A 57671-nucleotide genomic window follows, 5' to 3' on the forward strand; every position below is an offset into this window, starting at 1 on the left:
CGCCTGACGCTGATCCCGGTAGATTGGGATGAGGAAGGAAAACTGCATCATTTCCTGCTGGCATTTGAGACGATCCGGAAAAGTTCAGAAGGGCGGGCAGATGCGAAGGAACAGCTGACGCTTTATTATGAACAGCTCAAACAGTCGATTCTGGAAAATGACAGCTATGTGGATGCACTTCTGGATCTGTCGGATATGATATATACAGTTAATTTGACAAAGGATATTCTGGAGAAGAGTGTTGTCTTGAATGGAAAAGACGAGGAATGCCGGGAGCTATTTATGGACTATCCGCTGCCGTGTTCTTACCGTGATTATTGCAGTGAATATATGAAGATGGTCACTCAGGAGACCTTGGGAAGCTATCGCATAGCAGATGATCCGGCTAAGCTGTTGAAGCGGTTTGAGGCAGGGGAGAAACATATTTCCGTGGAATACTGTATCCAGGAGGAAGATGGCACGATCTGCTGGGTACAGAAAACAGTTCTGATGACGCAGACGATCGTGTTTGATACGGAGCTTTCTTGTGAGATGCCGGTGGTTCATGCGATCATTCTTCTGCAGGATACGTCGCAGATGCACGCGCGGGATGAACAGGAGCACGCGCGCCTGCAGGCGGCATTTGATGAAATGCGGACGGCAAACCGGGCGAAAACAGATTTCTTAAGCCGCATGAGTCACGATATCCGGACACCGCTCAATGGCATTATCGGGCTTTTGAAAATCGATGAGGCACATTTTGATGATAAGGAGATGCTGATGGAAAATCACCGGAAAATGCAGGTGGCGGCGGGGCATCTGCTGTCCCTCATCAATGATGTGCTGCAGATGAGCAAGCTGGAAGAAGGAAAGATCATTCTGGCACATGATTATATTTCATTGGCAGAGATGACGCACGATATCGTGAGCATCATCATCGAGCGCGCGGTAGATGCGGGCATTCAATGGGAGTATGATAAAAGAAAAGCGGAGATTCCGTATCCGTATATTTATGGCAGCCAGCTCCATCTGCGCCAGATTTTCCTGAATATTTATGGAAACTGCATCAAATACAATCATCCGGGCGGAAAAATCAGTACCAGGGTGGAGGCGCAGGATGTACGGGACGGCTGGTGCGTCTATAGGTGGACGATCTCGGACACGGGAGTTGGCATGAGCCAGGAATTTCTGGACCACATCTTTGATCCGTTTGTACAGGAGAAAAATGATGCGCGCAGTGTTTATCAGGGAACTGGGCTTGGCATGACGATCGTCAAAGGGCTGATTGAACAGATGCACGGAACCATCGAAGTGACGAGTGAGGTCGGCATTGGAACGACGTTTGTGGTGGAAATTCCATTTGAGATTGCACCGCCGCCGGAGGAGCTTCCGGTTAAGGAAGCAGCGCCGTCAGGAGATATTCACGGTTTGAAGCTGCTTTTGGCGGAGGACAATGAGTTGAATGCAGACATCGCGGAGACACTTCTGACCGATGCGGGTGCCCATGTCACGATTGTGGAGAACGGGAAGAAGGCATTAGACTGCTTTGAGGCGGCACGTCCGGGGACGTTCGATGCGATTCTCATGGATGTGATGATGCCGGTGATGGATGGTCTGGCTGCGACACGCGCGATCCGGGCGATTCCGCGGGCGGATGCAAGGCAGATTCCGATTCTTGCCATGACGGCAAATGCCTTTGAAGAGGATGCCAGGCAGTGCCTGGCGGCTGGGATGAATGTGCATCTGGCAAAACCACTGCAGATGGATAAGGTGGTAGCGGCGCTCATGGAGTGCTGCGGCAAAAAGAGGGATCTATAAAGTTTGGAAAGGGCGAAAAGGAACGCAGGTGGTATGAAAGCAATCTCTATTTACACGATTACCCGAAATCAGAATACGGAATACCTTCAAAAGCTGGAACGACAGCTTTCGGGGCGGGATGTGTTTCTGAAAATACGGGAATGGGAGCTGGACAGCATGAAAGCGCTGGTTTCGGAGTTGGAGAGACATATACAGGCGGTGTACGCACTGCGTTTTTTCTATTCCTTTCAGATTCCGAGACTGGGAAAAGAGTTTGATCTGCTTCAGATCAAGGAAGAACAGATTTTAAACCTTGAATTAAAGAGTGGACAGGTGTCGGATGAGGCGATCCGCAAGCAGCTCATACAGAACCGGTATTATCTGGCGGCGCTGGGAAAGCCGATTCGTTCGTACACTTATATTAGCAGTCAGAACCGCCTGGTGCGTCTGACGAATCATGACCGCATTGTGGAGGCGGACTGGGAACAGCTCTGCCGGGATTTGCAGCAGGAGAGTGCTGATTATCCAGGCGATATCGAAGACTTGTTTCAGGCGGAGCTGTACCTGATTTCGCCGCTTACAGAGCCGGGACGGTTCTTAAAGAAAGAATATTTTCTGACATACCAGCAGAGGGATATTGAACGCCAGATTTTAAAGAAAATCCGGGCAGACCGGACGGGATATTTCTGGTTTACCGGGCTTCCGGGGACGGGAAAAACGCTGCTTTTATATGATATTGCGATGAAACTCTCCGGGCGGCAGCGGGTGTGCATGATCCACTGCGGTGAAGCGGGAAAAGAGTGGAAGGTGCTGCATGAGCGGCTGCGGCGGGTGGAGTACCTGGCGGAGGATAGTGTTCAAACGGGAGCGGAAATCAGGATTGAAGCATACAGCGCGATCTTAGTAGATGAGGCACACCTTCTGTCGCCCAATACATTGGAAATTTTGCTGGAGATCGGCAAAACGCGTCCGGTTATTTTTTCCAGTAACTGTGAGGATATGATTTCGCCGGAAGAATTGGATCTGGGTGCAATAAAGCTCTTGGGGGAGCAGCCGGGAATCCAGACATTCCACCTGACGAATCGGATCCGTGCGAATGCAGAACTTTCCTATTTTATACAAAATATGATGCACCTGCCGCACGGACGCGGAATGCGGCACTATCCCCATGTCGCGGTGGTTTATGCCAACGATGAGTCAGAAGCAGCTAATTTGCTGAATGATTACATCCGTCAGGGATATGAGTGCCAGGAATCCGATTGGCAGGAAAAACAGGAAAAGCCATCCGATTCTGCCGTAGAAATACAATCTCGCCATACACGAGAAGTCGTTCGCATGGTGCATCGGCTGGATGGGCGATATTATTATGATGAAATGGGATATCTGCGCTCGACGGAGCGCGATGTGAGACATCTTTTTTATCAGCTCAGCGAGGCAAAAGAAGAACTGGCGCTGGTGGTGATGGGAAATGAGGAGCTGTATGGAACGCTGCTGAACTTGTTTTAAGGTGTTTTGAAGGAAAGATTTTATATAAAATGTTGGAATGTGCTCAAAAAGCATATTTCCAACATTTGTTGTCGCTCTTTATGCTAAGAACAAGAAAAAAGCCTCAGGCAGACACCTGAGGCCAGTTAAACTCGATTTAGGCTCTTTCAACTAAACCGGATCTTAAGCAAGAAGTACATACATACATCTTCTGAGCTCCGCCATTAGTTTTAACCTTAACAGACTTAACGTTAGCTTTCCACATTTTGTTAGATCTTCTATGTGAATGACTCACTGCATTACCAAAATGAGCAGCTTTCTCGCAGATTGCACACTTAGCCATCGTAGCACCTCCTTAACCGATCATTGGACTTCCTATTAAAATCCATAACAAAGGTATAATAGCAGAAAATAGGAAAATATGCAAGTGAAAAACCAAAAAAAATAAAAAAAGTTTTCGACAGATGTCTATTTTCTATTTCCTTTTTAACGTGGGTGGTGTATAATATACGCGTAAGCCATGAGTCATGCGGATAAAAAAGGCTGAAAAACGGTGTTGTGCTTGCACATAAGCCGTATTTCAGACATTTTTATCCATAGGGCGAAGCCCGTGAGCGAGATGGAGCGAAGCGGAATCGAGCTGCATGACGGGGTAGAGAGACGCATATATTTCATCCCACGCGCCGACACAGGAGCCGCCCCGGCTCCGTATGTCCAGCCCGTGAGGTACTCATCCCACGCGCCGACACAGGAGCCGCTCCGGCTCCGCATGTCCAGCCCGTAAAAAATCATGGCATAAAATTCGAATCAAACAAAAACAAGTAAAGAAACGGAGGCTGTCAATATGAAAGGACGCATCGACAATAAAATGGGTTCGATCCAGATCGATCCGGAAGTAATTGCAATGTACGCCGGAACGACAGCAGTAGAATGCTTCGGTATCGTTGGCATGGCGGCTGTCAGTATGAAAGATGGTCTGGTAAGACTGCTTAAAAGAGAAAGCCTGACACACGGCATCAACGTAGCCATCAAGGACAATGCACTCAGCATCGATTTCCACGTAATCGTGGCATACGGGGTCAGCATCTCTACCGTTGCGGACAACCTGATCGAGAGTGTAAAATATAAAGTAGAAGAGTTTACTGGCATGAAGGTTGAGAAAATCAGCATTTATGTTGAAGGCGTAAGAGTGATAGATTAAGGAGGAACAAACCCTGTGGGCATGAATTATATAGATGCCGGGATGTTAAAGAATGCATTTCTGGCTGGAGCAAAGGGCCTGGAGGCCAACAAGGAATGGATCAATGAGCTGAACGTATTTCCTGTTCCAGATGGAGATACCGGTACGAACATGACGATGACGATTCTGTCAGCCGCCAGAGAAGTGGCAGCCGTTGAAAATCCGACGATGGAGGCGCTGGCGAGGGCGATTTCCTCCGGTTCCCTGCGTGGCGCACGAGGCAATTCCGGCGTTATCCTTTCACAGCTCTTCCGCGGATTTACGAAAGAGATTAAGACGGTAGATGTCATTACGACGAGTGTTCTCTCAGACGCATTTAACCGTGCGACGGAGACAGCTTATAAGGCAGTTATGAAGCCGAAGGAAGGTACGATTCTGACTGTTGCCAAGGGAATGGCGGATAAAGCGGCAGAACTGGCACCGCAGACCGAGGACGTACTTGAATTTTCAGAGAAAGTATTGGAGTACGGCGAATATGTTTTAAGCCAGACACCGGAGATGCTTCCGGTTCTGAAAGAGGCAGGTGTAGTGGATTCTGGCGGACAGGGTCTGATTCAGGTTATCAAGGGCTGTATTGAGGGCTTAAAAGGAAAAGTCGTGGATATCGACGCGGCAGTTACTCCGTCTGTATCGGGAAATGGAGCGGCAAAAACAGCAACAGGCGCCGGAAGCACGCAGGCAGCGGATATCCGTTTTGGTTATTGTACGGAATTTATTATCAATGCAGAAAAACCGGCGGATGAGACGACAGAGCAGGAACTGAAAGATTATCTGAGCACGATCGGCGACTCCCTGGTAGTTGTGGCAGATGATGATATTGTCAAGATTCACGTTCATACAAACGATCCAGGTCTGGCGATTCAGAAAGCACTGACCTACGGTTCCCTGTCCCGCATCAAGATTGACAATATGCGCGAGGAACATCAGGAGAAACTGATCAAAGATTCCGAACGTCTGGCGGCACAGCAGAAGGCAGAAGAAGCCAAAGAGAAGAAGGAAGAACCACGCAAGAAATATGGATTTATCGCCGTATCGGTCGGAGAAGGTCTTTCTGAGATTTTCAAGGGCATCGGCGCTGACTATATCATCGAGGGCGGACAAACGATGAATCCGAGTACGGAGGATATGCTGGAAGCAATCGAAAAAGTCCATGCCGAGACAGTTTACATTCTGCCGAACAATAAAAATATTATTCTGGCGGCAGAGCAGGCAAAGAGCCTGTCAGAAGATACCAAGGTATATGTAGTTCCGTCCAAGACGGTTCCGGAGGGTATCACGGCGCTGATTAATTTTGCTCCGGATCTGACGGCGGAAGAAAATATGGAACAGATGTCTGAAGAGATGAGCCACGTTAAGACCGCTCAGATTACCTACGCAGTCCGCAATACATCGATCGATGGTATGGAGATCGCAGAGGGCGATATCATGGGGATCGGCGACAGCGGCATGCTGGCAGTTGGCAAGAATATCGAGGAGACCGCGATGGAGTCACTTCGTAAGATGGTAGATGATGAGTCTGAGCTTGTGACGATCTATTATGGTGAGGATGTCACGGAAGAGGACGCAGAGGCATTCTGTGAGAAAGCCCGCAAAGAATTTACATCCTGCGAATTTGAATGCCAGAATGGCGGGCAGCCGATTTACTATTATATGATTTCGGTAGAGTAGATTTAGGTCGTTTAAAGTGATTGAAATGCGTTAAATGAATCTACACGATTGGCTGAGAAAATGCAGATAACGAGAAAATGAATTTTCTATGTGATGGCGCAGATAAAACATTTGATGGATAAAACAAAAAATAATTTATAAGCATGAAACGAGGCAGGTCAGGGGAGAGATCCCTGCGTCCTGCCTTTCTTTCATTTTAATATACTCTAGGAGTTTTTTCGTCTGGTAACTGTTTTTTTGCGGCTGATATTCCGGGTGTAAATTCCGAAAAGCAGGAGGAGATAGATGGAACAGCAGAATATAACCGCTGTCAAGGGCATCGGTGAAAAGACGGCAAAGTTATTTCAAAAAATAGGCGTGGAAACGGTGGAAGAACTGCTCCATTATTATCCGCGTGCTTATGACGAGTTTAAGGAATCGCAGCCGATCGCGGAACTGAAGGAAGATACGATCGCGGCAGTCGGCGGAATCCTGGCAAAAACGGCGGATGTGGTGCGGTATGGAGCGCGCCTGCAGGTTACGACGGCTGGATTGCGGGATAGCGGAGGCACACTGGCGCTGGCATGGTACAATATGCCCTATCTGCGCGGGACGCTCAAGGCGGGGGAACGCTTTATTTTCCGTGGCCGTGTGGTAAAAAAACGGGGAAGACTTACGATGGAGCAGCCGGAGATCTACCGCCCGGAACAGTATGCGAAAGTCGTGTCGTCTATGCAGCCGGTTTACGGACAGACGAAGGGACTTGGAAATAAGACGATCGCAAAGGCAGTCACGGAAGCCCTCACGATGCGCCAGATGGAACGGGAATATCTGCCGGCTGGTCTGCGGGAAAAGTACGGATTGGCGGAAATCAACTATGCGCTGGAGCACATCCATTTTCCGGCAAACCGGGAAGAACTGATGTTTTCCCGGAAACGTCTTGTGTTTGATGAATTTTTCATGTTCCTGATGTCAGTGCGCCTGCTCAAAGACAAAAAAGAAGATAAAAAGAGCGCATATCCATTTACGATTTCTGGGGAAATGGCGTCGGTGGAAGAGCGCCTCCCATATGCTCTGACCGGGGCACAGAAAAAGGTAATCCGGGAGGTGTACGCCGATTTGTCCGGCGGGCATATCATGACCCGATTGATTCAGGGTGACGTTGGTTCGGGTAAGACGATTGTGGCGATTCTGGCGTTGCTGCAGGCGGCGGCAAATGGATATCAGGGGGCGCTGATGGTGCCGACGGAGGTACTGGCGCGCCAGCATTACGAGTCGATGACCGAATTGTTTGCGTCGCTGGGAATCACATATCGTCCGGTGCTTCTGACCGGTTCGATGACAGCGAAGGAAAAAAGGCTTGCCAGAGAGTCGATTGAAAATCATGAGGCAGATATCGTGATTGGAACCCACGCGCTGATTCAGGAAAAAGTGGTGTACGACAATCTGGCATTGGTAATCACGGATGAACAGCACCGTTTTGGAGTGGCACAGCGGGAAATGCTGAGCAAAAAAGGCGGCGAGCCGCATGTGCTTGTCATGAGTGCGACGCCGATCCCGCGGACGCTGGCGATTATTTTATATGGGGATCTTGATATTTCCATCATCGATGAACTTCCGGCAAACCGGCAGCCGATCAAGAACTGTGTCGTGAACCGTGAATTTCGCCCGAACGCCTACCGTTTTATCGAAAATGAAGTCCGCGCCGGCCGTCAAGCATACGTCATCTGCCCGATGGTCGAGCCGAGCGAGATGCTGGAGGCAGAGAACGTCATCGATTATACCGAAGAGCTGCGCCGCGCCCTGTCCCCGTCGATCCGGGTGGAATATCTGCACGGAAAGATGAAGGGAAAAGAAAAAAATGCGATCATGGAAGCATTTGCGGCAAATGAGATTCATGTGCTGGTATCCACCACGGTCATCGAGGTCGGAATCAATGTCCCGAATGCCACCGTTATGATGATCGAAAATGCCGAGCGTTTCGGTCTGGCGCAGCTCCATCAGCTCCGCGGGCGCGTCGGTCGAGGAAAAGACCAGTCCTACTGCATCATGGTCAACGCCTCCGGCGAAGAAGACGCCGGAAAGCGGCTGGATATTCTCAATAAGTCAAATGACGGCTTCTACATCGCCTCCGAAGACTTAAAACTGCGCGGTCCCGGAGACCTCTTCGGCGTCCGCCAGAGCGGTGATCTCGAATTCCATTTAGCAGATATATTTGCAGATGCAGATATATTGAAGGCAGTTTCGGATGAAGTGAAGAAATTAATGGATAAAGATCCGCTGTTGGAGGCGGAGGAGAATCAGGAGCTGAAACGGAAGATGAATGGATATTTAGAGAGAGGATGGGAGAAGGTGAATTTGTGATGGGATGGATTGAATTGCAAATCGCGGTTTGAGTAGATTGATTAGAAAAAACTCCTGCATACACAGAATGAAGATTTATCTGTTTATGCAGGAGTTTTTTGAAATTTACAGCCGTTTATCAGCCGTCAATTCTCATTACATCTGTCCCTCATTATACCGCTTAATCAGCTTCTGGATCTTCGCAGTCGGTGTCAGTGCGTTCTCCAGAGATACGTTATGGTTCAGGGAGTTGATGATTGCAGCGATAAATTTGCTCATATCAGCTTCTACATACCAGTCACGTTTAAGAAGTTCCGGCGTGTGGTAGTTTAAGTTGGTGGTTACAACGCAGTCGAGGTAACCTTTTGCGAAAAATTCGTCGAATTTCTCAAGTCCGTTGGTGAACAGACCGAAAGTAGCGCATACAACGACGCGTTTTGCCTTGCGCTCTTTGAGGGCGCGGCAGGTGTCCAGCATGCTCTCGCCGGAGGAGATCATGTCATCGATGATGAGAACGGTCTTTCCTTCAACGGAAGAACCTAAGAACTCATGGGCAACGATCGGGTTACGTCCATTGACAACACGGGAGTAATCGCGGCGTTTGTAGAACATACCCATGTCAACACCCAAGTTGTTTGCCAGATATACGGCGCGGGACATAGCGCCCTCGTCCGGGCTGATAACCATCAGGTTGTCCTTGTCGATCTTTAAGGTTTTGTCATGGTTCAGTAATGCCTTGATAAACTGGTAGGTCGGCATGAAATTATCAAAACCGCTTAACGGAATGGAGTTCTGTACACGCGGGTCATGTGCATCGAAGGTAATGATGTTGCTTACGCCCATCTGAATCAGTTCTTCGAGCATCATCGCGCAGTCAAGGGATTCACGACCGCTGCGCTTGTGCTGGCGTCCTTCATATAAGAACGGCATGATAACATTGACACGATGTGCGGTAGCAATGGATGCGCCGATGATACGTTTTAAATCCTGATAATGGTCGTCCGGGGACATATGATTGGTAAATCCGCTCATTTTGTAGGTCAGGCTGTAGTTGGTTACATCGACCATGGCGTAAATATCGGTACCACGGACAGACTCATTGACGATGCCTTTTGCTTCACCGCTTCCGAAACGCGGGCACGCGCAGTCAAGCATGTAGGAATCAGCATCATAGCCGCGGTACTGTAAATTTTCCTGACGTTTTTTCAGGACTTCAATATCGTTGCGGCGGAAATTGATAATGTGGGAGTTGACTTTCTCAGCCAGATCCCGGCAGCTCTCCAGTGCGGCAATTTTAAGCGGCGCAACCGGAAGCGTGTCATTAAACACGTAGTCATTCGACATGATTATACCTCCAAACAGTGTAGGTCCTTCGATGCATGCGGGCAGAGCGTACAAGTTTGTCTGCCATTTGCAGGACATAATACAACTACTTTATACCATTTTATGATAAGAAACGTCAATAGCAAATGAGAAAATTACAAAAAAAATCAAATATTTGGCTTGCTTTCATTTTTTATTTCATAGGACGTATTTTCCTGTGAAACAAAAAATCCACATCTGCGAATCGGAAGCACAACTTTACAAAAAAGCTGATTACTGTTAATATAATACTGGATTCTTAGGGTTTAAAAATATTTGAAATGAGGATTTTATAAATGAAAAAAGGTCATCTGATAAAATCGGTCGATCCGGGCTCGATTGCGGAGGAAATGGAGCTGGAGCCGGGGGACGTCCTTCTGACGATCGATGGAGATGAGATAGAGGATATTTTTGATTATGAATATAAGATAAACAGTGAGGAGATTACGCTGCTGGTCCGCAAGAAGAACGGCGAGGAGTGGGAACTGGATATCGTAAATGAGTATCAGGATCTGGGGATTACCTTTGAAAATGGTCTGATGAGCGATTATCGTTCCTGCAGGAATAAGTGCATCTTCTGTTTCATCGACCAGATGCCGCCGGGCATGCGTGAGACACTGTATTTTAAGGACGATGATTCCAGACTTTCGTTCCTGCAGGGCAACTATATCACGCTGACGAATATGAAGGATAAGGATATTGAGCGGATTATCCGGTTTAAGCTGGCGCCGATCAATATTTCAGTGCAGACGACAAATCCGGAGCTGCGCTGCAAGATGCTTCATAACCGCTTTGCCGGTGAGGCACTCCAGAAAATCGACCGCCTGTATGAGGCGGATATCCCGATGAATGGTCAGATCGTTTTATGCCGGGGCGTCAATGACGGGGCGGAGTTAGACCGTTCGATCCGTGATCTGACGAAATACATTCCGGCGATGCAGAGTGTTTCGGTCGTGCCGGTCGGTCTTTCGAAGTACCGCGATGGTCTGTATCCGCTTGAGCCATTTACACCGGAGCAGTTGGGCGATACCATTGATTTGATAGAGAAATGGCAGAAGAAGATCTATGCGGAACACGGTATTCACTTCATTCACGCCAGCGATGAGTTTTACATGGGCGCCGGGCGCCCACTTCCGGAAGCGGATCGCTATGATGGCTATATCCAGCTGGAAAATGGGGTCGGCATGATTCGCCTGATGGAGGAGGAGATAGCCGAGGCGCTGGAGCAGCTGCATCCGGGAGAGGCTGGCGAGGTGTGCCCGGAGGAGATTTCGATTGCAACGGGACGGCTGGCTGCCCCGTATATTGAGCAGTATGTAGAGCGCGTGTGCCGCCAGTTCCCGGGGAAAAAGGTACATGTATATGCGATCCGCAATGACTTCTTTGGTGAGCGGATCACGGTGGCGGGGCTGATCACGGCAAAGGATCTGATTGCACAGTTAAAGGAACAGCCGCTCGGCAGCCGCCTGCTGCTTCCAAGCGCCATGTTCCGAAGCGGCGAGGAGACATTTCTGGATGATCTGACCCGCACGGATGTACAAAATGCTTTACAAGTTCCGGTGGATATTGTAAAATCAAGCGGACGCGATTTTGTGGAAGCAATTCTGGCTCCTGTGAAGGAGGAAAGCTCCAGGCATGGCGAGTATGAGCCGGATCCGGAGGAATTTGCCGCTCAGATGGATGATAACTGGCAGGAAGAAGATCTGGATGGCGTACAGGTGTACGCATATGAGCCGGAAGACCTGGACGAGGATGCTCCGGATGAAGTCGTTTGTTTTGAAGAGGAAGACTCAGATCGGGAGGATGAGAAAGAAACGTGATAGCTGGAAATACAGTGGAAAACGTGCTTTCGGACACACAGAAAGAAAGCGTCTGGATGTGAAATGCATCACAATGAATGAAACAAGTAACTGGACAATAAAAATAGCAGCTGTGGATTTACAAACCAGCTGCGGAGCATGAAAATAAATGGAGGCATAAATATGAAAAAGAAACCGGTGGTGGCGGTCGTTGGACGTCCAAACGTGGGAAAATCCACCCTTTTCAACGTCCTTGCGGGCGATATGATTTCGATTGTAAAAGATACTCCAGGTGTAACGCGTGACCGTATTTACGCGGACTGTACCTGGTTAGACCATTCTTTTACCCTGATCGATACTGGCGGTATTGAGCCGGATACGAAGGATATTATCCTGTCCCAGATGCGTGAGCAGGCGGAGATCGCGATCGCGACGGCGGATGTGATCCTGTTTATCGTAGATGTGCGTCAGGGCATGACCGATTCGGATTCCAAGGTGGCGGATATGCTGCGTAAATCGAGAAAACCGGTTGTTCTGGCGGTCAATAAAGTAGACAATCCGGCGAAATTTGGCAATGACGTCTATGAGTTCTACAACCTCGGTATCGGTGATCCGGTAGCGATCTCGGCAGCCTCCCGTCTGGGACTGGGCGATCTGCTGGATGCAGTCGTGGCACATTTCCCGGAGGGAAGCGGCGACGAGGAAGAGGATGACCGTCCGAGAGTGGCGATTGTCGGAAAACCAAACGTAGGTAAGTCTTCTATTATAAATAAGCTTCTGGGCGAGAACCGCGTCATCGTATCGGATATCGCCGGTACGACCCGCGATGCAGTCGATACAGAGATTGTCCGCAACGGTACCGAGTATGTCTTTATCGATACGGCAGGTCTGCGCCGCAAGAGCAAGATCAAGGAGGAGCTGGAGCGCTACAGCATCATCCGTACCGTAACGGCGGTTGAGAGAGCGGATGTGGTTCTGATGGTCATCGACGCGAAAGAGGGAGTAACCGAGCAGGATGCAAAGATTGCCGGTATCGCCCATGAGCGTGGAAAAGGTATTATCATCGTGGTAAATAAATGGGATGCGATCGATAAGACCGATAAGACTATTTATGAGTACACCAATAAGATTAAGACCGTTCTGTCCTTTATTCCGTATGCGGAGTTCGTGTTCGTATCCGCACTGACCGGACAGCGTATGAATAAGCTGTTTGAGATGATCGACATGGTGCGCGAAAATCAGACACTGCGTATTGCAACCGGCGTTCTCAATGAGATCCTGGCAGAGGCAGTGGCACTGCAGCAGCCGCCGTCTGACAAGGGCAAGCGTTTAAAGCTCTACTATATGACACAGGTAGCGGTCAAACCGCCGACATTTGTTGTGTTTGTCAATGATAAGGAACTGATGCATTTCTCATATACACGGTATCTCGAGAACAAGATCCGTGACGCATTCGGATTCAAGGGAACTTCCTTAAAATTCCTGATCCGCGAGAGAAAGGGGAAGGATCAATAATGGAACGTCTCATCTGTATTGTGATTGGCTATATCTTTGGTCTGATCCAGTCCGGCTATCTGTATGGAAAGGCGAATCATATGGATATCCGCCAGTACGGCAGCGGAAATGCCGGTTCTACGAACGTCCTGCGTGTGATGGGAAAGAAAGCGGGCGCGATCGTATTTTTAGGGGATTTTTTCAAGGCGGTGCTTGCGATGGCAGTCTGCCGCCTGTTGTTCAAGGGAAATGAGGAGGTGGATCTCCTTGCACTGTATGCGGGACTGGGAGTTACACTCGGCCACAATTTTCCGTTTTACCTGAAATTCAAGGGCGGCAAGGGAATTGCCTGTATGGCAGGCATTATGACTGCGATGGATCTGCGGATTACGCTGACCTGTTTCGTGATTTTCTCCGTGACGGTGTTCCTGACCCGCTATGTATCGCTTGGTTCGATTCTTGTGTCGATCACCTTTTTTGCAGAGCTTGTGATCTTTGAGAGCATGGGTTCCTACCGGGTAAGCACGCCGAACCGCATCCAGTTCTATGCACTGGGCGCGATCCTGATGTGCATGGCGATCTGGCGCCATCGGAGCAATATTGGGCGTCTGTTGTCCGGCACAGAAAACAAACTGGGCGCGAAGAAATCATGAGAGAAGTTTAACAACACTTTACATAGTTGCCATAAGGTAATTGTTCACAGGTAGGCACTTTTGGAACCGAAAGTGCCGTAAGAAAACGTGGTGGCAGCAGGAATTTGCCGTATTGAAATGCGAGCCACGGCAAATTCCGTTACTGGGCACGTATGCGTGAACAGTAACGTCATAAGTAGTGGGAATGTATAAAAAATTCCAAATAACATTGACCTGTAGAGAGAAGAAGAGAGAAAAGCAGGTCGGGAGGTATCAGGATGGCAGCAGTAGGAATTATCGGAGCCGGAACCTGGGGCACAGCCCTGGCGGTGCTTCTGAACAATAATGGACACGATGTGACAATCTGGTCGGCATTTGATACAGAGATCCAGGAAATGAGCCGCACCAGACGGCACAAAAATCTGCCGGAGGTTGTACTTCCGGATCCGATCCAGATGACAGCGGATCTGCGCACCGCGATGGCGGAGAAGGATATGCTGATTATGGCGGTTCCGTCCGTCTATGTCCGCAGTACGGCGGCGAAGATGAAGGAATACCTGCGTTACGGTCAGATTGTCGTGGATGTGGCGAAGGGAATCGAGGAGCAGAGTCTTATGACGATGTCACAGGTCATCGAGGAGGAACTTCCACTGGCGGAGGTAGCCGTCCTTTCCGGACCGAGCCATGCCGAGGAGGTGAGCCGGGGATTGCCGACTACCTGTGTGGCAGCGGCGCACCGCAAAAAGACTGCTGAGTTCATGCAGAGTGTGTTTATGAGCCCGGTGTTCCGTGTTTACACCAGCCCGGATATGCTGGGCGTGGAAATTGGCGCGGCTCTTAAAAATGTCATTGCGCTGGCAGCCGGTACAGCGGATGGGCTGGGATGCGGCGATAACACGAAGGCGGCGCTGATCACCCGCGGAATTGCGGAGATTGCCCGTCTGGGTATTGCAATGGGCGGAAAACAGCAGACCTTCTACGGATTATCCGGCATTGGTGATTTGATCGTAACCTGTGCGAGCATGCACAGCCGCAACCGCCGGGCGGGTATCCTGATTGGAAAGGGATACACGATGGATGAGGCGATGAAGGAAGTGCAGATGGTTGTCGAGGGCGTTTATTCTGCGAAAGCCGGTCTTCTGCTGGCACAGAAATACGGCTGCGATATGCCGATCGTTTCCCAGGTCAATCAGGTGCTGTTTGACGGAAAATCTCCGAAAGAGGCGCTGGCAGATCTGATGATGCGCGATCCGCGGATCGAATCGAGCGATCTTCCGTGGGAAGGATAATTCAGGCGGCAGCCTTTTTTCTGAATTTGAGTGATTAAATTTGGGAAAATAGCAATGAGATCTACTATGTTTTTCTGGAAAATGCAGGTGTCCACGTCAGGTGGACAAAAGCTTATAAAAGTGGTTGCTATAACCTGTAAGAATACTTAATATAACTACGAGATCTGGAAAAGAGAGAATTTAGCGAAAAAAAACGAAAATCCGCTAAATTCCCTCTTTTTTAAGTGGTTTTTGTATTGACAATTAGAGGGGTAAAATTTATAATTGCCTCATTCAAATAGTTGTTGTATTCCATTGCAGCATAGAATTGGAGGAGAATATTATGAAAAAAAGAGTAGTTAGTCTTGGACTTGCAGCCATGATGGCGATGTCTATGACCGCTTGCGGTGGCTCTGGAAATGCGAGCACTTCTGAATCAGCAGCAGAAGACGCACAGGGCGCAGAGGGAGCTGACGGCGAAGTATTTAAAATCGGCGGCATTGGACCGATCACCGGTGCGGCTGGCGCTTACGGCGAGGCTGTAAAGAATGGTACTGAGCTGGCAATCAATGAGATCAACGAGGCTGGCGGTATCAATGGTTACCAGGTAGCGTTCAACTTCCAGGATGATGAGAATGATCCGGAGAAGGCGATCAACGCATACAATACCTTAAAAGATTGGAACATGCAGATGCTTCTTGGTACCGTTACTTCCAAGCCGTGTATCGCAGTTGTAGCAGAGACAGCATCAGATAACCTGTTCCAGCTGACTCCGTCCGGATCTGCTGTTGAGAGTATTTCCGGCGACAACGCATTCCGCGTATGCTATTCTGATCCGGATCAGGGACGTGCATCCGCTCAGTACATCGGCGAGCACAAACTGGCAACCAAGATCGCTATCATCTACGACAGCTCCAGCGAGTACTCCGATGGTATCCGCGAGTCCTTCGTAGCAGAGGCCCCGAATCAGGGTCTGGAGGTAGTAGCCAGCGAGGCATTTACATCTGATAACAATACCGATTTCTCCGTACAGCTTGATAAAGCAAAAGAGTCCGGCGCTGATCTGGTATTCCTGCCGATCTACTATCAGGAGGCATCTGTTATCCTGAAACAGGCAAACGATAAAGATTTCCATCCGCAGTTCTTCGGCTGTGATGGTATGGACGGTATCCTGAGCGTTGATGGCTTTGATAAGTCCTTAGCAGAAGGTCTGATGCTTCTGACTCCGTTCTCCGTAGACGAGGAGTCCAGCCAGGACTTCGTAACTGCTTACCGTGATGCTTACGGCATCGACCCGCTTCAGTTCGCAGCAGATGCTTACGACGGCGTATATGCAATTAAGGCAGCTGCAGAGAAGGCAGAGATCACACCGGATATGAGCACTTCCGATATCTGCGATGCACTGAAAACAGCTATGACTGAGATCCAGATCGATGGTCTGACCGGTACAGAGATGCACTGGACGGCAGAAGGCGAGCCGCAGAAAGCGCCGAAAGCTGTAGAGATCAAAGACGGCAAATATGAGATGATGCAGTAATTAAAAATTTAAAAACTGCAGAACCGTTGCGGCTATATGTATGTAGCTCTGATGGGACTGTTACTGGATGTCCGGCGGCACAGATGGCTGCCGGGCATTTAGTAACAGCTTTCTTTTTAAAACGGTTCACTGCACATGCTTGCCTGCGACGACGACTGGGTGTTTGCTGTCTGCGGACTGCGAGACGGTCATGTTTGTTCTGCTAAATTCGGTCACAGGTAAACATGTGCAGCGAAATGCGTGTACAGGGAAATGCGAAAACGTAGAAACAAAGAGGTAGGTGTATACATATGAGTTTTCTTTCTTATTTAATCAATGGCATCAGTCTGGGAAGTGTCTATGCGATCATTGCACTGGGCTACACCATGGTTTATGGCATCGCGCGTATGCTGAACTTCGCACACGGCGATATCATCATGGTAGGCGGTTTCACAGTGTTTACGATTGTCACAACGATGGGCGGTTCTCCGGTTGTGGGTATTCTGGCTTCGGTGGTTGTGTGTACAGTGCTGGGCGTTACGATCGAGCGAGTTGCATACAGACCGTTGCGTGACGCGTCCCCGCTGGCAGTTCTGATCACCGCGATCGGTGTCAGTTATCTGCTCCAGAACGTGGCGCTTCTGATTTTTGGTTCCAATGCGAGACAGTTTACATCAGTTATTACTGTACCGGCATTAAAGCTGGCTGGTGGCAAGCTTTCGATCTCCAGTGTCACGATCGTGACGATTTTAAGCTGTATCGTGATTATGGCTGCCCTGATGGCATTTATCAATAAGACGAAAATGGGACAGGCGATGCTGGCGGTTTCTGAGGATCGCGGTGCGGCAACCTTGATGGGTATCAATGTAAACCGCACGATCTCCGTAACCTTTGCGATTGGTTCCGCTCTGGCGGCAGTAGCAGGCGTGCTGCTCTGCTCGGCGTACCCGTCCCTGTCTCCGTACACCGGTTCCATGCCGGGTATCAAGGCATTCGTGGCAGCGGTATTTGGCGGTATCGGTTCGATCCCGGGCGCATTTATCGGCGGTATCCTGCTTGGTATCATTGAAAACCTTGCCAAGGCGTATATTTCCTCCCAGCTTTCTGACGCGATCGTATTCTCTGTCCTGATTATCGTGCTTCTGGTCCGCCCGACCGGTATTCTCGGCAAGAAGATGACGGAGAAAGTATAATAGAGAAAATTATACGATGGTTCATGCCGGGGACTTTTGAAACGGAAAGTGCCGTGTGAAAACAAGATGGTGCATGAACTGCAATAAGCAAGAGAAAGTGCAGGTGTTTAAAATGAATGCATATAAAAATAAAATTCGGATTCAGAATGCGATCACATATGCGATTGTAATCGGCTGTTACATTCTGATTCAGATTATGATGGCAGGCGGCCATGTAAACAGTCTTTTAAAGGGTATTCTGGTTCCACTTTGTACCTATACGATTTTGGCGGTTTCCTTAAACCTCACGGTTGGTATCCTCGGTGAGCTGAGTCTGGGTCATGCCGGATTCATGTGTGCGGGTGCGTTTTCAGGTGCATTTTTTAATCATGCCATGAAAAATCTGATCGCAAGCAACCAGGTACGCTTCATTCTGGCGCTCTTTGTCGGTGCGGCGGTAGCAGCGGTATTTGGTATCCTCATCGGTATTCCGGTTCTGCGTCTGAAAGGAGACTATCTGGCGATTGTAACGCTGGCATTCGGTGAGATCGTTAAAAATATTATCAATGTTCTGTACGTCGGCATCGACGGAAACGGAATCCACGTTTCCATGAAAGATGTAGCTTCCTTAAAGCTGGCAGCGGACGGTCAGGTGATCATCAAGGGTGCACAGGGTATCACAGGTACACCGAAGACGGCGACCTTTACGATCGGCATTATCCTGGTACTCCTGACCCTGTTTATTGTATTGAATATCATCAATTCCCGGACAGGCCGTGCGATCATGGCGATCCGCGACAACCGTATTGCGGCAGAGTCTGTGGGTATCAATATCACGAAATACAAACTGATGGCATTTACCATCTCTGCTTCCTTAGCCGGTGTGGCAGGCGTTCTGTACGCACACAACCTGGCGACGCTGGCAGCGACCCCGAAAAGCTTCGGTTATAATATGTCCATTATGATCCTTGTATTTGTGGTTCTGGGCGGCATCGGAAATATCCGTGGTTCCATGATCGCGGCGGTTATCTTAACCCTGCTTCCGGAGATGCTTCGAAGCCTCAATAATTACCGTATGCTGATTTACGCGGTCGTCCTGATTGCAATGATGCTTTTGACCTCCAGCCCGAAGGCGATCGAGGTCCGCGAGCGCATCTTTTCATCATTCCGGAAAAAGAAGACAGAAGGGGAGGCGTAAATCATGGCAATGCTGGATGTAAAAAATTTAAGTATTTCTTTTGGCGGTCTGAAAGCGGTCGATGATTTCAGCATCACGATAGAAAAAGGACAGCTCTACGGTCTGATCGGACCGAACGGCGCTGGTAAAACGACTATTTTCAACCTTTTGACGGGCGTGTACAAGCCGGATGGCGGACGGATTCTGCTGGATGGAAAGGACATTACCGGTCACAAGGCAATCCAGATCAATCAGGCAGGCATCGCGAGAACCTTCCAGAATATCCGTCTGTTCAAGGAGCTGAGCGTGCTTGACAATGTAAAGGTTGGTCTTCACAACCATCATAAATATTCTACGCTGAGCGGCATTCTGCGTCTTCCGTCCTATTACAAGGTTGAGAAAGAGATGGATGAGCGCGCAATGGAACTTTTGAAGGTGTTTGACCTCGACAAAGAGTTTGATTATAAGGCATCGAACCTCCCATACGGCAAGCAGAGAAAGCTGGAGATCGCCAGAGCGCTGGCGACCGAGCCGAAGCTTCTGCTTCTTGACGAGCCGGCAGCCGGCATGAACCCGAATGAGACGGCAGAGCTGATGAAGACGATCCGTTTCGTGCGCGATCATTTTGATATGACCGTACTTCTCATTGAGCATGATATGAAGCTGGTCTCCGGTATCTGCGAGCGCCTGACGGTCTTAAACTTCGGTCATATGCTGGCAGAGGGACCGACCAGCGAAGTACTCAGCAATCCAGAAGTTATCAAAGCATATCTGGGAGAATAGGGGGAAGTTTCGTATGTCAATGCTGGAAGTAAAAGATTTACAGGTATATTATGGTGTGATACAGGCACTCAAGGGAATTTCCTTTGAGGTAGAACAGGGCGATGTGGTAGCGCTGATCGGTGCCAACGGAGCCGGAAAGACGACGACGCTTCACACGATCACGGGTCTGCTGCCGTCCAAGGCAGGCAATATCACATTTGAGGGAACGGATATTACCCATGTACCGGGCTATAAGCTGGTATCAATGGGAATCGCCCACGTGCCGGAGGGGCGCCGTGTGTTCGCTTCCCTGACGGTTCTTCAGAACCTGAAAATGGGTGCGTATACGAGAAATGACAAGAAGGAAATTGAAGATACGATCGAAATGATTTACAAGCGTTTCCCGCGTCTGAAAGAGCGCAAGAACCAGCTTGCCGGAACTTTGTCCGGCGGCGAGCAGCAGATGCTTGCGATGGGACGCGCCCTCATGAGCCACCCGCGCCTGATCGTTCTCGACGAGCCGTCGATGGGTCTGTCCCCACTCTATGTTAATGAGATTTTCGATATTATCCAGGAAATCAACAAGGACGGAGTGACCGTTCTTCTGGTCGAGCAGAATGCGAAAAAAGCGCTCTCCATTTCCAACAAAGCATATGTGCTTGAGACGGGCAATATCGTTCTGAGCGGTGATGCGAAAGAACTGATGAATAATGAGAGAGTGAAGAAGGCTTATCTGAGCGAATAAAAATGTTCTGTGAGCCGGAGCTTTCCAAATGGGAATATTCATAACCCCCTTATGGTCTGAATACATTGTATCAGCAGACCAAGGGGGTATTTTTATGGATCATTTTAATGTATACAGCGATATCCAGGCGCGAACCGGCGGCGAGATCTATATTGGGGTGGTTGGTCCGGTTCGGACAGGGAAATCGACCTTTATTAAGCGCTTTATGGAACTTCTCGTCCTTCCGGGGCTGGAAGATGTCCATGCCCGCGAGCGCGCCCGGGATGAACTTCCCCAGTCTTCGGCGGGGAAAACGATCATGACAACGGAACCGAAATTTATCCCTAAAGAGGCGGCAAAGCTCTCGCTTGGGGACGGTGTGGAGGTGCGGGTCCGCCTGATCGACTGCGTCGGTTTCATGGTGGAGGGCGCTGCCGGTCATATTGAAAACGAGAAAGAACGCATGGTGCGGACGCCGTGGTATGAGGAGGAGATCCCATTTACAGCGGCAGCCGAGCTGGGAACGCGCAAGGTCATCACGGATCATTCGACGATCGGGCTTGTGGTTACGGCGGACGGCAGTTTCGGGGAGTTGAAACGGGAGAATTATGTTCCGGCGGAAGAGAAGACCGTGCAGGAACTGAAAAAACTGGGAAAGCCGTTTCTGGTGCTTTTAAACTCGCAGAAACCATATTCGGAGGAGACGCGGGCGCTGGCAGCCCGGATGACCGAAAAATATGAGGTGCAGGTGCTCCCAGTCAACTGTGAGCAGCTGCGCGCCGAGGATATCCGGGAGATTCTGGGGCAGGTGCTTCTGGAATTCCCGGTCACGGAGATCGATTTTTCGATTCCGAAATGGCTGGAGATTCTGCCAAACAGCCATTGGCTTAAATCGGAGGTCATACAGGCAGTCCGGGGGATGATGGATCGGACGGTACATATGCGCGATGTGGCGTTGGCGCTGCCGGAGGAAACCGGGGAAGCGATCCGTCGGATCCGGATTGTATCAATGAAAATGGATGATGGCAGCGTTCAGGCGGTGGTCGAGCTGGACGACGGGCATTATTATCAGATCCTCAGCGAGTATGTGGGAATGCCGATCGAGGGCGAGTACCAGCTGATGCAGACCTTGAAGCGGTTGGCGTCGATGCAGAGCGAGTATGAAAAGGCATCCGTGGCGCTCACGCAGGCGCGCAAGAAGGGCTATGGGGTTGTTACGCCGGAACGCGGGGAGATCGTCCTCGATGAGCCGCAGGTGGTGCGCCACGGCAATAAATATGGAGTCAAAATGAAAGCGCAGGCGCCGTCCATCAATCTCATCAAGGCGCAGATTGAGACGGAGATCGCGCCGATTGTGGGAAATGAACAGCAGGCAGAGGATTTGATCCGATACATCCGGGAGAATGCCGGAAAAGGTGAGGAAGGCATCTGGGAAACCAATATTTTTGGAAAATCAATCGCCCAGATCGTCGATGACGGGATTCAGGCGAAGATCTCCCAGCTCACTGAGGACTGCCAGGTGAAGCTGCAGGATACGCTGCAGAAAATCATCAATGACAGCAATGGGGGGATGATCTGTATTATTATATAATAGAATAGGTCTGGCTCTTGTTGGGAAAATGGTGCGTTGTCTGGAATGGGAATGTGGGACAGATAAGGTGATTTTATGAAAATTTTATCGAAACTTTATCGGGGAAATTGCAAAATTGTCAGAAATCAGTTATAATGAGGCTAATAGCAAAAACACTTTCCGCAAGGGGTATGCGGAAACATAAACGACAGAACAGGGGGCTGATTTTATGAGGCTTACATTTATCGGTGCGGATCATGAGGTTACAGGCAGCTGTCATTTTCTGGAGGCATGCGGGCTGAATATTCTGATTGACTGCGGTATGGAACAGGGGATCAACAAGTATGAAAATGCAGAACTTCCGATTCCGTATTCGGATGTGGACTATGTGTTGGTGACGCACGCCCATATCGATCATGTGGGATTGCTTCCACTTATCTATGCGAGGGGATTCCGCGGACAGATTATGGCGACGCGCGCGACCTGCGATCTGTGTGATATCATGCTGAAAGATTGCGCCCATATCCAGGAGTCAGAAGCGGAGTGGAAAAACCGGAAAGCCATGCGTGCCGGAAAACCGGAGGTGACACCGATTTACACGATGAACGATGCAGAAGGGGTACTGCATCACTTTGTCCCTTGCAATTACAATGAGATTATCCGTCTGAATGACAATCTGGAGATTCGGTTTGTCGATGTGGGACATCTGCTTGGTTCGGCTTCGATCGAGATCTGGATGAAGGAAGACGATTGTTCCAAGAAGATTGTATTTTCAGGTGATATCGGTAACAAAAACAAGCCGCTCATCCGCAGCCCGCAGTACATCCGTCAGGCGGATTATGTTGTCATGGAGAGTACTTACGGCGGTCGGTTCCACAAGAATACAGGCGATCACGTGGAAGAATTTGCCCGCGTGATTCAGGAGACGCTGGATAAGGGCGGCAATGTCGTGATCCCGGCATTTGCGGTCGGCAGAACGCAGGAAGTGTTGAATTACATCCGTATTATCAAGGAGAAGAACCTTGTAACTGGGCACGGCGTATTTCCGGTTTACTTAGACAGCCCGATGGCGGTGGAAGCGACCGGCGTGTTCAAGGACAATATGATGGATTGCTACAATGAAGAGACGAAGGAGCTGGTAAAAAAGGGCATCAATCCGATTTCTTTCCCGGGTCTGCATCTCTCGATCACCAGCAGCGATTCCGTTGCAATCAACTTCAACGAGGAACCGAAGGTTATCATCTCGGCAGCCGGCATGTGTGATGCGGGTCGTATCCGCCATCATCTGAAACACAACCTCTGGAGACCGGAGTGTACGATTTTGTTTGCTGGCTATCAGGCAGTCGGCACACTGGGACGCAGCATTATTGAGGGACGCGAGGAAGTGAAGCTGTTCGGTGAGTCGATCGAGGTCAAAGCACGGATCGAGAAGATCGAGGGCATCAGCGGCCATGCGGACGAGACCGGGCTTTTGGAGTGGGTTGGCAGTTTTATGGAAAAACCGTCCCAGGTCTTCGTGGTACACGGCGATGACACAGTGTGCGATGCATTTGCAGAGACGGTCAAGGAAACTTACGGCATCAATGCGATGGCTCCGTTCTCCGGCAGTTCCTACGACCTGAAAGAGGGATGCTTCGTGACTGTTACGAAGGGTATTCCGATTCAGAAACCGGCAGTGAACGAAGCAACGAAGAAAGCGGCTGGTGTATTTGCCCGCCTGCTGGCAGCCTGCGACCGCCTGCGCCGTGTTGTTATGCATAACGAGGGCGGGGCGAACAAAGATTTAGCACGTTTTGCCGACCAGATCAACTCGCTCTGCGATAAGTGGGACCGCTAAGCTTCAATAATAGACATAAAGGAGATTTCTGACTTGAAAGTAACTATATACACAGACGGCGCCGCCCGCGGCAATCCAGATGGTCCGGGCGGATTTGGAACCGTCATTCACTATGTAGATCCGGCAGGAAAACTGCACACGAAAGAGATTTCCGGCGGCTACAAACGAACTACGAACAACCGTATGGAGCTGATGGCAGCTATCGCCGGTCTCGAGGCGCTCAACCGCCCCTGCGAGATCGAACTCTATTCAGATTCCCAGTATCTCGTCAACGCTTTTAACCAGCACTGGATCGAGGGTTGGATCAAAAAGGGCTGGAAACGCGGCAAAAATGAGGAGGTTAAGAATGTGGATCTATGGAAGCGCCTGCTCGCTGCCAAGGAACCCCATCAGATTTCATTTTTCTGGGTGAAGGGGCATAATGGGCATCCGGAGAATGAGAGATGTGACTTTTTGGCTACTTCGGCGGCGGATGGGGACGAGCTGATGGTGGATCCGGGGGTATAGCTCGTTACTGCTCACACATGTGTGCCCAGTAACAGGAGTTTGCCGATGCTTCGCATTCCAAATCGGCAAAATCTGCATCCGGAACTGTATTGTACGGAATTTTCAGTTCAGAAAATTCCTACCTGTGAGCAGTTACTATAACAACCCTTACGATATGTTTACATCTTTCGATCATCTATTTTCAAACCGTCTTAAATGTGCTATTTTAAAATTATCAAGTGAACAGGAATAGCAAAGGCGGTTGAGAGTAATTTGAAAAATAAAGGAATGATCGCTGCCCTCGGTCTGATTCTGGTGCTGGGGATTGTGACGACGGCGGCAACGCGGCGTTATATCCGGGAGCAGGCGGGAAGTGAGAGAAGTCTGACGGTCGGACCGGAGGCGATGTATGAGGCGGAACCATTTGCGGCGGAAGCAGCGGAAAATGGTCTGGCGGAGGATACGCCGGAGCCATCTTCTAAAAAAATGACGCATGCGGAAAGCGTGGGGACAGAAGATAGAGCCTGTATGCAGGCGGAAGGAGATGTTTCTGTCCAGTCTTTAGGTGAACAAAAGGAAAAACGTGCAGATAATCGGGCGGCTGCTAAGGCGGCAGAGAAGCAGAGCGCGGGCGATGAGTCGGATCATTCTGTGAATACAGGGGCGGTTGTGTCCCCGGTTGAAAATGGAATTGTATCTCCTGCGCGAGGCGCGTCCTCCGGGACAGGTGCAGGCTCGGACCGGACAGCGGAAGATTACCGGAACCGGCTGGGCGAGATCGAGAATACGATTCAAAACCTGGAAAATTCGGGAAGTGCGAATACGACCGACGCGATGCGGGAGGCGGTTGCGTATGAGTACCGGCTCTGGGATGCCGAATTAAATCAGATTTATCAGGCAATCATGGCGGTGCTTCCAGACGAGGAGACAGACACGCTGCGTGGTCGGGAACGCAGATGGATCCGGGAACGTGATACGGCGGCGAAACAGGCGGCGGAGCGTTACAAGGGCGGCACGATGGAAAATGTCGAGTACACGGCGTCGCTGGCAAATTCAACGCGGGATCGGGCGTATGAGCTTTTGGATTTGTATGAATCGTATCTTCCGGCAGAGTAGTGAAAAAAATTAGAAAATGGGACTTTTGCGGCATATAGAATTGTGGTAAGGGTCCCATTTTTGCACACTTTTTGTACACTTTTTGTACCGATAAACCTCTTGCGAAATGTAAATTCCTATGATAGGATATAAAGAATGAGGAAAATTTTACTTAAATAGAAGTAACTATAGGAGGAAGCAACGTGAAAAAATACGGTGTGAACGAACTTAGAAAGATGTTCTTAGACTTTTTTGAGAGCAAGGGACATCTGGCAATGAAGAGTTTCTCTCTGGTTCCGCATAATGATAACAGCCTTCTGCTTATCAACTCTGGTATGGCTCCGTTAAAGCCATATTTTACGGGTCAGGAGATTCCGCCGAGAACAAGAGTATGTACCTGTCAGAAATGTATTCGTACCGGCGATATCGAGAATATCGGTAAGACTGCCCGTCATGGTACCTTTTTTGAGATGCTTGGCAACTTCTCCTTCGGTGATTATTTCAAAGAGGAAGCGATTCACTGGTCCTGGGAATTTTTAACCGAGGTTGTCGGACTTGATCCGGATCGCCTCTATCCGTCTGTGTTCGAGAGCGATGACGAGGCATTTGATATCTGGAACAAAGAGATGGGTATTCCGGCAGAGCGTATTTTCCGCTTTGGCAGAGAGGATAACTTCTGGGAGCATGGCGCTGGTCCGTGCGGTCCGTGTTCTGAGATTTACTATGACCGCGGTGAGAAATACGGCTGCGGCAAACCGGGATGTACGGTAGGCTGTGAGTGTGACCGTTACATGGAGGTATGGAACAATGTATTCTCCCAGTTTAACAACGACGGTCACGGCAACTACACCGAGCTGGAGCACAAGAACATTGATACCGGAATGGGTCTGGAGCGTCTGGCAGTGATCGTACAGGATGTAGATTCCCTGTTTACGGTTGATACCAACAAAGCTCTGTTAGACCGTGTCTGCGAGCTGGCACATACCGAATATCAGAAAGATCATGAGACCGATATTTCTCTGCGTATTGTAGCGGATCATATCAAGTCCTGCACCTTCATGATTTCCGATGGCATTATGCCATCCAACGAGGGACGCGGATATGTTCTGCGCCGCCTTCTGCGCCGTGCAGCACGCCATGGCAAAAAACTTGGCATCGAGGGTGAGTTCTTAGCAGCTCTGTCCCGCACCGTTATCGACCTTTCCAAGGATGGTTATCCGGAACTGGAAGAGAAGAGCGCGATGATTTTCAAGGTTCTTTCGGAGGAAGAGGATAAGTTCAACAGGACCATTGATCAGGGTCTTGCGATCCTTGCTGATATGGAAGAAGATATGAACAAGAAGGGCGAAAAAGTGCTGTCCGGCGACAACGCATTCAAGCTCTACGATACCTATGGATTCCCGATCGACTTAACCCGTGAGATTCTCGAGGAGAAGAGCCTCGGTATCGATGAGGACGGCTTCAACGCAGCGATGAAACGCCAGAAAGAACAGGCGAGAGCGGCGAGAAAGACGACTAACTATATGGGCGCGGATGTTACGGTATACCAGTCCATCGATCCGGCTATTACAACTGAGTTTATCGGCTATGATCGTCTGACAGCGGAATCCGAGATTTCCGTTCTGACGACCGAGGATGAGATTGTAGAGGCACTGACTGACGGTCAGACTGGTACAATTATTACCAAGGAAACCCCGTTCTACGGAACCATGGGTGGCCAGGAGGGTGACTTCGGTCAGATTACCGCTCCGGACGGCTCTGTGTTTGAAGTAAAAGATACCATTCATTTACAGGGTGGCAAGATCGGTCATGTCGGTGTTGTAGTAAAGGGTATGTTCGAGGTGGGAGAAAAAGTAACCATGTCGGTTGACAAGGAAAACCGTGAACTGACTTCCCGCAACCATTCCGCAACTCATCTGCTTCATAAAGCGCTGCGTACCGTACTTGGTAGCCATGTAGAGCAGGCTGGTTCCCTGGTAACCCGTGACCGTCTGCGTTTCGACTTTACTCATTTCTCTGCGATGACTCCAGAGGAGATAGAGAAGGTTGAAAAGATTGTAAATGATGAGATTGCAGCATCCCTGCCGGTTGTAACCGATGTTATGTCCTTGGATGAGGCAAAGAAGACGGGCGCGATGGCACTGTTTGGCGAGAAGTACGGCGAGAAAGTCCGTGTTGTCAAGATGGGGGATTTCTCCACCGAGCTTTGCGGCGGTACGCACGTATCCAACACAGGCACAATTGCATCCTTCAAGATTCTCTCTGAGGCTGGTATTGCAGCAGGCGTCCGCCGTATCGAGGCGCTGACCTCCACCGGTTTGATGAACCACTACAAAGAGGTAGAGAATGAGCTGCATGAGGCGGCGAAACTGGCAAAGACCACTCCGGCGGCACTGAGCAGCAAGATTGAGTCCATGTTAGAGGAGATCAAGACTCTGCACGCAGAGAACGAGAAGTTAAAAAGTAAGCTGGCGAACGACTCTCTGGGCGATGTTATGAACCAGGTACAGGATGTAAACGGCGTGAAGCTGCTGGCAGTTGAGGTTAAGGATGTAGACATGAACGGTCTGCGTAATCTGGGCGATCAGCTGAAAGAGAAGCTGGGCGACGGCGTTGTTCTGATTGCATCTACTCTGGATGGCAAGGTAAGCCTGATGGCTTCTGTAACTGACGGTGCGATGAAGAAGGGTGCACATGCTGGAAACTTAATCAAAGCAATCGCAGGTCTTGTCGGCGGCGGCGGCGGTGGCCGTCCGAACATGGCACAGGCTGGCGGAAAGAATCCGTCTGGTATTGCAGCAGCCCTTGAAAAAGCGGCAGAAGTAGTAGCAGAGCAAGTAAAATAAAAAAATCATAAAAAAATGTAAAATGTTGTTGACGTATCATTTTTTTATGATATAATCTTTTTAGTGCTAAAAAAATACCCATACAGTTGTATTAATATGCACTTATTACACAACTGGAGGGAGGTTAGGTGTGAGCTATGTCAAATGTAATCGTTAAAGATAACGAGAGTCTGGACAGCGCTTTACGCAGATTCAAAAGAAACTGTGCTAAGGCTGGTATCCAGCAGGAGATTCGGAAAAGAGAGCATTACGAGAAACCGAGCGTTCGTCGTAAAAAGAAATCCGAAGCTGCTAGAAAACGCAAATACAATTAAGTAACGCAAAAGTCCTGGTTTTCATATGAACCAGGACTTTTTTGTGCAATAGGAGAAAGAGAAGAAATGCGATGTGGCGGATGATGGAGTGAGGGGCATGAGAGAGAAGCAGGAAAATGAGAGACGGGGAAAGGGATTGAAACAATATATTGCGGATCGGCGCCTGGCAGCAGTCAGCCTTGTGCTGGGTGTTTTGATGGGGCTGATGATTCTTCTGGGAATCCGTTACAGCCGCAATGAGCTGATTTACCGGACGGCGGGTCAGTTTTTGGGACAGTTGGCGGGCTGGGTGGTGTGTATGACGGTGATGGTCTGGGCGATTTGTGTGGGACTGGATGCTTTGGGGCGTGGCTGGCCTGAGATACGGGATTTTCAGTTCGGAAAATTCCTGCCTGTGAACAGTTGCCAGAAACGGACGCAAGCACGGAGGGGGAAAGACTGCGAAGACCAGGGAAGCAGCCGCGATGTGGAAAGCCAGGGACGGGAATCGAAACAGCGCGCAGCGAAAAATTCGGATTTGGGGACATGGCTGAAATGGATGTTTCTCTCCTGGTGCGTCTATCTTCCGGTTTTTCTGGCGGTTTATCCGGGCATTTATTCTTACGATGCGTCCGCGCAGCTCCTTCAGTTTTATGGAAAACTGCCGCTGACAACTCACCATCCATTAATTCACACGCTATATCTGGGACTCTGCATGAAGATTGCGGGGCGTCTGTTCCATACCTATCAGGCAGGGATGGCGCTGTATGCGCTGTCGCAGTCGTTTTTTATGAGTGCGGTCTTTTCCCTGTGTCTGTGCCGGATGAAAGCGCGGCGGGCACCGCGATGGATCTGCGTCGCTTCGTGGACGTTCTGGATTCTGAATCCGTATCTGACGGTCTTTTCCTTTGTCACGACGAAGGATGTGCTCTTTGGCGCATTTTTCCTGCTGGCATTTGATACGGCATGTTGTCTGGCGGAGGATCCGGAGCATTTTTGGCGGGGAATGTGCCAGAAGAAAGAGGATTTGGATAAAGAAAGAGAGCTGGATAAAGAGAAAAATCCGAACGGAACAGGTTCTCGGAAAGAAGTGGGAAAGTCGGGTGATTGGCTGCTCTTTTTTGTGAGTGTGTTTTTCATGTGCCTGTTCCGAAATCAGGGAATCTATGTGTTCCTGTTTTTTGTTTTGGCAGTCTGCCTGTTTTTACGAAAAAAAGTGTATCGCAGAAACTGGTTTATCGGGGCATCTCTGCTGGTGGCAGCTTTATGGTATGTTTTATCCGGTCCGATTCCAACGGCGTTCGGCGTGGGAAAGGGCGATGCGAGGGAGATGCTGTGCGTGCCGATGCAGCAGCTGGCGCGCATGTATCATGAAGTTCCGGAGGAATTGACGTCGGAGGAAAAGGAATATATCGAGACGCTGATTGATCCGCAGGCGCTCAGTGAGTATGTCCGTGTCAATGCGGATCCAGTGAAAAATGGGTTTCATACGGAAGTGATGCAGGCAGATATGGGACGTTTCGTGCGGACCTGGGCGGAAATCGGGAAGCGCCATCCGGATATCTATCTGGATTCATTTCTGATGGGAAACTGGGGGTACTGGTATATAGGAGACAATCAGTACTGGATCAGCTATATTTTATACGACGGGGCGTACCTGGAAGATGATTTAAATATCCTGCATATCACGCGGAACAGCCATTTTCAGGCGCTTTCGGACTGGCTGAGGGAGGCAACGCTGACACCGGCATTCCAGTCGGTTCCGATGCTGTCGGTGCTTCTCAATCAGGCATTTCCGTTCTGGCTGATGCTGTTTGCGGCAGGATTTGCAGTCTGGAAGCGCCGGGCGTATGAGATCCTTCCGATGATGCTTCTGCTGGGCTGCTGGGGAACGCTTCTGCTGGGACCGGTGGTTTCCCTGCGGTATGCATTGCCGTTGATTTACTGTGTGCCGCGGCTGCTGGAAATGATAGTGGGTTTGACGGGAAAACGGTAAACGGCATAGTTTCTGCTTTCCTACATATATTAGATAATAACAATGAAATAGGCGGTAGGCGCTTGTTTGGCAGACAGAAAAAAGCGATCGTTTCGGCGCTCCATCTGCCGGAGGACGTCGTTCTCGGAGAGATGCTTCTGTATTTTACCGGCAGTCGGGCGGCTGTGGTGGAAAATTACAGGAGCATTCTCTTTTTTTCCGACGAAATGCTGCGGCTGACGGGAAAGAACACCCGGCTTACTATCAAGGGGAAGGGGCTTTCGATTGAGTATTATGACCGCGATAATCTGCGGGTCACGGGGCAGATTGTGTCTGTCGAATTTGGGGTGCTGTGAGGAATGAGTATGGCGAAGGTAAGACACCTTCTACATGGGATAGTGCGGCTTAACATGCGCGGCACCTCCCCGGAGAGATTCCTGAATCTCTGTACACTGGCAGGTTTAAATGTCTGGCAGGTAAAAAAAGAGCAAGCAAATCTGCTGTTTTATATGGAAATCCGCGATTTTAAGCGGTGTGCGCCACTGGCAAGAAAAGCGGGAGTCCGTCTGCATATCGTTGAAAAGCGTGGGCTGCCGGTGTTTCTCTGGCGGAACCGGAAACGGAAAGGGTGGGCGGTCAGCTTCGTCCTTTTTTTTCTGTTATTATTGTTTCTGGCACAATTTATCTGGGAGATCGACTGGAGCGGAAACCGGCGTTATACCGAAAGTGAGCTGAATCATTACCTCCAGACGCTGCAGATTGAAGAGGGAATTCCCAAGAAGCGGATTTCCTGTGCGAGGCTGGAGGAAGAACTGCGGGAGTCATTTGAAGATATCACCTGGGTGTCGGTGCGCCTGCATGGGACGCGCCTTTCCATCCGCCTGCGGGAGAGCGAGGTTCCGATCCGGCAGGAAGTGGAGTCCGGCGAGGCGTGCGATCTGGCGGCGGCATCAGACGCGCGGATCACGTCGGTAGTCGTCCGGAGCGGAATCCCGCTTGTGCAGGCGGGAGATACGGTGGAAAAGGGGCAGCTTCTGGTGTCGGGAACGGTGCCTATCACAGATGATGGAGGCGAAGAAATTTCCTCTTACCGGGTGCGGGCGGATGCGGATATATATGGGATCCGGGAGCGGGTCGGGAGAAAGGAGCTTCCGCTCTGGAGGGAAATGCGGACGGAAACGGGAAAGAAACGATACGGAATTGCTTTGGAAGCAGGAACACACACATTTTACTGGAAAATTCCAGAATTTTATGATATGATAGAACATACATTCGATATGGCGGAGCAGTGGGGCTTTTTCAGACGAAGCAGGCGGATGAAACCTGCCTGGACGATCCGGACGGAGTACCGGAAATTGCGGCTCCCGCTTGATTTTTATCTGCCGCTTTCTGTCGGGTGGAGTGAGTACCGGGAGACGTCTGTCTGCGAAAAAAGGTATACAGAACCAGAGCTTGCGGCGCTGTCAGCGGCATTTCAAAAGGAGACGGAAGAAAAATTGTGCGAAAAAGGTGTACATATTATGGCAAGTGATGGTAGAATACTAATAAATGGCGGAGTCTGCCATTTTGAGGTACGGCTTCAGACGGAGGAGCCGATTCAAGTTGTGACACAAGGAGAACAGCAAAGGAATGAGCATAATAGAGACAATGATTGATATTCCGATGGAGCATGAGCGGAATGTATGCGGACAGTTTGACGCGTATCTGAAAAAGATTGAGCGGACGCTGCACGTGACGATGATCACACGCGACGGCGCGCTGAAAATCATCGGTCCGGAGCAGGCGATCCGGCAGGCGAAGAGTGTGTTCAACAATCTGTTAGAGCTTTCCAGGCGCGGCAATACCATTACCGAGCAGAATGTTGATTACGCCCTGTCGCTGTCCTTCACGGAGAAGGACGATCAGATTCTCGAGATCGATAAGGATATCATCTGCCGGACGATCACGGGCAAGCCGGTCAAACCGAAGACGATGGGACAGAAACAGTATGTGGACCTGATCCGCAAGAAGATGATTGTATTTGGCATCGGTCCGGCGGGTACCGGAAAAACGTATCTGGCGATGTCGATGGCGATACAGGCATTTAAGAGTGGCGAGGTAAGCCGGATCATCCTGACGCGTCCGGCGATCGAGGCGGGGGAAAAACTGGGTTTTCTGCCGGGCGATCTGCAGAGCAAGATCGATCCGTACCTGCGTCCGCTTTACGATGCGCTGTATCAGATTATGGGGGCAGAAAGTTACCTGCACAATTCTGAGAAGGGCTTGATTGAGGTGGCGCCGCTTGCGTACATGCGTGGTCGTACCCTGGATAATGCGTTCATCATTCTCGATGAGGCGCAGAATACGACCCCGGCACAGATGAAGATGTTCCTGACACGTATCGGCTTTGGTTCCAAGGTAATCGTGACGGGCGACCAGTCGCAAAAGGATCTGCCTGCCGGGGCTACGTCCGGACTGGATACGGCGATTCATGTACTCAAGAAAATTGACGATATTGGTTTCTGCTATCTGACCAGCAGCGACGTAGTCCGCCATCCGCTGGTACAGAAGATCGTAGAGGCATACGATGCGTATGAGAAAAAAGATGCGGATGCGTCCCGCGGTTTCCGGAGAAATAGTTCCGGGACGCGTGACCGGAAAGATGGAGGAAGAAAGAACAGATGACAATCCAGATCGAATATGAAGCAGAGCGGGAGTGGGAGATAGATTACCGTCCGATCATCGAGGAGATCGTGGTTGCGGCGCTTGATTATGAAAAATGCCCGTATGAGGCGGAGGTCAATGTAGTCCTGACAAATGATGAGGAGATTCATCGTATTAATAAGGAATTCCGAGGAATCGACCGGGCAACCGACGTCCTCTCTTTTCCGATGGGTGATTACGATGTGCCGTCCGATTTTGAACGGTTGGAAGAGCAGTCAGAGGACTATTTTAACCCGGAGACGGGCGAACTTCTTCTGGGCGATATCGTGATCTCGATCGACAAGGTAGACGAGCAGGCGGAGAAATACGGTCATTCTAAGGAGCGCGAACTGGCGTTCCTGGTGGCACACAGTATGCTGCACCTGTGCGGTTACGATCATATGGAAGATGACGAACGCCTTGTGATGGAGAAAAAACAGGAGGAAATCCTGGCTGGCAAAGGGTATACGCGCTAAAAGCAAGGAAAAGAACCGGAGGGAAAGGGGAGAGCCCATTCGGGAAATGAGGCATATGGGGATGTGATGGGGGAAGTACGGAATGAAAAAAAGCAGTTGGAAAATAAGGGCACTGGCACTGACTCTGATGGCAGTCTGCTGGCTGTCAGGCTGTTCGGCTCACAAAGAAATATCGGTAACGGCAACAGAGACACAGGAGGAGACACGTGAGCTGTCCTTAAATACGGAGCCGGAGGCCGAAACGCAGCCGGAAGCAGAGCCGGAGGAACGCTGCGAAAAAGACGGGAAGATACAGAGTTATCTGACCGGGGAATGGACGGATGTCGCAAAGGCGAACCGCCGTCCGCTCGCAATCATGATGAGCAATGACAAGGCGGCGCTTCCGCAGTATGGCATTAACCATGCCGGAGTGGTCTATGAGGCACCGGTGGAAGGCAGCATGAACCGCTATATGGCACTGATAGAGGACTATGACGATCTGGACCGGATCGGTTCCGTCCGGAGCTGCCGCCCATACTATACTTTTTTTGCAAGGGAATTTGAGGCGGTCTATGCACATTATGGGCAGAATACGTTTGCACTTCCGTATCTGGAGCAGATGGAACATTTAGATGGAATCAAAGGCAATGGGGCATCTGCGTATTTCCGGACCAAGGATCGGAAGACCCCGCACAATGCCTATGCATCGGGACCAAAGCTGCGCCAGGCGATCGAGGCGAGCGGTTATGCGGATGCATATCTGGAGAGCTATGAGGGGCATTATACTTTTGCGCCGGAGAGTGCGCCGGTGTGCTTTGAGGATGGTATCGCAGCGGCCAAAGTAGTGCCAGGTTATCAGTTAAGCAATCCCTGGTTTGAGTATCACCCGGAGGACGGGCTGTACTACCGGTATCAGTATGGCGGTCCGCATATGGGAGATGAAGGACAGATAGCGGTTAAAAATATTATTTTCCAATACTGCTTGTGGAAATATTATAAACCAACGGAATATCTGGATATCGATGTCCATACACCGGCGACGGGGTATTATTTTACAAATGGACACGGCATTCTGATTCGTTGGGAAAAAGACGGCGCTTACGGCGTCACAAAGTATTACGATATGGACGGTCAGGAAATCAAGCTGAATCCGGGCAAGACCTGGGTCTGCATCCTTCCGAATGACCGTATGGATAAGGCGGAATTCTATGGAGAACAGACGGAGTAGAAGAAAACCCGGAATGCGGGAAGAGACAGAAAGAGAGATAATCAGCCGGCAGCGCACGGCAGGACGTAGAGAAGAAGCAGCCGGAGGCAGCCGGGAAAGTGCGGGCAGAAGCCGTAACCGGTCAGGAAGCAGCCGGAAGCCGGAAGCGGTTCCGGTGAGGAAAGAAAATTTTGTCATTCAGGGTACGATCCTGGCAGTTGCCGGTATCATTGTGCGTCTGATCGGTATTCTGTACCGCGTTCCGATGACGAATATCATCGGCGATGAGGGCATGGGATATTATTCGACGGCATTCAACGTATATAATATCATGCTGATCCTTTCATCGTACAGTCTGCCTCTGGCGGTGTCGAAGATGGTAGCGGCCCGCCTTGCGAAAGGGCAGTACCGCAATATGAACCGTGTTCTGCGGGCGGCGCTTGTCTATGCGACGGTCGTAGGTGGTCTGGCATGCTTTATTACCTGGAATTTTGCAGGCTTTTTTGCAACGACCTTGTTTAACACGCCGTTCTGCGTGTATGCACTCCGCACACTTGCGCCAACGATCTGGATCATGGCGTATCTGGGCGTACTGCGCGGTTATTTCCAGGGACATGGAACGATGATTCCTACGGCGATCTCCCAGATCCTGGAGCAGGTGGTCAACGCGATTATCAGTGTGATGGCCGCCAGCGTCCTTTTCAAGGTGGGACTGGATACAGCGAAAGTATATGGAAAAGATGGATATGCACAGGCATTTGGCGCGGCAGGCGGTACGATCGGCACAGGAAGCGGCGCGTTTGCAGCCCTGTTATTTGTGCTGGTATTGTTTTTACTCTACCGTCCGACGGCAAAACGGCGGATTGCCAAGGATCGGAGCGGTAGTGTGGATTCCTACCGTCAGATTTCGAGAATCTTCTTCTTTACCGTTATTCCGGTTATCGTAAGCTCGGGTGTTTACAATATTAACTCGGTTATTGACAACGGTATCATGGCGCACGGCATGGAGTCGCTGGGACGCGGCAAAGAGTTTTTAGCCCTCTGGGGTATCTACAACAACAAATATATGCTGCTGGTACATGTCCCGCTTGCGATGGCGAACTCACTGTCCTCGTCGCTGATTCCTTCGCTGTCCGGTGCAATAGCGCGTAAGGACCGAATGGCGGCGATTGAGAAGACAGCCCTTGCGATCCGGTTTGCTATGCTGATTGCGATTCCGTCGGCGGTGGGGCTGACGGTACTTTCAGCGCCGGTCAATAACCTGTTATTCCGGGGCGGCAACAATGCGGAAGCGATCCGTATGATGATGATTGGCGCTTCAGCCGTTATCTTCCTGTCGCTTTCGACGGTTACCAATGCAATCTTACAGGGACTGAACCGGATGAATGTTCCGGTGCAAAACGCCCTGATTTCGTTGGCATTACACGTGATTGCGCTGTATATTATGCTGATGATCTTCAATATGGGTATCTACAGTATGGTATTTGCAAGTATTTTATTTGCGCTCTTTATGTGCATTTTAAATGCGATCGCGATCCGCAACACACTCGGTTACCGCCAGGAGATGGTCAAGACCTTCCTGCTGCCGGCGATCAGCGCAGCATTTATGGGCGCGGCGGCATATGGCGTGTACCGTGGGGTTACGCTGGTGATCCACAGCAATGTGCTGGGAACGCTGCTGGCGGTGCTTGTGGCGGTCGCGGTATATGGCGTGCTTCTTATCAAGCTGCACTGTATCGAGGAAGATGAGATGTATTCAATGCCGATGGGACGGAAACTCACACGCATCTGCCGGAAGCTGCATCTGATGTAGGGTTAGAAATTTAGTTATGATTAAAATTTAGAAAAAAGTGAATAATAAGGATACACAACAGGAGGTATCCTTATTATGAGAAAATATCAGGGAATACTGTTTGCGGCGCTTTTTTGTTTTGCAATGCTTCTGCTTCTGGCGGCAGGGCTCTGGTGGTACCGTCCACGGCGGGCGGAACCGGTACCGGGGCGCGTGTATGAGTCAGAGCGGATGCCGGAGAATAATGCGGTTCTGAACCCGGAACCGGAAGTGGCGGAGAAACAATCCGGCTATTGTCTGACGGCGGAGGATGGGATGCTGCTTATCTTTGACGGAACAAGCGGCGAAGTCTGTTTCCAGACCCATATGCCGCTCTCAGAATTTTCCGTGGAAGAACAGGAAAAACTGCTGGAAGGAGTCTGGTTCGACACAATGACGGATGTGTTTCACTATCTGGAGTCTTTCAGCAGTTAGATGTGATTATAATACAGTCAAAAAACAAAGAAGAAAGTCCGCGTATGAACGGTACGAAGCAAACGGTCAGGAAGGGAAATAGGGATGAGTCAGAATAAAGTAATCATAGTGGGAGCGGGAGCAGCCGGAATGACGGCTGCCATTTTTGCTGCCAGGGAGGGCGCACAGGTGGTTCTGCTGGAACATAAAGACCGGGTCGGCAAGAAGATCCTGTCTACCGGCAATGGACGCTGTAACCTTTCAAACCGTTTGCAGGAGCCGTTCTGCTACCGCAGTGGTCAGCCGGATTTTCCATGGAAGGCGCTTGGGACGTTTACGCTTCCGATGACACTGGAATATTTTGAGGATCTCGGCGTTTTGACGCGGGAACGGGACGGATATCTGTATCCATATTCCGGGCAGGCAAGCGCTGTTTTAGATGCACTCCGTCTGGGACTTGCGCGGGAGTCGGTTCAGGTGGTGACGGAATGTGATGTTTTCTCGATCACGCTGCGCGAAGATGCAAAACGTCGGTTTGAAGTGAAAACGTCCCAGGGGAGCTTTTCAGGCGAGGCGCTGATTCTGGCGTGCGGCAGCAAGGCGGCACCGGGTACAGGTTCGGATGGAAGCGGATATAAGCTGGCGAAACGGCTGGGACACCATATCATCAAGCCGCTTCCGGCACTGGTTCAGCTTCGTTGCCCGGAAAAGTTCTTTAAACAGCTCGCCGGAGTACGCGCGGATGCCTCTGTGATACTCTACAGCGATGGCAGAAAGCTGGCGGAGGACAAGGGCGAGGTGCAGCTTACGGATTATGGTATTTCGGGGATTCCGGTTTTCCAGGTCAGCCGCTTTGCGGCGCGCTCGCTCGATGAGGGACGGGATGTACGGGCGGTACTCAATTTTTATCCGGAATGCCCGGAAACGGAGACACGTCGGATATTAAAAGAGCGGAGTGAGCGCCTGAAAGAACGGCAGGTGGAGGACTTTTTTTCCGGCTGGATACATAAAAAACTGGCAGCTCTGTTTTTAAAACAGGCAGGAATCCGGCCAGATCGGACGGTTGGCAGCCTGACAGAGGCACAGATTCAGACGCTGGGGGATCTGCTCTGCCGGTTTGAGGTCAGCGTGAACGGTACAAATTCCTTTGAACAGGCACAGATCTGCTGCGGCGGCGTCGATGTGCGCGAGGTTGACGCACAGACGATGGAATCGAAGAAGGTAAAAGGGTTATATTTTGCCGGGGAGATTCTGGATGTCGATGGCATCTGCGGCGGTTATAATCTCCAGTGGGCGTGGAGCAGCGGTGCAGCAGCTGGAAAATGTGCTGGAAGGGAGTCAGATAAATGATACGAGTAAATCAGGTAAAACTGCCGATCAGCCACAGTGAGGCGGATCTTCGCAAGAAAACTGCCAAAATGATGGGAGTATCGGCAGATCAGATACAGTCGGTGGAGCTGGTGCGCCAGTCTCTGGATGCGCGCAAAAAGCCAGATCTGTACTATTTATATGCATTAGATGTTGCGGTGGCAGGGAAAGAGGCGGCGATTGTCAAACGTGCGCGCAGTGTAAATGTGCAGATCCGAAAGGAAGAGGCGTACCGCCTGCCCGATCCGGGAATAGAGCCGCTTCGGGAACGACCGGTAATCGTGGGCTTTGGTCCGGCAGGTATGTTTTGTGGTCTGATGTTGGCGCGTGCCGGATATCGCCCGCTTATTCTGGAACGGGGGCTGGATGCGGACAGCCGTGCAAAGGCGGTTGCACGCTATTGGACAGATGGAACGCTGGATCCGGAGTGCAATGTGCAGTTCGGCGAGGGCGGTGCCGGTACGTTTTCAGATGGAAAGCTGAATACGCTGGTCAAGGATCCGTCTGGGCGGAATAAGGAAGTGCTGAAAATCTTGGCGCAGGCGGGCGCGGATCCGACGATTACCTATGTGAACAAGCCGCACGTTGGAACGGATGTTCTGCGGACGGTGGTAAAGAATATTCGAAGTGAGATAGAGAGTCTGGGCGGTGAGGTACGGTTTGGCTGCCGTCTGGAGGACTTTGAGACACAGAATGGTCATTTGTGTTCCATCCGCGTCAGTGCCCGTAAAGGCACGTCGGAGGCAGTACGGACGGTGGAGGAGATTCCGGCATCGGCACTGGTGCTGGCGATCGGGCATAGCGCCCGCGATACGTTTGCGATGCTGGCAGAGAAACCGCTCGACATGCAGGCAAAGGCATTTGCGGTGGGACTGCGGATCCAGCACCCACAGACGCAGATCAACTTAAGCCAGTACGGACGGGAAGAAGCCGGGAATCTGGGGGCTGCCAGCTATAAGCTGACGGCACAGACCTCCGGAGGCAGGGGCGTATATTCTTTCTGTATGTGTCCGGGCGGCTTTGTTGTGGATGCATCCTCAGAGCCGGGACGGCTGGCAATCAACGGCATGAGCAACCATGATCGTGCCGGTGCAAACGCAAACAGCGCCCTGATTGTGACCGTTACACCGGAGGATTTTCCACAGCCGGGCACACTTGGCGGCGTGACGTTCCAGCGTCAGCTGGAGGAAGCGGCATACCGCTGCGGCGGCGGAAAAATCCCGGTACAGCTTTATGGAGATTTCCGGGAAAACCGGATTTCAACGGGATTTGGAGCAGTGACACCACAGTTTGAAGGGCAGTTTGCATTTGGAAATCTGCGGGAGGTGCTGCCGGAAGCGCTTTCGGCAGCGATGTTAGAGGGAATGGAACATTTTGGACATGTGATTCATGGCTTTGACCGTGAGGATGCGGTTTTTGCCGGAGTAGAGAGCCGGACCTCCTCGCCGCTGCGGATTCCGCGTGACCACGCGACGATGGAGAGCAGCACGATCGCGGGCATCTACCCATGCGGCGAAGGCGCTGGATATGCGGGCGGCATTACCTCGGCGGCGATGGATGGGATGAAGACGGCAGAGGCAATTATCACGAAGTATGCTATCCCCAAAATTAAATTGTGAGAGAGAATGGTTCAGCGGCTTTAGGCTTTATAGTAAGGATGTCTGCCTGTAGCTGCGAAGAAACAAGCATTATAAGAGGAGAAATGATAGATGAAACAGGAAAGAATTGACCGTATTAATACGTTATATCATAAGAGCCAGGCAGTTGGATTGACCGAAGAAGAGAAAAAAGAGCAGGCAGCGCTTCGGAAGGAGTACATTGAGTCAATCCGTGGAAATATGCGAGGACAGTTAAATTCGATACTGATTAAAGAGAAAGACGGTTCTATTACGGATCTGGGTAAGAAATACGGCGGCGTTACGGATACGAAGAATTAATTGAAGGGTAGAAGAGATGGTTATTCATTCATCTGGATCGCAGATATCAAAACAGGAGATTCGCGCATATGTCCTTCAAAAACGCCGGACTCTGCTGCCAGAAGAAAAACAACGATGGGATGAGGCGTTGTTAGAACGTCTCCACCCCCTCTTTCCATCAGCCGGGACGGCAGTGTATGCCTATACGAGTGTGCGCGGTGAGGCAAGTACAGAATATTTGATTGACGAGCTGTTAAAGCGCGGCTGCCGGGTAGCGCTGCCGCGGGTGTTTGGGCGTGAGATGCGTTTTTTCTATGTCACAGATCGGAGCCAGCTTGTGGCGGGGGCATATGGCATCCCGGAACCGGCGGACGGATGTCAGGAGGCAGATGCGCCGAAAGCGCTGGTGATCACGCCTGGCGTGGGGTTTTCCAAGGACGGAAACCGCATCGGTTATGGGGCGGGGTATTATGACCGCTTTTTTGCGGCAGAACCGGACCATATGGCGGTGGGACTCTGCTATGGATTCCAGTTGTTTCCGGCATTTGAAACCGAAAAGCACGATAAAAAAATGGCATATATTGTGACACCGGAGCAGACAATTAAAGTTTTGTAATGTCTGGCGCACTCGCGCGAAGCAGAAACATATCAAAGGCATACAGGAACAGAGCAGCCGTGTGGTAAACTCTGTTTTTGCTTCCAGATACATGAACCGGAATATTTTGTAAGAAACTGGAAAGGATTCTGGCAGGAATGGGACTTGCGAAAATGAGCGCCATATAGTAATATTATCTAATGTATGAAATATTAGGATTATTAGGATAATGAAAGAATAGTAAGGAGCAATACAATTTATGGATTTACATACAAACGATTCGTCCGAATCCGCAGCAGGCGTGTTTGTGTCTGACAAATGTCAGATTCCGGTGGGCGGTGTACCGCAGCAGGAACCGGAGCGCCAGCAGTATTATATGGCACTCTGCCGCCAGAAGGTACAGGAGATTTCGGACAAACTGGGGCGTCCGCTGACCTGCTTTATCTCGACGTTTGGATGTCAGATGAATGCACACGATTCAGAAAAGCTTCTCGGTATTCTGCTGGAAGCAGGATTTGTGGAAGGAACCAGTGAGGAATCGGATTTCGTCCTCTACAATACATGTACAGTCCGTGAAAATGCGAACCTGCGCGTGTATGGACGTTTAGGGTATCTTCACAGTCTCAAGAAAAAGAATCCGCACATGATGATCGCACTCTGCGGCTGCATGATGCAAGAGCCGGAGGTTGTAGAGAAATTAAAGAAGAGCTACCGCTTTGTGGACTTGATTTTCGGCACACACAATGTATATAAACTGGCAGAGCTGCTGGAACAGCGCTTTGAGACGGGGAAGATGGTCATCGATATCTGGAAAGGAACTGATAAGATCGTTGAGGATCTGCCGTCGGAGCGCAAATATACATTTAAGTCTGGCGTTAATATCATGTTTGGCTGCAACAATTTCTGCAGCTATTGCATCGTCCCGTATGTGCGCGGACGCGAGCGCAGCCGTGCGCCGGAGGACATCATCCGTGAGATTGAAGAGCTGGTTAAGAACGGCGTCGTGGAGATCATGCTGTTAGGGCAGAATGTCAATTCCTACGGAAAGAACCTGGAATCTCCAATTACCTTTGCAGAACTTCTGCGCCGGGTAGAGCGGATTGAGGGGCTTAAACGGATCCGTTTCATGACCTCCCATCCGAAGGATCTGTCGGATGAGCTGATCGAAGTGATGGCATCTTCCAAGAAGATCTGCCGCCATCTGCATCTGCCGCTTCAGTCGGGCAGCAGCGAGATCCTAAAGAAGATGAACCGCCATTACACGAAGGAGCAGTATCTGGAACTGACAGAGCGCATCCGCAAGGCGGTACCGGATATTTCCCTGACGACGGATATCATCGTTGGATTTCCGGGAGAGACGGAGGAAGATTTCGAGGAGACACTGGAGGTTGTGCGGAAAGTCCGCTACGACAGTGCATTTACCTTTATTTATTCGAAGCGCACCGGAACTCCGGCGGCAGCGATGGAAAATCAGGTTCCAGAAGAAGTTGTCAAAGAACGTTTCGACCGTCTGCTCGCAGAGGTACAGGCGATTTCCGCACAGGTCTGTGGACGAGATGTCCATACGGTGCAGGAGGTTCTGGTGGAGGAACCGGACAGTCACGTGGAGGGACTGGTAACCGGACGTATGTCCAATAACACAATCGTTCATTTCCCAGGTGGAAAAGAGCTGATTGGTAAAATTGTTAAAGTATATCTGAAGGAATCCAAGGGATTTTACTATATGGGATCCCTGGTAGATTAAGGAGGATAAATTTATGAAAAAGCATTATAAAGGATTGACGGTTCTGCTGTCAGCCTTCATGCTGGCAGGAAGTGCTTCCGTCGCATATGCAGGACCGGCAGATGACATTGCAAACGGTACAGTCGGTATGCCAAACACCGGTTCGTCAACATCGGCAGAGCAGTTCAACCAGGGAACCGGGCAGCAGGATGAGAACACGGCACTTCATGTCGGCGTCAATTATCTGTATAATGCGGAAGGCGATATTTCTGCATTTGCGATGGATTTGAAAAACTTTGAGGGGATCGGCGGCGTGTCCTACCGTGCATATACCAACACAGGCGGTTATCTGTGGTGGTACCATGACGGCATCCAGACCGGTGTGGTTGGTTCTGGAAGCTGGGTAGAGGCGATCCAGATTCAGCTTTCCGGTCAGGCTGAGAAGATGTACGATGTTTACTATAGCGTTACATCCAGTGGTCAGGGCAAGATGGGATATGCGAAGAACGGCGAAGTGGCTGGTACCGTGGATATCGGCGAGAAGATCCTTTCGATTGAAGTCGTATTAGTTCCGAAGGGAAGCGCAGGTCCGCAGAGTGCAGCACCGCGCTACAAATCAGCTGCTTCCAGCAGACTGAGCGTAGCAGAAAATGCAACGGTTATGTTCAATGAGGACGGAAGCGTATATAACGGCTGGCTTTCCGATGACTTTGTACGTTATTATTTTGAAAATGGCTACGCAAAGACCGGCTGGCAGTATATCGATGGTTACAAGTTCTACTTTGACTCCTGCGGTCGTCTGGTTCAGGATGTAGACAGCCTGATTGGCAAGCAGTCCGATTATCTCCTGAAGGTAAATAAGACACTGAACTGCCTGACGGTTTATGCAAAAGACGGCAATAACGGATATATTATTCCGGTGAAAGCGATGCTGACCTCCGTCGGTGATGATACGCCGATTGGAACTTTCAAGACACCGGAGAAATATCGCTGGAGACTGATGGTAAATGATACTTACACCCAGTATGCAACCCGTATCACACAGGGATTCCTGTTCCATTCGATTACATACGCAACCCCGAATGAGAATAACCTTCTGACCGTCGGCTATAATGGTCTGGGTGTTTCCCGTTCTTTAGGCTGTGTACGCCTGAACTGTAGAAACTCCAAGTGGGTATATGATAACTGCCATCTGGGAACGCCTGTACAGGTATACGAGGATGCCAATGTAGCATCTCCATTTGATAAGCCGGAGCTGGTACCGATCTCCGATCAGCAGACCTGGGATCCGACGGATCCGAAATTCAACTAAAATAAAACGACAGCGGTCTGTCCGGTCTGGCATTCAGATGAGTGAAGTGCCGGAAAACGGGCGGATCGCGATGAAGAGAGGTAAATTGTGGCACTTTCACCAATGATGACTCATTATCTGGAGACGAAAAAACAGTATCCGGACTGTATTCTGTTTTATCGTCTTGGCGATTTCTATGAGATGTTTTTTGAGGATGCCCAGACTGTTTCGAAAGAACTGGAACTTACCCTGACTGGAAAAGACTGCGGACTGGAGGAGCGCGCGCCTATGTGCGGCGTTCCTTATCATGCCGTAGAGGGTTATTTGAGCCGTCTCGTCCAGAAGGGCTATAAGGTCGCCATCGCAGAGCAGATGGAGGATCCGAAACAGGCAAAGGGACTTGTAAAGCGGGAGGTAATCCGGGTGGTGACGCCGGGAACCCTGACAAATTCACAGGTTCTGGAGGAATCAAAAAACAATTACCTGATGGGAATTGTATACATAGACGGTGTATTCGGCGTTTCGACGGTTGATGTCAGCACGGGCGACTATCTTGTGACGGAGGTTCGCAACGAGCGCAGTCTGTTAGATGAAATTTATAAATTTTCGCCGTCGGAGCTTATCTGCAACGAGGCTTTTTACATGTCAGGAATCGATTTAGAGGACTTGAAAGTACGGTTAAACGCCGTGATCTCAGCACTTGAAAATCGGTTCTTTTCTGATGATTCCTGCCGGAGAATCCTGCGGGAACATTTTCATGTAGAGCACCTGGAAGCGTTGGGACTGGCGGACTATGAGACGGGCGCGATTGCGGCGGGCGCTGTCCTGCAGTATCTGTATGAGACGCAGAAAAATACACTGGAACACCTGACGCGCCTGACTGTCTATACGACCGGACAGTTTATGATGCTGGATACGTCCACGCGCCGGAACCTGGAGCTTACTGAGACGCTCCGGGAAAAGCAGAAGCGGGGCACACTTCTCTGGGTGCTTGATAAGACGAAAACGGCGATGGGCGCCCGTATGCTGCGGACACTTGTGGAGCAGCCGCTCATCAGCCGGGAGGAGATCCTGCGCCGCCAGAATGCGATCGAAGAGCTGAACATGAACTATATCAGCCGTGAGGAGCTGTGCGAATATCTGAATCCGATCTATGATCTCGAACGTCTGATCGGACGCATCAGTTACCGGACGGCAAATCCGCGCGATCTCATCGCGTTTGGCAATTCACTGGCGATGCTTCCGTATATCAAACAGATTTTGAAGGAGTTTTCAGGCGAGCTGCTTAAAAACCTGGAAGCCGCTCTGGATCCGCTGGCAGATTTGAAGGAATTGATTGATAAGGCGATCGTGGAAGAGCCGCCGATCACGGTGCGCGAGGGCGGCATCATCAAGGAAGGCTACCATGAGGAGGCAGACCGTCTGCGTCATGCAAAGACAGAAGGAAAAGACTGGCTGGCACAGTTAGAGCAGAGCGAGCGTGAAAAGACAGGCATCAAAAACCTGAAAGTCAAGTTCAATAAGGTATTTGGCTACTATTTTGAGGTGACTAATTCCTTTAAGGATCTAGTGCCGGATTATTTCATCCGTAAACAGACCCTGACAAACGCAGAGCGCTATACGACCGACCGGCTGAAAGAGCTGGAAGATATCATTCTCGGCGCCGAGGACAAGCTGGTTTCTCTGGAATATGATCTGTTCTGCCAGGTGCGCGACCAGATCGCGGGCGAGGTAAACCGGATTCAGAGTACCGCCCGTGCGATCGCGATGACGGATGTGCTGGCGTCTCTGTCGGTGGTGGCGACGCGTTACAATTACGTGAAACCTCATATCAACGAAAAGGGCATCATCCGCATCAAAAACGGACGTCATCCGGTCGTAGAGCGCATGATGGGCGGCGAGATGTTTGTCGCCAATGACACATATTTAGACAACGGAAAGAACCGGATTTCGATCATTACCGGTCCGAACATGGCTGGTAAGTCAACTTATATGCGTCAGACGGCGCTGATCACGCTGATGGCGCAGATCGGAAGCTTCGTCCCGGCGGATGAGGCGGATATTGGTCTCTGCGACCGTATTTTTACCCGTGTGGGCGCTTCGGACGATCTGGCATCCGGTCAGAGTACCTTCATGGTGGAGATGACCGAGGTTGCGAATATCCTGCGGAATGCGACGAAAAACAGCCTTCTGATTCTCGATGAGATCGGGCGCGGTACGAGTACCTTCGATGGCCTTTCGATCGCCTGGGCGGTTGTGGAGTATATTAGTAATACGAAGATTCTGGGTGCTAAGACGCTGTTTGCAACACATTACCATGAACTGACAGAGCTGGAAGGAACCTTAAGCGGCGTCAACAACTACTGTATTGCGGTCAAGGAACAGGGCGACGATATCGTCTTCCTGCGTAAAATCGTGAAGGGTGGCGCCGATAAGAGCTACGGCATCCAGGTGGCGAAGCTTGCAGGCGTTCCGGCTCCGGTCATCGATCGGGCAAAAGAACTGGTGGAAGAATTGAGCGATGCCGACATTACAGCGCGTGCGAAGGAGATTGCAGAAAATGGTCCGGGAACCCAGACGCGCAAAAAGGTGGCAAAACCGGACGAGGTAGATCTGCAGCAGATGTCGATCTTTGACACGGTCAATGAGGACGATATCATCAAGGAGATCATGGAACTGGAAGTAAACCGGATGTCTCCGCTGGATGCGCTCAATACATTAGATAAGCTGCAAGCGAAGCTGAAAAACCGGTGGATGCACCAGTAAAAAAGAGTTTAGGAAGGATGTGGAGGAGATAGATGGCTGCGATTCAGGTCTTGGATTCCAATACAATCAATCAGATTGCAGCCGGCGAGGTCATTGAACGGCCGGCGTCGGTTGTCAAGGAGCTTTTGGAGAATGCGATCGATTCGAAGGCGACGGCGATCACGGTGGAGATTCAGGGCGGCGGTCTGCAGACGATCCGGGTGACGGATAACGGAAGCGGCATTGTGCGCGAGGAGATCCCACTGGCATTTAAGCGCCATGCGACCAGCAAGATCCGGACGGCGTCGGATTTGTTTCAGGTGGCATCGTTAGGGTTCCGCGGCGAGGCGCTGGCGTCGATCGCGTCGGTGGCGAAGGTGGAACTGATCACGAAAACAAACGATTCGATCAGCGGTTCCCGTTACCGCATCGAAGGCGGCGAGGAACTGGGACTGGAGGAGGTCGGTGCGCCGGAAGGTACGACCTTTATCGCCAGAGATCTGTTCTACAATACACCGGTACGCCGGAAGTTTTTAAAGACGCCGGCGACAGAAGGGTCCCATGTGGCAGATTTAGTCGAAAAGATTGCCCTGTCGCATCCGGAAATCTCCATCCGTTTCATCAATAACAACCAGAGCCGTCTCCATACCTCTGGAAATCATAACTTAAAAGATATAATTTATGCGGTCTTTGGACGCGAGATCACGGCAAACCTGATTGAGGTGGATGCCGGAGCTGATCCGATCCGGGTAGGCGGCTTCATCGGTAAGCCGCTGATCGCGCGTGGCAACCGCACGTATGAAAATTATTTCATCAACGGACGCTATATCAAGAGCAGTATCATCGGAAAGGCGATCGAGGACGCATATAAACCGTTCATGATGCAGCACAAGTATCCATTTACGATGCTGCAATTTACGATCGATCCGTCGTATATTGACGTCAACGTCCATCCGGCGAAGATGGAGATCCGTTTCAGGGACGGCGAACAGATCTACCGGACGGTCTACCATACGATCGCGATGGCACTCGCTAACCGGGAACTGATTCCGGCGGTTTCGCTGGAGAATGAGAAGAATGCAGAGAAAGAGCTGAAGATTCCGGGGCTGGAAAAGGGAGTGCTGCCGGAGCTTCCAACCAGAAAGATGGAAAGCAGTCAGGGCAGCCGTCCGTCCTTAAAACCGGTCCGTATCCGTGAGGAACATCCGGAACCGTTTGAGACGAAACGTCTGGGAGCGTCGCAGGCAGAAATGATGTCGGTCTCGGAAGATATGCCGGGATATGGGGCTGAAAACGGCAGCGGATCAAATGTGGCTGTGTCAGGAACGGGGCAGTTCGATGAAGTGTTTGGAAGAACCGACACAACCGGCAGAGTTGAAAATGTTTCAATTAATACAGAGTCAGATCTGCCAGAGCCGGCCACGTCAGCGCCTTCCAGCGAATCCATCTCAGCTTCAGCGGGGCAAACTGCATCTCCTGCATCTGTTTCAACGGGATCGACCCAGTCCGCCCCATCTGAAAAGCCCCGTCAGATGGATCTGTTTGAAGATAAACTCCTGACCAAACCGGCGCGTGCGAACCACCGCCTGATTGGACAGCTGTTTGACACATACTGGCTGGTGGAGTATCATGATAATCTGTACATCATTGATCAGCATGCGGCGCATGAGAAAATCCTCTATGAGCGGACGATGGCATCCCTTCAAAAGAGGGAGTACACCTCCCAGATGATCGATCCGCCGATCATTTTGAGTCTCAACAGCAGTGAGCAGCTCAAATTAGAGCAGTATATGGAACATTTTACCTCGATTGGATTTGAGATTGAGCCGTTTGGCGGCAAGGAGTACGCGGTGCGTGCCGTTCCGGCGAACCTCTTTTCCGTCGCAAAACGCGAGCTTCTGATGGAGATGATCGACGATCTGGCGGAGGGCAATGGAAGCGGAACCCCGGATCTCATCAATGAGCGTGTGGCGACGATGTCGTGTAAGGCGGCGGTCAAGGGCAATCACACATTATCATTTGCCGAAGCGGACAAGCTGATCGATGAGCTTCTGGAACTCAAAAATCCGTATGCGTGCCCACATGGACGCCCAACGATCATATCGATGAGCAAATATGAGTTGGAGAAGAAATTCAAACGGATTGTATAACCCATTAAAAGGAGAGAAAGTCTTATGGGAAATCTGGAACAAGCGGCTGAAAAAAAGCCCCTGATTGTCCTGACCGGACCGACAGCAGTCGGAAAAACGGCGCTGTCCATTCAGCTTGCCAGGCGGATCGGCGGCGAGATCATCAGCGCGGATTCGATGCAGGTGTACCGCCACATGGATATCGGTACGGCAAAGATACGCCTGGAGGAGATGGACGGTGTGCCGCACCATCTGATCGATATTTTAGAGCCGACTGAGGATTTCAATGTCGTGCGGTTTCAGGCGCTTGCCCGCGCGGCGGCGGAAGATATTTACAGCCGCGGAAAAATTCCGATCGTGGCAGGTGGAACCGGCTTTTATATTCAGGCACTGCTCAATGATATTGATTTCACCCAGATCGACGAAAATACGCAGTTTCGGGAGGAGATGGAACGCCTGGCAGCCGAACAGGGGGCGGAAGTCCTGCATGAGCGCCTGCGGGCGGTCGATCCAGAATCGGCGGAGGCGATCCACGCAAACAATGTAAAACGTGTGATCCGCGCGCTGGAATATTATGAGCAGACGGGCGAGAAGATTTCTGCCCACAATGAGGCGGAGCGGGCAAAGACTTCACCGTACCATTTCTTCTATTATGTATTAAATACCAATCGGACGGTTCTTTATGAGCGGATCGAGAAGCGGATCGATGAGATGATGGAAGAGGGACTGGTCGAGGAAGTGAGGCAGCTGCAGGCGATGGGCTGTCGCCGTGATTCAGTGGCGATGCAGGGACTTGGATATAAAGAAATTCTGGCATATTTAAATGGCGAAATGTCATTGGAGACAGCGGTCAATATCCTGAAACGCGATACGCGCCATTTTGCGAAACGTCAGCTTACCTGGTTCCGGCGGGAACGCGACGTGCGTTTCTTATATTTGCCGGAATTTGATAATGACCGGGAACGCGTGCTGGAACATATTCTGCAGGAATTAGCGGCGGAAGCGGGTATTATGGAGTGTGATTCATAAGATGGATGGAACACTCTAAATTATAAGTTGTAAAAATCAAGAAAAGTTAAAGAAACAAAAAAAGAATTATAGAATAACCGTAACTGTTCAGTAGGTCTGCGCATTTACTGCGCTGACCGTACGAAAACATGGGTCAGCAGGCAAAAATCCCATTGCCGTAGGCAATTTTTAATGGATTTTTGCGCGTGACTGTGAAGGTACTGAACAGTTACGAATAACCGACAACAGGAAAGGAAGCACCATGGAGTTAGAGAAAATGTATGGCGACCTCGGTATTTCGAAAGAAGTGCTTGAATATGGAGCCAGAATCGAAGCGGCTCTGGAAGACCGTTTCACAGAGATCGATGGCAATGCAGAGTACAATCAGTTAAAGGTAATCGCTGCGATGCAGAAAAACCGCGTCAGCGATATTCATTTTTCCGGTACAACCGGATATGGTTACAACGACCTCGGACGTGAGACGCTGGAACAGGTATATGCGGATGTATTCCACACTGAGGACGCGCTGGTGCGCCCGCAGATCGTGTGCGGAACGCACGCGCTCTACACGGCATTAGCCGGAAACCTGCGCCCGGGCGACGAGCTGCTTTCGCCGGTGGGAAAACCGTATGATACTCTGGAGGAAGTGATCGGCATCCGCGAGTCCAACGGTTCCCTGCGGGAGTACGGCATTTCATACCGTCAGGTTGACCTGCTGCCGGACGGAACCTTCGATTACGACGGCATCCGCGCGGCGATCAACGAGAAGACAAAACTGGTAACCATCCAGCGTTCCAAGGGATACGCATCCCGTCCAACCCTCTCGGCAGAGCAGATCGGTGAACTGATTGCATTTGTTAAATCCATCAAACCGGAAGTGATCTGTATGGTAGACAACTGCTATGGCGAATTCGTTGAGCGGATCGAACCGAGCGATCTCGGTGCGGACATGGTAGTCGGTTCCCTGATCAAAAACCCGGGCGGCGGACTGGCGCCGATCGGCGGCTATATCGCCGGAACCAAACAGTGCATCGAAAATGCAGCGTACCGCCTTGGTTCTCCGGGACTCGGACGGGAGGTCGGCGCGAGTCTTGGCGTCAACCAGTCCTTCTTCCAGGGACTTTTCCTGGCACCGACCGTTGTATCCGGCGCATTAAAGGGAGCTATCTTTGCGGCAAACGTCTATGAGCGCCTGGGCTTTGATGTGGTTCCGAACAGCACGGAACCGCGCTATGATATCATTCAGGCGATCACGTTTGGAAAACCGGAGGGTGTTATTGCGTTCTGCCAGGGCATTCAGGCGGCGGCGCCGGTTGACAGCTATGTATCGCCGGAACCGTGGGATATGCCGGGGTATGATTCCCAGGTTATTATGGCAGCAGGTGCCTTTATCCAGGGATCCTCGATAGAGCTTTCCGCGGATGGTCCGATCAAACCGCCGTACAGCGTATTCTTCCAGGGCGGACTGACCTGGTACCATGCGAAGTTAGGCATTTTAATGTCCCTGCAGAAGCTTCTGGATGCAGACATAGTAAAACCTGAGCAGCTCAAAATCGACTAGAAATGACGTTTTTTGAATGATTTTGTAATTAATTTTAAGAAAACTTTAAAAAAAAATCTGCCGGACTGTCTATACACATTCCGGCAGTTTGTGCTAAGATAATAAAGATTATAGAAAGGGACGGTATTCGGTATCATGAATCGAGCAAAAAATTTCTGGATTCTTCTGCTGCTCCTGATGACAGGGATTGTGTTAGGTGGATTTATCGGAAATATGGCATCCGGCGTCAGGGGACTGTCGTGGCTGAATTACGGACAATCCTTCGGTCTGATGGACCCGGTTGTTCTTGATTTAGTAATCCTGGTTATCACGTTTGGTCTGTCAATCCGGGTGACGATGGCGAGCATCATCGGCGTTGTCATTGCACTGATTGCATATCGTCTGATTTAATCAAAGAATCCCGCCAGGCGGGAATGGCTTTCTGTATGCAGAGGAGAGGCACGCAGGAGGACAATCAATGAAAAAAGAAACAAAGAAACCAGTAAAAAGTTCTGAACTGACCGCTGGATGGCGTCTTACCATGAAAGATATCCCTGAAAAAGACCGACCCTACGAAAAATGTGAGAGGGAGGGAGTTGGGGCACTGACGGACGCCGAGCTTTTAGCGATCCTTATCCGGACCGGAAACCGGCAGGAGTCGGCACTTTCCCTGGCAACCCGGATTCTGGCGCAGGTGCAGCCGCCGGGAATTTTAGGGCTTTTGCATCTGACTCTTCCAGAACTGATGGAGCAGAAAGGAATCGGCAGGGTCAAGGGAATCGAACTTTTGTGTGTGGGAGAACTGTCACAGCGGATCTGGCGCACCTTGACGCTTTCAGAAGCGCCTGCTTTTACGGCGCCGGAGGCGATCGCCGCTTTTTATATGGAGGAAATGCGTCACAAAGAGCAGGAAGAGATGCACCTGATGATCCTCAATACGAAGCAGAGGCTGATTCGGGATATCCTGCTGTTTCGGGGAACCTTCAATCACTCTCCGGCGTCTCCGAGGGAGATATTTATCGAGGCGCTGCGCTATCATGCAGCCAGCATCGTTTTAGTACATAATCATCCGAGCGGGGATCCTACCCCCAGTGCGGAGGATCGGCGGACGACCGTCCGGATTCAGGAGGCGGGCGCTATGCTGGGAATCCGGCTTTTGGATCATGTGATTATCGGCGAACAAGCCTATTTTAGTTTCAAAGAACGGGGAATACTATCATTATGAAAAACAGCAAGTATATTCTGGCAGGTATGTCAGCCTTCTGTCTTGTGCTGATTACAGCAACGTCTATCAAATCAAGCTTTCTGATGCCGCTTCGGACGGGTGTCGGTTTTGTTCTGGTACCGCTGCAGTCAGGCGTCAACGCGATCGGCACAGGTCTCTACAATGCGCTTGAAAATTTTTCCTCCCTGCGGGAGGCGCAGGAGGAGAACAAAAATCTCCAGATGCGTCTGGATCAGATGGTGGAAGAGAACAACCGCTTGCAGTCGGAGCTTTACGAGTTAGACCGTCTCAGAGAGCTGTATCAGCTTGATCAGGAATATATGCAGTATAAAAAAATAGCCGCCCGTGTCATTGCAAAGGACTCTGGAAACTGGTTTCAGGTATTCCGGATCGACAAGGGAGCGGACGATGGCATCCAGGAAGATATGAACGTCATGGCAGGCGGCGGACTGGTCGGTATTGTAACCGATGTCGGGGCAAACTATGCAACTGTCCGCGCGATCATCGATGACGACAGCAACGTCAGCGGCATGTCCCTGCGGACTGGCGATACCTGTAATGTATCCGGCAACCTGACGCTTTACCAGGATGGACGGCTGGGACTTGACCATATCAAGAAAGAGGCAGATATCCAGGAGGGCGACAAGATCGTGACCTCCAACATCAGTGATATTTTCCTGCCGGGCATTCTCATCGGTTATGCCTCCGGGCTGACGACCGATGCCAACAACGTAACAAAATCCGGTACAATCATTCCAGTTGCAGATTTTGATAACCTGCAGGAGGTACTGGTAATCACCCAGCTGAAAAATGGGGATGGAGGCGACAATAATGCGGAAGCTGCTGATTAACCTTGTCATGCTGATTCTGGCATTCACGATCCAGATCTGCGTGTTCCCACAGATCGCCTTCTTATCTTCGGCTCCGAACCTGCTGCTGATTGTGGTGTTTGTGTGCAGCTTCATCGAGGGGCGCGAGCGGGGGATGTTCTACGGGCTGGTGGCAGGTCTTTTTATGGATCTGTTTTACAGTGGACCATTTGGCTTTTATACACTGTTTTTCATCAATCTGGGGTATGTCAGTGGAATCTGCAACAAGTATTATTATGAAGACTACATCACGCTGCCGCTGCTTTTGAGCCTGGCAAGTGATTTAATCTATAACCTGTACATCTATGTATTCCGGTTCCTGATACGGAATCGTCTGAATTTTGGGCATTATCTGGTCTCCATCATTATCCCGGAGATCATATTTACCACGGTTACGACGCTTGTCGTATACCGGTTTTTCCTTTTTATCAACCGGAAACTGAAAGAATGGGAACAAAGGAGAGATTCGAACATTGTTTGATGACCTGAAAGAATATCTGCGAGAATGGTTCAAAAAAGTGATTACCTCCCGGCTTTTTGTCCTGGCGGTTGTGTTCTGCCTGATGTCGTCCGCATTGGTGATGCGGTTGTTCAACCTGCAGATCATCAAGGGCGAAGAGTATCAGGATGCATATACAGCGATGACGGAAAAAGTCATAAAGACTGCCAGCACGCGGGGTAATATCTACGATCGGAACGGCAATGTGCTGGCGTACAACGAACTGGCATACGACGTTACCATACAGGATACCGGTGCGTACAAGACGGATGCACAGTGGAACACGATGCTCTACGATCTGGTATCGATCTTGAATAAACACGGTGAGAGCGCACAGACCAGTTTAGAGCTTACGCTCGATCACGATGGAAATGTCGTGTATACCTCCGAGACACAGTCCGGACGCAAGCGATTCCTGCGTGATTATTATGGTCTTAAAAATGTGGATGAGATGGACGATTCAGATGGAAAATACCCGTCCGACATTTCAGCGCCAGATCTGCTGGAGCGGATGAAAAAGGAGTACCACCTGACACTCGGTGACGATAAGAACCGGGACGGGCGCCCGCTTGACAAAGACGGCAATCCGATCGATGTTTCGGATGAGGTGGCGCTGCAGATCGTCGGTATCCGCTACACGATGCGTTTTACCGCGTTCCAGAAGTACGAATCTACAACGATCGCGACGGATATCAGCGATGAGACCGTTGCAGACATTTTAGAGCACGCAGCCGATCTGGTGGGCGTCAATATACAGGAATCGACGATCCGTGTGTACAATGAAAGCATCTACTTTGCGCCGATCATTGGATATACGGGAAAAGTAACGAGCGAACGTCTGGAGGAGTTAAAGACGGTCAACGATGACTATGAGTTAAATGATGTCGTAGGCCGTACCGGTATCGAATCCTCGATGGAGCTGGAATTAAAGGGTAAGAAAGGTTCCCAGACGGCATATGTAGATAACGTCGGAAGAATCCTAAGCGTGACCGGGGAAGTCGCACCAGTGGCAGGCAACGATATCTGGCTGACCCTCGATCTGAACCTTCAGAAGGGTATTTACCACATTCTGGAGAAGCAGCTGGCGGGCGTCTTGTTAAAGACGATTGTCAACCAGGATGAGAAAGATATCGCTTATATCGATTCTTCCAGTATTAAGATACCGATCAAGAAGGCATACTTCCAGCTGATCAACAACAACGTCCTCTCGATTGACAATTTTGCTTCCGAAGAGGCATCCGATGTGGAACAGCAGATTTATCAGAAGTACGAGAGCTCACGCGTGCGGATTGAACAGGAACTGCGGGGCGAACTGCAGTCTGAAAATGCAACGCCGATGAACGCGCTGTCAGAGGAAATGCAGGCATATATGCAGTATATCTATTCGTATCTTTCTTCCAGCAACAAGGCGATTGTCCAGCGTGATGCGATTGATACGTCCAGTGACATGTATCAGGCGTGGAAGAACGGTACGATCAGTCTGCGGGAATACTTATATTATGGAATTGCCAACAACTGGATCGATACGACGAAGCTGGACATCCAGAGCCGGTATTCGAATGCGGACGATGTCTTCACGGCACTGCTGGACGACTGTTTCCGCGATCTGGAACAGGATCCGGCATTCGAGAAACTGATTTATCAGTATTTAATCAATAACAATGTTGTGACTGGGCGCGAGCTCTGTATGGCGCTCTATTCCCAGAATGTGCTTGCATACGATGAGAATGAGGTCAACCTGCTGCGTGTCAGCGGGGAAGAATATGCGTACCAGTTCCTGATGAATAAGATCCGCAATATTGAGATCACACCGGCGCAGCTGGCACTTGACCCGTGTACGGCGAGCTGTGTCGTGACGAGCGCGAAGACTGGCGAGGTGCTGGCACTGGTATCTTATCCAAGCTATGACAACAACCGGATTTCGGACAGCACCTATTTTGCCCAGCTAAATGCCGATCAGTCGCTGCCGCTGCGAAACAATGCGACGCAGACGCTGAAAGCACCAGGCTCCACCTTCAAGCCGATCACGGCGATTGCAGGTCTGGAAGAGGGGGCAATCACGCTTTCTGATATGATTAACTGTACCGGTATTTATGAGGAAGTCAGCAATCCGATCCGATGCTGGAAATATCCGGGCTTCCACGGACCGTTAAATGTCGTGGGAGGCATCGAAAATTCCTGTAACTATTTCTTCTCGGAGGTGGCGCACCGCCTGTCCACAGAGGCAGATGGAAGCTACAAACCGGAGAAAGGTCTGGAGACGCTGAAAAAATACGCGACCATGTTCGGTTTGGACCGGACTTCGGGCATTGAAATCTCGGAGGCGACGCCGTCTATCAGTGATACCGATCCGGAGCGTTCCAGTATGGGACAGGGTACGCACCAGTTTGCGAGCGTGCAGCTTGCCCGCTATGTGACGGCGCTTGCCAATCGCGGCACGGTCTATGATCTGAGCTTGATTGATAAGGAGACGGATTCCCAGGGTAATCTGGTCAAGGATTATTCGCCGGCTGTGGCGTCAACCCTTGATTTCCAGACAAGCACCTGGGATGCAGTCCAACAAGGTATGCGCCAGGTAGTTACCAACAGTTCGACCAAGCGCGTGTTTGATGGTCTGGACGTACACGTGGCCGGTAAGACCGGTACGGCGCAGGAGTCCCAAAAACGGGGCAACCACGCGTTCTTTATTTCGTTTGCACCGTATGAGAATCCGGAAATTTCGGTGACGGTCAGTATCCCGAATGGATATTCTTCTTCGAATGCAGCGATGGTGGCAAAACACGTATATCGTTATTTCTATGGCTATGCGAGTCTGGATGATATCCTGAATTCAGGAGCATTGGATGCGTCCAATGAACGAATCAATGGAGATTAAGAGGTGATGGAACTATGAAAAGTTCCGTAGTAATAAAGGGATGTAAGTCCGGTATGACGGTAATTCTGAATCCGGACACCCCCTTTGAACAGTTACTGGAGGATGTAGGGAAAAAGTTTAAAGAAAGTGAAAAATTCTGGGGATCCGCCCAGATGACGCTGACCCTGGAGGGGAGAGAACTGACCCCAATCGAGGAACTGCAGGTGACGGATGCGATTACCGCCAATTCCCAGATAGAGATTCTCTGTCTGCTGGATACTGACGCTAACCGCATCGCCCGCTGTGAAAAGGCGCTGACCGAGCGGCTGATGGAGCTGACTGCCCGGACGGGACAATTCTATAAGGGTAATTTATCCCGGGGCGATCTGCTGGAATCCGATGCGAGCATCGTGATCATCGGGGATGTGGAGCGCGGCGCGCGTGTCAGCGCACGGGGCAATATCGTCGTCCTCGGCACGCTGGCGGGTTCCGCCCATGCTGGGGCGGCGGGAAGTGAGGACGCGGTGATCACCGCGCTGGAAATGTCGCCGATGCACCTTCGGATTGCTGATCTGACAGCCAAAACGCGCAGCCAGGGTAAAAAGATGGGGCGCGGACCGATGATTGCATCGGTATCCGATGGAAACATTGACGTAGAATCGGTCAAAAAAAGTTTTTTAGATTATTTTCATTTTATTTAGCGTATTTAATGGATTTAAGACTGGAATTATTCTACTTTTTAGAGTAGAATAAAATGGTAAAACAGAATACAGGAGGATGTTCCTATGAGCGAAGTTATCGTTATTACTTCCGGAAAAGGA

The 57671-nt window shown here is 50.5% G+C and carries 47 protein-coding genes (2 of these 47 cut by a window edge); 45 read left to right on the forward strand and 2 right to left on the reverse strand.

Annotation, left to right across the window (positions count from 1 at the left end):
* Together PG862_RS02980 and PG862_RS02985 are read left to right on the forward strand one after the other, a co-directional pair.
* Window positions 1-1797: the 3' portion of an ATP-binding protein gene (locus PG862_RS02980; RefSeq protein ID WP_270706444.1), read on the forward strand. 1383 nt of this gene lie to the left of the window's left edge; 1797 of the gene's 3180 nt are visible here — the last part of the coding sequence; its start codon lies off the left edge, out of view; its stop codon occupies window positions 1795-1797.
* A gap of 33 nt (window positions 1798-1830) precedes the next feature.
* Window positions 1831-3282, forward strand: a complete 1452-nt coding sequence (locus PG862_RS02985; protein ID WP_270706445.1) for an AAA family ATPase — start codon at window positions 1831-1833, stop codon at window positions 3280-3282.
* A gap of 136 nt (window positions 3283-3418) precedes the next feature.
* Here PG862_RS02985 and rpmB read toward each other — a convergent pair whose 3' ends face one another.
* Window positions 3419-3604 (reverse strand): 50S ribosomal protein L28, encoded by a 186-nt coding sequence (gene rpmB / locus PG862_RS02990; protein ID WP_003504147.1) that lies wholly within the window; start codon window positions 3602-3604, stop codon window positions 3419-3421.
* Between the two features lie 501 nt (window positions 3605-4105).
* Between rpmB and PG862_RS02995 the strand changes: the two genes are divergently transcribed.
* The 3 genes from PG862_RS02995 (at window position 4106) to recG (ending at window position 8512) form a co-directional block, all read left to right on the forward strand.
* The gene (locus tag PG862_RS02995) at window positions 4106-4462 is read left to right on the forward strand and encodes an Asp23/Gls24 family envelope stress response protein (RefSeq protein WP_022359718.1); all 357 of its coding nucleotides are present in this window, start codon (window positions 4106-4108) and stop codon (window positions 4460-4462) included.
* Window positions 4463-4477: 15 nt separating this feature from the next.
* Window positions 4478-6169, forward strand: a complete 1692-nt coding sequence (locus PG862_RS03000; protein WP_270706446.1) for a DAK2 domain-containing protein — start codon at window positions 4478-4480, stop codon at window positions 6167-6169.
* A 285-nt stretch (window positions 6170-6454) separates the two neighbouring features.
* A complete protein-coding gene (gene recG, locus PG862_RS03005) occupies window positions 6455-8512 on the forward strand; it encodes an ATP-dependent DNA helicase RecG (RefSeq protein ID WP_270706447.1) in 2058 nt (685 codons plus the stop codon).
* Window positions 8513-8647: 135 nt separating this feature from the next.
* On the opposite strand, the gene PG862_RS03010 is transcribed toward recG, so the two are convergent.
* On the reverse strand, window positions 8648-9835 hold the full coding sequence (locus tag PG862_RS03010; RefSeq protein ID WP_022359714.1) for a ribose-phosphate pyrophosphokinase: 1188 nt from the start codon (window positions 9833-9835) through the stop codon (window positions 8648-8650).
* 314 nt (window positions 9836-10149) lie between these two features.
* Here PG862_RS03010 and PG862_RS03015 point away from each other — a divergent pair, with 314 nt between their 5' ends.
* The 40 genes from PG862_RS03015 to minD form a co-directional block, all read left to right on the forward strand.
* Entirely contained in the window at window positions 10150-11673 is a 1524-nt protein-coding gene (locus PG862_RS03015; protein WP_270706448.1) for a DUF512 domain-containing protein, read from the forward strand.
* A 162-nt stretch (window positions 11674-11835) separates the two neighbouring features.
* Window positions 11836-13167, forward strand: a complete 1332-nt coding sequence (der, locus tag PG862_RS03020; RefSeq protein WP_118293679.1) for a ribosome biogenesis GTPase Der — start codon at window positions 11836-11838, stop codon at window positions 13165-13167.
* Window positions 13167-13799, forward strand: coding sequence for a glycerol-3-phosphate 1-O-acyltransferase PlsY (gene plsY, locus PG862_RS03025; RefSeq protein WP_118628862.1), 633 nt, complete (start codon window positions 13167-13169; stop codon window positions 13797-13799). The genes der and plsY overlap by 1 nt, the downstream gene beginning before the upstream one ends.
* Before the next feature lie 257 nt (window positions 13800-14056).
* Complete coding sequence (locus PG862_RS03030) at window positions 14057-15067, forward strand: NAD(P)H-dependent glycerol-3-phosphate dehydrogenase (RefSeq protein ID WP_270706451.1); 1011 nt, start codon at window positions 14057-14059, stop codon at window positions 15065-15067.
* Between the two features lie 322 nt (window positions 15068-15389).
* Window positions 15390-16583, forward strand: coding sequence for an ABC transporter substrate-binding protein (locus PG862_RS03035; protein ID WP_118491352.1), 1194 nt, complete (start codon window positions 15390-15392; stop codon window positions 16581-16583).
* A 290-nt stretch (window positions 16584-16873) separates the two neighbouring features.
* Entirely contained in the window at window positions 16874-17755 is an 882-nt protein-coding gene (locus PG862_RS03040; protein WP_117795313.1) for a branched-chain amino acid ABC transporter permease, read from the forward strand.
* A gap of 112 nt (window positions 17756-17867) precedes the next feature.
* Window positions 17868-18932, forward strand: a complete 1065-nt coding sequence (locus tag PG862_RS03045) for a branched-chain amino acid ABC transporter permease (RefSeq protein ID WP_118293682.1) — start codon at window positions 17868-17870, stop codon at window positions 18930-18932.
* Between the two features lie 3 nt (window positions 18933-18935).
* Window positions 18936-19694: an ABC transporter ATP-binding protein gene (locus PG862_RS03050; RefSeq protein WP_022359705.1), complete on the forward strand. Its 759-nt coding sequence runs from the start codon at window positions 18936-18938 to the stop codon at window positions 19692-19694.
* A gap of 13 nt (window positions 19695-19707) precedes the next feature.
* Window positions 19708-20418: an ABC transporter ATP-binding protein gene (locus PG862_RS03055; protein WP_022359704.1), complete on the forward strand. Its 711-nt coding sequence runs from the start codon at window positions 19708-19710 to the stop codon at window positions 20416-20418.
* Between the two features lie 94 nt (window positions 20419-20512).
* A complete protein-coding gene (spoIVA, locus tag PG862_RS03060; protein WP_106999830.1) occupies window positions 20513-21988 on the forward strand; it encodes a stage IV sporulation protein A in 1476 nt (491 codons plus the stop codon).
* 208 nt (window positions 21989-22196) lie between these two features.
* Window positions 22197-23804: an MBL fold metallo-hydrolase RNA specificity domain-containing protein gene (locus tag PG862_RS03065; protein WP_117795317.1), complete on the forward strand. Its 1608-nt coding sequence runs from the start codon at window positions 22197-22199 to the stop codon at window positions 23802-23804.
* Window positions 23805-23837: 33 nt separating this feature from the next.
* Window positions 23838-24311: a ribonuclease HI gene (gene rnhA, locus PG862_RS03070; protein WP_022359619.1), complete on the forward strand. Its 474-nt coding sequence runs from the start codon at window positions 23838-23840 to the stop codon at window positions 24309-24311.
* Between the two features lie 252 nt (window positions 24312-24563).
* Window positions 24564-25406, forward strand: a complete 843-nt coding sequence (locus PG862_RS03075) for a lysozyme inhibitor LprI family protein (protein WP_270706454.1) — start codon at window positions 24564-24566, stop codon at window positions 25404-25406.
* 182 nt (window positions 25407-25588) lie between these two features.
* On the forward strand, window positions 25589-28231 hold the full coding sequence (gene alaS / locus PG862_RS03080) for an alanine--tRNA ligase (protein WP_022359620.1): 2643 nt from the start codon (window positions 25589-25591) through the stop codon (window positions 28229-28231).
* Between the two features lie 137 nt (window positions 28232-28368).
* Window positions 28369-28545, forward strand: a complete 177-nt coding sequence (rpsU, locus tag PG862_RS03085) for a 30S ribosomal protein S21 (RefSeq protein WP_003504099.1) — start codon at window positions 28369-28371, stop codon at window positions 28543-28545.
* Window positions 28546-28642: 97 nt separating this feature from the next.
* Window positions 28643-30520, forward strand: a complete 1878-nt coding sequence (locus tag PG862_RS03090) for a DUF6020 family protein (RefSeq protein WP_270706455.1) — start codon at window positions 28643-28645, stop codon at window positions 30518-30520.
* A 62-nt stretch (window positions 30521-30582) separates the two neighbouring features.
* The gene (locus PG862_RS03095) at window positions 30583-30855 is read left to right on the forward strand and encodes a YabP/YqfC family sporulation protein (RefSeq protein ID WP_118293687.1); all 273 of its coding nucleotides are present in this window, start codon (window positions 30583-30585) and stop codon (window positions 30853-30855) included.
* Between the two features lie 9 nt (window positions 30856-30864).
* The gene (locus PG862_RS03100; protein WP_182426207.1) at window positions 30865-32154 is read left to right on the forward strand and encodes a sporulation protein YqfD; all 1290 of its coding nucleotides are present in this window, start codon (window positions 30865-30867) and stop codon (window positions 32152-32154) included.
* On the forward strand, window positions 32129-33163 hold the full coding sequence (locus tag PG862_RS03105) for a PhoH family protein (protein ID WP_270706456.1): 1035 nt from the start codon (window positions 32129-32131) through the stop codon (window positions 33161-33163). The genes PG862_RS03100 and PG862_RS03105 overlap by 26 nt, the downstream gene beginning before the upstream one ends.
* Window positions 33160-33657: an rRNA maturation RNase YbeY gene (ybeY, locus tag PG862_RS03110; protein WP_022359625.1), complete on the forward strand. Its 498-nt coding sequence runs from the start codon at window positions 33160-33162 to the stop codon at window positions 33655-33657. The genes PG862_RS03105 and ybeY overlap by 4 nt, the downstream gene beginning before the upstream one ends.
* A gap of 82 nt (window positions 33658-33739) precedes the next feature.
* Window positions 33740-34864 (forward strand): DUF3048 domain-containing protein, encoded by a 1125-nt coding sequence (locus tag PG862_RS03115; RefSeq protein ID WP_270706458.1) that lies wholly within the window; start codon window positions 33740-33742, stop codon window positions 34862-34864.
* Window positions 34845-36656: a putative polysaccharide biosynthesis protein gene (locus PG862_RS03120; protein ID WP_270706459.1), complete on the forward strand. Its 1812-nt coding sequence runs from the start codon at window positions 34845-34847 to the stop codon at window positions 36654-36656. Before PG862_RS03115 ends, PG862_RS03120 begins: the two co-directional genes overlap by 20 nt.
* Window positions 36657-36731: 75 nt before the next feature.
* Window positions 36732-37109 carry a hypothetical protein gene (locus PG862_RS03125; protein ID WP_106999838.1) on the forward strand — a complete coding sequence of 126 codons (378 nt, stop codon included), beginning with the start codon at window positions 36732-36734 and terminating at the stop codon, window positions 37107-37109.
* Between the two features lie 84 nt (window positions 37110-37193).
* A complete protein-coding gene (locus tag PG862_RS03130) occupies window positions 37194-38438 on the forward strand; it encodes a BaiN/RdsA family NAD(P)/FAD-dependent oxidoreductase (protein WP_118637381.1) in 1245 nt (414 codons plus the stop codon).
* Window positions 38435-40075: an NAD(P)/FAD-dependent oxidoreductase gene (locus PG862_RS03135; RefSeq protein WP_270706462.1), complete on the forward strand. Its 1641-nt coding sequence runs from the start codon at window positions 38435-38437 to the stop codon at window positions 40073-40075. Before PG862_RS03130 ends, PG862_RS03135 begins: the two co-directional genes overlap by 4 nt.
* A 90-nt stretch (window positions 40076-40165) precedes the next feature.
* Window positions 40166-40393, forward strand: coding sequence for a DUF896 domain-containing protein (locus PG862_RS03140; RefSeq protein WP_022359502.1), 228 nt, complete (start codon window positions 40166-40168; stop codon window positions 40391-40393).
* 16 nt (window positions 40394-40409) lie between these two features.
* The gene (locus PG862_RS03145; RefSeq protein ID WP_117795338.1) at window positions 40410-40988 is read left to right on the forward strand and encodes a 5-formyltetrahydrofolate cyclo-ligase; all 579 of its coding nucleotides are present in this window, start codon (window positions 40410-40412) and stop codon (window positions 40986-40988) included.
* Between the two features lie 355 nt (window positions 40989-41343).
* On the forward strand, window positions 41344-42711 hold the full coding sequence (gene miaB / locus PG862_RS03150) for a tRNA (N6-isopentenyl adenosine(37)-C2)-methylthiotransferase MiaB (RefSeq protein ID WP_333523587.1): 1368 nt from the start codon (window positions 41344-41346) through the stop codon (window positions 42709-42711).
* 13 nt (window positions 42712-42724) lie between these two features.
* Complete coding sequence (locus tag PG862_RS03155; protein WP_118491366.1) at window positions 42725-44002, forward strand: L,D-transpeptidase family protein; 1278 nt, start codon at window positions 42725-42727, stop codon at window positions 44000-44002.
* 102 nt (window positions 44003-44104) lie between these two features.
* A complete protein-coding gene (mutS, locus tag PG862_RS03160) occupies window positions 44105-46747 on the forward strand; it encodes a DNA mismatch repair protein MutS (RefSeq protein ID WP_106999844.1) in 2643 nt (880 codons plus the stop codon).
* 32 nt (window positions 46748-46779) lie between these two features.
* On the forward strand, window positions 46780-48876 hold the full coding sequence (gene mutL, locus PG862_RS03165) for a DNA mismatch repair endonuclease MutL (protein WP_270706464.1): 2097 nt from the start codon (window positions 46780-46782) through the stop codon (window positions 48874-48876).
* Window positions 48877-48900: 24 nt separating this feature from the next.
* A complete protein-coding gene (gene miaA, locus PG862_RS03170; RefSeq protein ID WP_270706465.1) occupies window positions 48901-49884 on the forward strand; it encodes a tRNA (adenosine(37)-N6)-dimethylallyltransferase MiaA in 984 nt (327 codons plus the stop codon).
* 241 nt (window positions 49885-50125) lie between these two features.
* Window positions 50126-51424, forward strand: a complete 1299-nt coding sequence (locus PG862_RS03175) for a methionine gamma-lyase family protein (protein ID WP_270706466.1) — start codon at window positions 50126-50128, stop codon at window positions 51422-51424.
* A 135-nt stretch (window positions 51425-51559) separates the two neighbouring features.
* Window positions 51560-51814 carry a DUF4321 domain-containing protein gene (locus PG862_RS03180; RefSeq protein WP_270706467.1) on the forward strand — a complete coding sequence of 85 codons (255 nt, stop codon included), beginning with the start codon at window positions 51560-51562 and terminating at the stop codon, window positions 51812-51814.
* A 67-nt stretch (window positions 51815-51881) separates the two neighbouring features.
* Entirely contained in the window at window positions 51882-52628 is a 747-nt protein-coding gene (gene radC / locus PG862_RS03185; protein ID WP_270706468.1) for a RadC family protein, read from the forward strand.
* A complete protein-coding gene (mreC, locus tag PG862_RS03190; protein ID WP_106999850.1) occupies window positions 52625-53479 on the forward strand; it encodes a rod shape-determining protein MreC in 855 nt (284 codons plus the stop codon). The genes radC and mreC overlap by 4 nt, the downstream gene beginning before the upstream one ends.
* Window positions 53460-53978 (forward strand): rod shape-determining protein MreD, encoded by a 519-nt coding sequence (gene mreD, locus PG862_RS03195; protein WP_022359512.1) that lies wholly within the window; start codon window positions 53460-53462, stop codon window positions 53976-53978. Before mreC ends, mreD begins: the two co-directional genes overlap by 20 nt.
* Window positions 53971-56871: a penicillin-binding transpeptidase domain-containing protein gene (locus PG862_RS03200; protein ID WP_270706469.1), complete on the forward strand. Its 2901-nt coding sequence runs from the start codon at window positions 53971-53973 to the stop codon at window positions 56869-56871. Before mreD ends, PG862_RS03200 begins: the two co-directional genes overlap by 8 nt.
* A 14-nt stretch (window positions 56872-56885) precedes the next feature.
* Window positions 56886-57551 carry a septum site-determining protein MinC gene (locus PG862_RS03205; RefSeq protein WP_118522581.1) on the forward strand — a complete coding sequence of 222 codons (666 nt, stop codon included), beginning with the start codon at window positions 56886-56888 and terminating at the stop codon, window positions 57549-57551.
* An 84-nt stretch (window positions 57552-57635) separates the two neighbouring features.
* Window positions 57636-57671 carry the beginning of a septum site-determining protein MinD gene (gene minD / locus PG862_RS03210; protein ID WP_022359515.1) on the forward strand. It continues 756 nt past the right edge of the window, so only the first 36 of its 792 coding nucleotides appear in the window; its start codon is at window positions 57636-57638; its stop codon lies beyond the right edge, outside the window.

The organism is Clostridium fessum (assembly GCF_027698965.1).
Lineage (GTDB): Bacteria > Bacillota > Clostridia > Lachnospirales > Lachnospiraceae > Otoolea > Otoolea fessa.

Bases quoted from the DNA above. Each gene is read 5' to 3' on its own strand.
- PG862_RS03010 (WP_022359714.1), bottom strand. From the start codon at position 9,835: ATGTCGAATGACTACGTGTTTAATGACACGCTTCCGGTTGCGCCGCTT.
- PG862_RS03120 (WP_270706459.1), top strand. From the start codon at position 34,845: ATGGAGAACAGACGGAGTAGAAGAAAACCCGGAATGCGGGAAGAGACA.
- plsY (WP_118628862.1), top strand. From the start codon at position 13,167: ATGGAACGTCTCATCTGTATTGTGATTGGCTATATCTTTGGTCTGATC.
- mutL (WP_270706464.1), top strand. From the start codon at position 46,780: ATGGCTGCGATTCAGGTCTTGGATTCCAATACAATCAATCAGATTGCA.
- PG862_RS03045 (WP_118293682.1), top strand. From the start codon at position 17,868: ATGAATGCATATAAAAATAAAATTCGGATTCAGAATGCGATCACATAT.
- PG862_RS03105 (WP_270706456.1), top strand. From the start codon at position 32,129: ATGAGCATAATAGAGACAATGATTGATATTCCGATGGAGCATGAGCGG.
- mutS (WP_106999844.1), top strand. From the start codon at position 44,105: ATGATGACTCATTATCTGGAGACGAAAAAACAGTATCCGGACTGTATT.
- radC (WP_270706468.1), top strand. From the start codon at position 51,882: ATGAAAAAAGAAACAAAGAAACCAGTAAAAAGTTCTGAACTGACCGCT.
- der (WP_118293679.1), top strand. From the start codon at position 11,836: ATGAAAAAGAAACCGGTGGTGGCGGTCGTTGGACGTCCAAACGTGGGA.
- PG862_RS03040 (WP_117795313.1), top strand. From the start codon at position 16,874: ATGAGTTTTCTTTCTTATTTAATCAATGGCATCAGTCTGGGAAGTGTC.
- PG862_RS03180 (WP_270706467.1), top strand. From the start codon at position 51,560: ATGAATCGAGCAAAAAATTTCTGGATTCTTCTGCTGCTCCTGATGACA.
- miaA (WP_270706465.1), top strand. From the start codon at position 48,901: ATGGGAAATCTGGAACAAGCGGCTGAAAAAAAGCCCCTGATTGTCCTG.
- PG862_RS03205 (WP_118522581.1), top strand. From the start codon at position 56,886: ATGAAAAGTTCCGTAGTAATAAAGGGATGTAAGTCCGGTATGACGGTA.
- ybeY (WP_022359625.1), top strand. From the start codon at position 33,160: ATGACAATCCAGATCGAATATGAAGCAGAGCGGGAGTGGGAGATAGAT.
- PG862_RS03145 (WP_117795338.1), top strand. From the start codon at position 40,410: ATGGTTATTCATTCATCTGGATCGCAGATATCAAAACAGGAGATTCGC.
- PG862_RS03050 (WP_022359705.1), top strand. From the start codon at position 18,936: ATGGCAATGCTGGATGTAAAAAATTTAAGTATTTCTTTTGGCGGTCTG.
- PG862_RS03065 (WP_117795317.1), top strand. From the start codon at position 22,197: ATGAGGCTTACATTTATCGGTGCGGATCATGAGGTTACAGGCAGCTGT.
- miaB (WP_333523587.1), top strand. From the start codon at position 41,344: ATGGCACTCTGCCGCCAGAAGGTACAGGAGATTTCGGACAAACTGGGG.
- rpmB (WP_003504147.1), bottom strand. From the start codon at position 3,604: ATGGCTAAGTGTGCAATCTGCGAGAAAGCTGCTCATTTTGGTAATGCA.
- recG (WP_270706447.1), top strand. From the start codon at position 6,455: ATGGAACAGCAGAATATAACCGCTGTCAAGGGCATCGGTGAAAAGACG.
- mreD (WP_022359512.1), top strand. From the start codon at position 53,460: ATGCGGAAGCTGCTGATTAACCTTGTCATGCTGATTCTGGCATTCACG.
- rpsU (WP_003504099.1), top strand. From the start codon at position 28,369: ATGTCAAATGTAATCGTTAAAGATAACGAGAGTCTGGACAGCGCTTTA.
- PG862_RS02985 (WP_270706445.1), top strand. From the start codon at position 1,831: ATGAAAGCAATCTCTATTTACACGATTACCCGAAATCAGAATACGGAA.
- PG862_RS03125 (WP_106999838.1), top strand. From the start codon at position 36,732: ATGAGAAAATATCAGGGAATACTGTTTGCGGCGCTTTTTTGTTTTGCA.
- spoIVA (WP_106999830.1), top strand. From the start codon at position 20,513: ATGGATCATTTTAATGTATACAGCGATATCCAGGCGCGAACCGGCGGC.
- PG862_RS03015 (WP_270706448.1), top strand. From the start codon at position 10,150: ATGAAAAAAGGTCATCTGATAAAATCGGTCGATCCGGGCTCGATTGCG.
- PG862_RS02995 (WP_022359718.1), top strand. From the start codon at position 4,106: ATGAAAGGACGCATCGACAATAAAATGGGTTCGATCCAGATCGATCCG.
- PG862_RS03035 (WP_118491352.1), top strand. From the start codon at position 15,390: ATGAAAAAAAGAGTAGTTAGTCTTGGACTTGCAGCCATGATGGCGATG.
- PG862_RS03135 (WP_270706462.1), top strand. From the start codon at position 38,435: ATGATACGAGTAAATCAGGTAAAACTGCCGATCAGCCACAGTGAGGCG.
- PG862_RS03100 (WP_182426207.1), top strand. From the start codon at position 30,865: ATGGCGAAGGTAAGACACCTTCTACATGGGATAGTGCGGCTTAACATG.
- PG862_RS03115 (WP_270706458.1), top strand. From the start codon at position 33,740: ATGAAAAAAAGCAGTTGGAAAATAAGGGCACTGGCACTGACTCTGATG.
- PG862_RS03055 (WP_022359704.1), top strand. From the start codon at position 19,708: ATGTCAATGCTGGAAGTAAAAGATTTACAGGTATATTATGGTGTGATA.
- PG862_RS03090 (WP_270706455.1), top strand. From the start codon at position 28,643: ATGAGAGAGAAGCAGGAAAATGAGAGACGGGGAAAGGGATTGAAACAA.
- PG862_RS03130 (WP_118637381.1), top strand. From the start codon at position 37,194: ATGAGTCAGAATAAAGTAATCATAGTGGGAGCGGGAGCAGCCGGAATG.
- PG862_RS03030 (WP_270706451.1), top strand. From the start codon at position 14,057: ATGGCAGCAGTAGGAATTATCGGAGCCGGAACCTGGGGCACAGCCCTG.
- PG862_RS03175 (WP_270706466.1), top strand. From the start codon at position 50,126: ATGGAGTTAGAGAAAATGTATGGCGACCTCGGTATTTCGAAAGAAGTG.
- PG862_RS03155 (WP_118491366.1), top strand. From the start codon at position 42,725: ATGAAAAAGCATTATAAAGGATTGACGGTTCTGCTGTCAGCCTTCATG.
- mreC (WP_106999850.1), top strand. From the start codon at position 52,625: ATGAAAAACAGCAAGTATATTCTGGCAGGTATGTCAGCCTTCTGTCTT.
- PG862_RS03140 (WP_022359502.1), top strand. From the start codon at position 40,166: ATGAAACAGGAAAGAATTGACCGTATTAATACGTTATATCATAAGAGC.